At 59.9% G+C, this 56795-nt stretch carries 60 protein-coding genes and 1 tRNA gene (1 of these 61 running past the window's edge); 34 read left to right on the forward strand and 27 right to left on the reverse strand.

Annotation, left to right across the window (positions count from 1 at the left end; genetic code table 11):
* Positions 1–1533: 1533 nt before the first annotated feature.
* Both QXF46_04710 and QXF46_04715 read right to left on the reverse strand, forming a co-directional pair.
* The gene (locus QXF46_04710; GenBank protein ID MEM0226155.1) at positions 1534–1656 is read right to left on the reverse strand and encodes a hypothetical protein; all 123 of its coding nucleotides are present in this window, start codon (positions 1654–1656) and stop codon (positions 1534–1536) included.
* Positions 1657–1870: 214 nt separating this feature from the next.
* Positions 1871–1993, reverse strand: a complete 123-nt coding sequence (locus QXF46_04715) for a hypothetical protein (protein ID MEM0226156.1) — start codon at positions 1991–1993, stop codon at positions 1871–1873.
* Positions 1994–2604: 611 nt separating this feature from the next.
* Between QXF46_04715 and QXF46_04720 the strand changes: the two genes are divergently transcribed.
* The 10 genes from QXF46_04720 to QXF46_04765 all read left to right on the forward strand — a co-directional run bounded on the left by QXF46_04720 (position 2605) and on the right by QXF46_04765 (position 8820).
* Positions 2605–2681: transfer RNA gene (locus tag QXF46_04720), tRNA-Lys, on the forward strand.
* A gap of 183 nt (positions 2682–2864) precedes the next feature.
* On the forward strand, positions 2865–4058 hold the full coding sequence (locus tag QXF46_04725; GenBank protein ID MEM0226157.1) for a glycosyltransferase: 1194 nt from the start codon (positions 2865–2867) through the stop codon (positions 4056–4058).
* Positions 4059–4474: 416 nt separating this feature from the next.
* Positions 4475–4816 (forward strand): hypothetical protein, encoded by a 342-nt coding sequence (locus QXF46_04730; GenBank protein ID MEM0226158.1) that lies wholly within the window; start codon positions 4475–4477, stop codon positions 4814–4816.
* Positions 4817–4853: 37 nt separating this feature from the next.
* Complete coding sequence (locus tag QXF46_04735) at positions 4854–5813, forward strand: glycosyltransferase (GenBank protein ID MEM0226159.1); 960 nt, start codon at positions 4854–4856, stop codon at positions 5811–5813.
* A gap of 24 nt (positions 5814–5837) precedes the next feature.
* Positions 5838–6875, forward strand: coding sequence for a glycosyltransferase family 4 protein (locus QXF46_04740; protein MEM0226160.1), 1038 nt, complete (start codon positions 5838–5840; stop codon positions 6873–6875).
* A 148-nt stretch (positions 6876–7023) separates the two neighbouring features.
* Positions 7024–7335: a winged helix-turn-helix domain-containing protein gene (locus tag QXF46_04745; protein MEM0226161.1), complete on the forward strand. Its 312-nt coding sequence runs from the start codon at positions 7024–7026 to the stop codon at positions 7333–7335.
* Complete coding sequence (locus tag QXF46_04750; protein MEM0226162.1) at positions 7328–7708, forward strand: hypothetical protein; 381 nt, start codon at positions 7328–7330, stop codon at positions 7706–7708. The genes QXF46_04745 and QXF46_04750 overlap by 8 nt, the downstream gene beginning before the upstream one ends.
* Positions 7705–7839, forward strand: coding sequence for a hypothetical protein (locus QXF46_04755; GenBank protein ID MEM0226163.1), 135 nt, complete (start codon positions 7705–7707; stop codon positions 7837–7839). The genes QXF46_04750 and QXF46_04755 overlap by 4 nt, the downstream gene beginning before the upstream one ends.
* A complete protein-coding gene (locus tag QXF46_04760; GenBank protein ID MEM0226164.1) occupies positions 7832–8506 on the forward strand; it encodes a polymer-forming cytoskeletal protein in 675 nt (224 codons plus the stop codon). Before QXF46_04755 ends, QXF46_04760 begins: the two co-directional genes overlap by 8 nt.
* 44 nt (positions 8507–8550) lie before the next feature.
* Entirely contained in the window at positions 8551–8820 is a 270-nt protein-coding gene (locus QXF46_04765) for a hypothetical protein (protein MEM0226165.1), read from the forward strand.
* Here the strand turns inward: QXF46_04765 and QXF46_04770 are convergent.
* Positions 8817–9089: a hypothetical protein gene (locus QXF46_04770; protein ID MEM0226166.1), complete on the reverse strand. Its 273-nt coding sequence runs from the start codon at positions 9087–9089 to the stop codon at positions 8817–8819. The genes QXF46_04765 and QXF46_04770 overlap by 4 nt on opposite strands.
* A gap of 78 nt (positions 9090–9167) precedes the next feature.
* Between QXF46_04770 and QXF46_04775 the strand changes: the two genes are divergently transcribed.
* Positions 9168–9524: a YbjQ family protein gene (locus QXF46_04775; protein ID MEM0226167.1), complete on the forward strand. Its 357-nt coding sequence runs from the start codon at positions 9168–9170 to the stop codon at positions 9522–9524.
* 79 nt (positions 9525–9603) lie between these two features.
* Here the strand turns inward: QXF46_04775 and QXF46_04780 are convergent, their stop codons facing one another.
* Positions 9604–11481 carry a glycoside hydrolase family 127 protein gene (locus QXF46_04780; protein ID MEM0226168.1) on the reverse strand — a complete coding sequence of 626 codons (1878 nt, stop codon included), beginning with the start codon at positions 11479–11481 and terminating at the stop codon, positions 9604–9606.
* A 93-nt stretch (positions 11482–11574) separates the two neighbouring features.
* On the opposite strand from QXF46_04780, the gene QXF46_04785 reads away from it, so the two are divergent.
* The 3 genes from QXF46_04785 to QXF46_04795 are packed head-to-tail and all read left to right on the forward strand — an operon-like array spanning position 11575 to position 18271.
* On the forward strand, positions 11575–12333 hold the full coding sequence (locus QXF46_04785) for a hypothetical protein (GenBank protein MEM0226169.1): 759 nt from the start codon (positions 11575–11577) through the stop codon (positions 12331–12333).
* Positions 12334–12338: 5 nt separating this feature from the next.
* Positions 12339–15011, forward strand: coding sequence for a hypothetical protein (locus tag QXF46_04790; GenBank protein MEM0226170.1), 2673 nt, complete (start codon positions 12339–12341; stop codon positions 15009–15011).
* A complete protein-coding gene (locus QXF46_04795; GenBank protein MEM0226171.1) occupies positions 15008–18271 on the forward strand; it encodes an FtsX-like permease family protein in 3264 nt (1087 codons plus the stop codon). The genes QXF46_04790 and QXF46_04795 overlap by 4 nt, the downstream gene beginning before the upstream one ends.
* A gap of 2 nt (positions 18272–18273) precedes the next feature.
* Here QXF46_04795 and carA read toward each other — a convergent pair whose 3' ends face one another.
* The 3 genes from carA to QXF46_04810 all read right to left on the reverse strand — a co-directional run bounded on the left by carA (position 18274) and on the right by QXF46_04810 (position 23507).
* Positions 18274–19413, reverse strand: a complete 1140-nt coding sequence (carA, locus tag QXF46_04800) for a glutamine-hydrolyzing carbamoyl-phosphate synthase small subunit (GenBank protein MEM0226172.1) — start codon at positions 19411–19413, stop codon at positions 18274–18276.
* Positions 19414–19422: 9 nt separating this feature from the next.
* Positions 19423–22617: a carbamoyl-phosphate synthase (glutamine-hydrolyzing) large subunit gene (carB, locus tag QXF46_04805; GenBank protein ID MEM0226173.1), complete on the reverse strand. Its 3195-nt coding sequence runs from the start codon at positions 22615–22617 to the stop codon at positions 19423–19425.
* A gap of 65 nt (positions 22618–22682) precedes the next feature.
* Entirely contained in the window at positions 22683–23507 is an 825-nt protein-coding gene (locus QXF46_04810; GenBank protein MEM0226174.1) for a sugar phosphate isomerase/epimerase, read from the reverse strand.
* Between the two features lie 85 nt (positions 23508–23592).
* Here QXF46_04810 and QXF46_04815 point away from each other — a divergent pair, with 85 nt between their 5' ends.
* A complete protein-coding gene (locus QXF46_04815; GenBank protein ID MEM0226175.1) occupies positions 23593–24042 on the forward strand; it encodes an RpiB/LacA/LacB family sugar-phosphate isomerase in 450 nt (149 codons plus the stop codon).
* Here the strand turns inward: QXF46_04815 and QXF46_04820 are convergent.
* Positions 24039–25364: a cellulase family glycosylhydrolase gene (locus QXF46_04820; GenBank protein ID MEM0226176.1), complete on the reverse strand. Its 1326-nt coding sequence runs from the start codon at positions 25362–25364 to the stop codon at positions 24039–24041. The genes QXF46_04815 and QXF46_04820 overlap by 4 nt on opposite strands.
* Before the next feature lie 50 nt (positions 25365–25414).
* Between QXF46_04820 and surE the strand changes: the two genes are divergently transcribed.
* From surE to QXF46_04845, 5 genes are read left to right on the forward strand one after another with little or no spacing between them, the layout of a single operon-like run.
* Positions 25415–26203: a 5'/3'-nucleotidase SurE gene (gene surE / locus QXF46_04825; GenBank protein MEM0226177.1), complete on the forward strand. Its 789-nt coding sequence runs from the start codon at positions 25415–25417 to the stop codon at positions 26201–26203.
* A 15-nt stretch (positions 26204–26218) separates the two neighbouring features.
* A complete protein-coding gene (locus tag QXF46_04830; protein MEM0226178.1) occupies positions 26219–27085 on the forward strand; it encodes a cation diffusion facilitator family transporter in 867 nt (288 codons plus the stop codon).
* Between the two features lie 44 nt (positions 27086–27129).
* Positions 27130–27420 (forward strand): hypothetical protein, encoded by a 291-nt coding sequence (locus QXF46_04835; GenBank protein ID MEM0226179.1) that lies wholly within the window; start codon positions 27130–27132, stop codon positions 27418–27420.
* Positions 27421–27442: 22 nt separating this feature from the next.
* Positions 27443–28867 (forward strand): FGGY family carbohydrate kinase, encoded by a 1425-nt coding sequence (locus QXF46_04840; protein MEM0226180.1) that lies wholly within the window; start codon positions 27443–27445, stop codon positions 28865–28867.
* A 24-nt stretch (positions 28868–28891) separates the two neighbouring features.
* Positions 28892–29566, forward strand: a complete 675-nt coding sequence (locus tag QXF46_04845) for a diphthine--ammonia ligase (protein ID MEM0226181.1) — start codon at positions 28892–28894, stop codon at positions 29564–29566.
* Between the two features lie 74 nt (positions 29567–29640).
* On the opposite strand, the gene QXF46_04850 is transcribed toward QXF46_04845, so the two are convergent.
* From QXF46_04850 to QXF46_04870, 5 genes are read right to left on the reverse strand one after another with little or no spacing between them, the layout of a single operon-like run.
* A complete protein-coding gene (locus tag QXF46_04850) occupies positions 29641–30600 on the reverse strand; it encodes a transcription initiation factor IIB (GenBank protein ID MEM0226182.1) in 960 nt (319 codons plus the stop codon).
* A gap of 38 nt (positions 30601–30638) precedes the next feature.
* The gene (locus tag QXF46_04855; GenBank protein ID MEM0226183.1) at positions 30639–30854 is read right to left on the reverse strand and encodes a hypothetical protein; all 216 of its coding nucleotides are present in this window, start codon (positions 30852–30854) and stop codon (positions 30639–30641) included.
* Positions 30855–30885: 31 nt separating this feature from the next.
* Complete coding sequence (locus QXF46_04860; protein MEM0226184.1) at positions 30886–32286, reverse strand: DHH family phosphoesterase; 1401 nt, start codon at positions 32284–32286, stop codon at positions 30886–30888.
* Positions 32287–32326: 40 nt separating this feature from the next.
* Positions 32327–32773 carry a 30S ribosomal protein S15 gene (locus tag QXF46_04865; protein ID MEM0226185.1) on the reverse strand — a complete coding sequence of 149 codons (447 nt, stop codon included), beginning with the start codon at positions 32771–32773 and terminating at the stop codon, positions 32327–32329.
* Between the two features lie 39 nt (positions 32774–32812).
* On the reverse strand, positions 32813–33514 hold the full coding sequence (locus QXF46_04870; GenBank protein MEM0226186.1) for a Kae1-associated kinase Bud32: 702 nt from the start codon (positions 33512–33514) through the stop codon (positions 32813–32815).
* Between the two features lie 70 nt (positions 33515–33584).
* Between QXF46_04870 and QXF46_04875 the strand changes: the two genes are divergently transcribed.
* The 6 genes from QXF46_04875 (at position 33585) to kae1 (ending at position 36637) form a co-directional block, all read left to right on the forward strand.
* Positions 33585–34199 carry a DNA-directed RNA polymerase gene (locus QXF46_04875; protein ID MEM0226187.1) on the forward strand — a complete coding sequence of 205 codons (615 nt, stop codon included), beginning with the start codon at positions 33585–33587 and terminating at the stop codon, positions 34197–34199.
* Positions 34200–34205: 6 nt separating this feature from the next.
* Positions 34206–34421 carry a transcription elongation factor subunit Spt4 gene (spt4, locus tag QXF46_04880; protein MEM0226188.1) on the forward strand — a complete coding sequence of 72 codons (216 nt, stop codon included), beginning with the start codon at positions 34206–34208 and terminating at the stop codon, positions 34419–34421.
* Positions 34421–34966 (forward strand): DUF359 domain-containing protein, encoded by a 546-nt coding sequence (locus QXF46_04885; protein MEM0226189.1) that lies wholly within the window; start codon positions 34421–34423, stop codon positions 34964–34966. Before spt4 ends, QXF46_04885 begins: the two co-directional genes overlap by 1 nt.
* A gap of 30 nt (positions 34967–34996) precedes the next feature.
* Positions 34997–35320, forward strand: a complete 324-nt coding sequence (locus tag QXF46_04890; protein ID MEM0226190.1) for a hypothetical protein — start codon at positions 34997–34999, stop codon at positions 35318–35320.
* Positions 35313–35483 carry a 30S ribosomal protein S27ae gene (locus tag QXF46_04895; protein ID MEM0226191.1) on the forward strand — a complete coding sequence of 57 codons (171 nt, stop codon included), beginning with the start codon at positions 35313–35315 and terminating at the stop codon, positions 35481–35483. The genes QXF46_04890 and QXF46_04895 overlap by 8 nt, the downstream gene beginning before the upstream one ends.
* A 167-nt stretch (positions 35484–35650) precedes the next feature.
* Entirely contained in the window at positions 35651–36637 is a 987-nt protein-coding gene (gene kae1 / locus QXF46_04900; protein ID MEM0226192.1) for a KEOPS complex N(6)-L-threonylcarbamoyladenine synthase Kae1, read from the forward strand.
* Positions 36638–36642: 5 nt separating this feature from the next.
* Here kae1 and QXF46_04905 read toward each other — a convergent pair whose 3' ends face one another.
* From QXF46_04905 to QXF46_04945, 9 genes are all read right to left on the reverse strand, one after another.
* Entirely contained in the window at positions 36643–37815 is a 1173-nt protein-coding gene (locus QXF46_04905) for a DegT/DnrJ/EryC1/StrS family aminotransferase (GenBank protein ID MEM0226193.1), read from the reverse strand.
* A gap of 77 nt (positions 37816–37892) precedes the next feature.
* Positions 37893–39380 carry a tRNA uridine(34) 5-carboxymethylaminomethyl modification radical SAM/GNAT enzyme Elp3 gene (locus QXF46_04910; protein ID MEM0226194.1) on the reverse strand — a complete coding sequence of 496 codons (1488 nt, stop codon included), beginning with the start codon at positions 39378–39380 and terminating at the stop codon, positions 37893–37895.
* Between the two features lie 46 nt (positions 39381–39426).
* Complete coding sequence (locus tag QXF46_04915) at positions 39427–39915, reverse strand: PIN domain-containing protein (GenBank protein ID MEM0226195.1); 489 nt, start codon at positions 39913–39915, stop codon at positions 39427–39429.
* Complete coding sequence (locus QXF46_04920) at positions 39863–40114, reverse strand: AbrB/MazE/SpoVT family DNA-binding domain-containing protein (GenBank protein ID MEM0226196.1); 252 nt, start codon at positions 40112–40114, stop codon at positions 39863–39865. The genes QXF46_04915 and QXF46_04920 overlap by 53 nt, the downstream gene beginning before the upstream one ends.
* A 67-nt stretch (positions 40115–40181) precedes the next feature.
* Positions 40182–40850: a class I SAM-dependent methyltransferase gene (locus QXF46_04925; GenBank protein MEM0226197.1), complete on the reverse strand. Its 669-nt coding sequence runs from the start codon at positions 40848–40850 to the stop codon at positions 40182–40184.
* A 111-nt stretch (positions 40851–40961) separates the two neighbouring features.
* Positions 40962–41834 (reverse strand): GNAT family N-acetyltransferase, encoded by an 873-nt coding sequence (locus QXF46_04930; GenBank protein ID MEM0226198.1) that lies wholly within the window; start codon positions 41832–41834, stop codon positions 40962–40964.
* 118 nt (positions 41835–41952) lie between these two features.
* Positions 41953–42489, reverse strand: a complete 537-nt coding sequence (locus QXF46_04935; GenBank protein ID MEM0226199.1) for a hypothetical protein — start codon at positions 42487–42489, stop codon at positions 41953–41955.
* A gap of 121 nt (positions 42490–42610) precedes the next feature.
* Positions 42611–42754 carry a hypothetical protein gene (locus QXF46_04940; GenBank protein ID MEM0226200.1) on the reverse strand — a complete coding sequence of 48 codons (144 nt, stop codon included), beginning with the start codon at positions 42752–42754 and terminating at the stop codon, positions 42611–42613.
* A 101-nt stretch (positions 42755–42855) separates the two neighbouring features.
* Complete coding sequence (locus QXF46_04945; protein ID MEM0226201.1) at positions 42856–43413, reverse strand: ABC transporter ATP-binding protein; 558 nt, start codon at positions 43411–43413, stop codon at positions 42856–42858.
* A gap of 144 nt (positions 43414–43557) precedes the next feature.
* Between QXF46_04945 and QXF46_04950 the strand changes: the two genes are divergently transcribed.
* The 3 genes from QXF46_04950 to QXF46_04960 all read left to right on the forward strand — a co-directional run bounded on the left by QXF46_04950 (position 43558) and on the right by QXF46_04960 (position 47765).
* Complete coding sequence (locus QXF46_04950; GenBank protein MEM0226202.1) at positions 43558–45630, forward strand: glycoside hydrolase family 2 TIM barrel-domain containing protein; 2073 nt, start codon at positions 43558–43560, stop codon at positions 45628–45630.
* Positions 45631–45759: 129 nt separating this feature from the next.
* The gene (locus QXF46_04955) at positions 45760–46731 is read left to right on the forward strand and encodes a pyridoxal-phosphate dependent enzyme (GenBank protein MEM0226203.1); all 972 of its coding nucleotides are present in this window, start codon (positions 45760–45762) and stop codon (positions 46729–46731) included.
* Positions 46701–47765, forward strand: coding sequence for a DUF1611 domain-containing protein (locus QXF46_04960; protein ID MEM0226204.1), 1065 nt, complete (start codon positions 46701–46703; stop codon positions 47763–47765). The genes QXF46_04955 and QXF46_04960 overlap by 31 nt, the downstream gene beginning before the upstream one ends.
* Here QXF46_04960 and QXF46_04965 read toward each other — a convergent pair.
* Positions 47762–48511 (reverse strand): hypothetical protein, encoded by a 750-nt coding sequence (locus tag QXF46_04965; GenBank protein MEM0226205.1) that lies wholly within the window; start codon positions 48509–48511, stop codon positions 47762–47764. The genes QXF46_04960 and QXF46_04965 overlap by 4 nt on opposite strands.
* Before the next feature lie 57 nt (positions 48512–48568).
* Here QXF46_04965 and QXF46_04970 point away from each other — a divergent pair, with 57 nt between their 5' ends.
* Positions 48569–49678 carry a succinate--CoA ligase subunit beta gene (locus QXF46_04970; GenBank protein MEM0226206.1) on the forward strand — a complete coding sequence of 370 codons (1110 nt, stop codon included), beginning with the start codon at positions 48569–48571 and terminating at the stop codon, positions 49676–49678.
* Positions 49675–50562, forward strand: a complete 888-nt coding sequence (gene sucD, locus QXF46_04975) for a succinate--CoA ligase subunit alpha (GenBank protein MEM0226207.1) — start codon at positions 49675–49677, stop codon at positions 50560–50562. The genes QXF46_04970 and sucD overlap by 4 nt, the downstream gene beginning before the upstream one ends.
* 111 nt (positions 50563–50673) lie before the next feature.
* Here the strand turns inward: sucD and QXF46_04980 are convergent, their stop codons facing one another.
* Entirely contained in the window at positions 50674–51510 is an 837-nt protein-coding gene (locus tag QXF46_04980; GenBank protein MEM0226208.1) for a thiamine pyrophosphate-dependent enzyme, read from the reverse strand.
* The gene (locus QXF46_04985) at positions 51503–53200 is read right to left on the reverse strand and encodes a 2-oxoacid:acceptor oxidoreductase subunit alpha (GenBank protein MEM0226209.1); all 1698 of its coding nucleotides are present in this window, start codon (positions 53198–53200) and stop codon (positions 51503–51505) included. The genes QXF46_04980 and QXF46_04985 overlap by 8 nt, the downstream gene beginning before the upstream one ends.
* Positions 53201–53396: 196 nt before the next feature.
* On the opposite strand from QXF46_04985, the gene QXF46_04990 reads away from it, so the two are divergent.
* The 3 genes from QXF46_04990 (at position 53397) to QXF46_05000 (ending at position 55844) form a co-directional block, all read left to right on the forward strand.
* Complete coding sequence (locus tag QXF46_04990; GenBank protein ID MEM0226210.1) at positions 53397–54665, forward strand: Glu/Leu/Phe/Val dehydrogenase; 1269 nt, start codon at positions 53397–53399, stop codon at positions 54663–54665.
* 49 nt (positions 54666–54714) lie between these two features.
* Positions 54715–55440: a 5-formyltetrahydrofolate cyclo-ligase gene (locus QXF46_04995; protein MEM0226211.1), complete on the forward strand. Its 726-nt coding sequence runs from the start codon at positions 54715–54717 to the stop codon at positions 55438–55440.
* A gap of 62 nt (positions 55441–55502) precedes the next feature.
* Positions 55503–55844, forward strand: a complete 342-nt coding sequence (locus QXF46_05000; GenBank protein ID MEM0226212.1) for a hypothetical protein — start codon at positions 55503–55505, stop codon at positions 55842–55844.
* Here the strand turns inward: QXF46_05000 and QXF46_05005 are convergent.
* Together QXF46_05005 and QXF46_05010 are read right to left on the reverse strand one after the other, a co-directional pair.
* Positions 55841–56428 (reverse strand): nucleotidyltransferase domain-containing protein, encoded by a 588-nt coding sequence (locus QXF46_05005; GenBank protein MEM0226213.1) that lies wholly within the window; start codon positions 56426–56428, stop codon positions 55841–55843. The two genes, QXF46_05000 and QXF46_05005, sit on opposite strands and share 4 nt — an antisense overlap.
* Before the next feature lie 82 nt (positions 56429–56510).
* Positions 56511–56795, reverse strand: the 3' portion of a protein-coding gene (locus tag QXF46_05010; GenBank protein MEM0226214.1) for an Sjogren's syndrome/scleroderma autoantigen 1 family protein. The gene runs 87 nt beyond the window's last position; only the last 285 of its 372 coding nucleotides appear in the window; the start codon falls outside the window, past its right edge; its stop codon occupies positions 56511–56513.

The raw sequence follows: 56795 nt of genomic DNA on the forward strand, positions 1-56795 counted from the left end.
ACACCAGATCCTCCAACACCCACTGAGAAACAGGCTTCCCCGCCACCTCAATCAACTGCTTCGGCCCCGAAAACGTCAAAGGCCTCAAACGAGTACCAGCACCCCCGTGAAGAATAACACCCTTCATCGTCTCAAAGCAGAATCAACGGTCGGTTATAAAACTATAAACTTGCGCTTTCTATCACTGCCCACTGCCTATGAACTGGACAAGTAATATTAACGACAACATGATACTTATCTCTCTATAGGCATAAAGCCTGGAGATTGACACCCCACCAATGTTGTTTGTAAGCCTTACCGTGCGCTGAATCGTTTCAGAAATTCATGTCTCTATTCTATTTTATTTCAATACTAAAAATCGACACACATCTTATACGATCTATAGGAGCTTAGAACCTCCGTTAATTTCTTGAAAGATTGCTGCTTGAGCAATGAGAGGTATAGTAGAGGGCCTGAAGTTGCTAAATCCCGATAGCATAAAGTTTAGTTAGTTTAATTAGAGATTAAAATATAAAACAAATTGAATATTTAACTATTAAACTATAATAATTTATTTCAAGCAAGTATGAAATTACTCAGGCAATTCAGGTATAGGCGACGAAGGCGCGGAGCCCCAATAATATAACTCATGGGGTAAGCGCGCGTGTAAATTAGACACGTGATTGCATAGTAGATGCCTCTGCTATCCTTAAGTGAAGTAAATGATGCCGATATGAACGAAAACTGTTAGAACAGTAACAGTAAACTCTGCGGGAAGCCTTGTTCACCTCACTACTTGCCGCCCTCGTGAACGTTGAAGTCGATCCTATCCCTGCCACGGACAGCTTAAGTATAATTTCGTACCATCCATTGTCAAGCAGGATGCATCGGCTTTTGATCTCGGCATCTTTGACTAACCGCTAAACTCACTCATAATTACGTCAATCCACGAATGCCAGAGACTACAACCGTCACCATCTTTCATAACAATCAGCCTCCCTTGAGAAAAACGGCGACAGGTGCTTCCGATGTAGATCCGCTAGATATAGGTCTCTAAACCTGCCGACTCTAGGCTTTATCGCGTCTCCATCGATAGTTTTAGCAGTAGGGACAAACTCTACGCCCATATCAGGTCGTTCTCCAACGAGAGCCGCCCCTTCTCTTAGCATCGGAGTCGAAGCAGACTAGTGCAGCAATGTTAACATAATAGGAAGGGGAGAGCTCCTTTAAGCTACTCACCGGTGGTATACATCCTTATCTTGAGAACAGAACTATGAATACGCCTTCGCACAGCAGAGCTGGAGTTCAGCGGCAGGGTGTTAAGGGTCTCAACGTAGACCCTTAACACTATATTCTGCAGATAATTCCCCTCTTGGGCCTCGCAACTCTACCCTCGCGTTCCTCACTACTTTCGCGTTCCTGCTATTAGATCCTCCTTCAGCCTTTCCGCACCCTTGCGAGAGCGTTCTCGAGCATGACGCTATACTCGAGCGGGTCTACATGACGTAAGCCCCATTCCGATGCTCGTGCGGGAGCCGATAAACGAGAACTCGATCAAGATATCCCCCGACCAATTGTTAGCCTCCTTACCGTGCTCTTCATAATCTTCGACCCCCTCCTTACCGCAACCCTCCTCTCCACCCTCAAGCCCTCACCCCTGGGCACTTCTTCCAGCACGCTTGGCCTATAATTAGACCGTTCACGTGCGAAATGACTTCCTCCTTTCCCACGTCAAGCCATTAGCTATTGACGAAACTGTAGCCCATTCTGTACCTCCGCTCGTGTATGTACTGCAGCGCGCCTATAATTTTTAGCCCCCTCCAGCTCGACTACGGCTCCCATAATATCGAAGGTAAAAGGTGAGGAAGATGAGGTCTTGAAAAGGTACACTTCAATCAGAGCGTACCTGCTCGGCGGCTCTCTCGGCTCTCGCACCGTCGGACCCCAGAGAGGTGTCGCTCCTCGTCCCATACCCTCGACGCGGCTCCCTGGCTACCTTCACCAACTCGCTCATATTTTTCACTCGAACTTTTCCCTTTCTCTCAGCTGCGCGTTTCTGGCCATCTTCCACCGCCCAATCTAGGCCTGCATCCCATCCTTCTCCTCGCAGCTTGGAGGTAGCCAAACGAGAAAAGGGGAAACAAAATAGAAGGGAAATGAGGCATTTTAGCTTACAGTTACACTCGACGACTGGGGCTATGTGGGCCTTCGACCTACCGCTTCTCAGCTTGACCATCATGATGCAGCGTCCCTAGGCCCGCGCGAAGCTCATACTTTCAGGCCTCAGCCCTGCGATCCTGAAAGCCCTCAAAGCCTCGACCAGGATCTCTAACCTTTAAGGTCACCTCGAGCTCGTCCGCGCAACCATGGCAGCAGCGCGAAGAAGCAGCCTGCGCGGTAAGGGTGCGACCCTGCCGGGATGCACTCTGTCGCCGGAGCGCTGAAAGGTGGGCGAGTAGGCCGCTGTCCCAAGGCGACAATGACCCATAACCCGCCCCAGTCGCTTACGGTTAAACCGCGGCGGCCAGGAACGGGTCCCTGCTCAAAGGCGGAAGTCAATGAAGGGGGAATACACTATGACGTGGACTTAGTAAATTAAATAAACCCTAACATGTCGAGCAGCTAGGGCCGGTAGCTCAGCACGGTAGAGCGACGGGCTCTTAACCCGTAGGCCCCGGGTTCGAATCCCGGCCGGCCCGCCATTTTGGTGATTGATCGAAATGAACATTCGTTAAACGACCGAGAAAAAGGAAGTGTAAAGTATTAAAGCTTGAGAGCGCACCTCTAGACTTGGAGCGCGCTGGCTGCAACCGAGTACGCGTATTCATCTTATTTATGGAAACTTCTTCTACGTATGCTCACAAGTAAAGTAAAAAAATTAAAATTTGTTAACTGATCCCAACGTCCCAATGAATTCAAAAAACTCTAAGAGCATCGCCTACATTACACCCTTCGACCCTCGCTCTTACAGGAGGCCCTACCTTGTAAAAAGAGCTTTACCGTTCGCAAGTATATACTACTACAGGAAGATAAGGGACTCGAACTGGTTACTATGCAGAGTTTTAAGGCTTAATAATCGCCTATCGAGGGTAGAGCTAAGGATCTACCAGCATACGCGAAGCGGCGGGGATGCATTGGTGACTGCTTTGGTTACTGATGTTCTGAACAAAGCGCTGCTCGCGCGTCTTAAAGCTGACACTGTTATAACGCTAAACCCATTCCTAGGATCGAGGAGGATATGGGGGAGCAGAGTAATTATCATAGATTGGATGGACGTGCATATGTGGCCTTGGGATGAACTGAACCTTTTCGATATTGAAGCTGTTGAGGAGGCTGACGGTGTGATTTTCTGGAGTAGACCACTCCTGGAAATTATGAAGAAACGGCTCAAATTAAGGAATTATACGTATGTTCCGCACGGTATAGATTTAGGCGAATTTGACCCGACGAAAGTTAACCCGAAAAGCTTTAGGAACAAGTACAGGTTAGGTGATAGTTTTCTCGTCGCTTACAGTGGGGGTGTTTGGTCGTACCGCGGAGTCGACTTGCAAGGCGTTCGGAAGGTCATTGAAGCTGTTGCGCTTGCAAGTAGACAGTTGCCAAACCTTAAGTTGGTTTTGCAGTTAGGAAGAGTAGACTTGGATTTGATACACTTTTGCAAAAAACTTAGAGTATTAGATAAAACTCGAATTATAGGCCCGCTACCTTATAGCGACCCTGAGAGGTTGGGCCTGTTCGCTGCCGCCGATGTTCTCGTTGCGCCTAACTCTGCTCACCCATCCGTTTACTATGCCGAGCGCATTAAGTTCTTCCACTATATGGCTGCGGGGAGGGCGATCTTAGCGGAAAAAACACCGGGAGCAATCAGTGTTTTTGGTAATACAGCATATTATGTTGAGCTGGACGATGTTGAAGCGTTGGCTGATGCCATAGTTGAGCTGCACGATGATTGCTCTCTGAGAAATAGCTTAGGCAAGCTTGCCCGAGAAAGAGTCACATCGTTATTTGAGTGGAATGTTATAGCACCGAGGCTTAAGGATTTCGTTAATAATATCCTTAAGGAGCAAAATAGTTATTAAATTCAATAAATTTTGTATGTAATATATCTTGAAAAGTTAACCTACAAAACTGAGGATTTATTTCCCGTGACTTCGGCGGTGAGTGATTTTTCATGGAATTACCGTTGAGAAGGGGTGAAAACCCTATCATCCTGCATCTATCGTCCTAAATACTCGAAGTGCGCTGGTACTCGTTTGAGACCTTTGACGTTTTTGGGGCTGAAACAGTTGATTGAGGTGGCGGGGAAGCCCCGTTTCTCAGTGGGTGCTGAAGAACTTAGGTATCTGCTAGAGTACGGGAGGCGACTATCGTGCTATACGATGCTGAAGAAAGAAGAACTTGAGGAGGGCGCTTCGCGATGCTGAAGTGGTTTTCGATCTAGCGGACATTGCTAGCTGTTGCCGCTCTGCATCGAGCTGTTGGTGGTGTTTTCAATGTGGTGACGGAGAACGCTTCTCTCTCCGAGGTGATTGATGCTGTGAGGGGGGTGGTTCCGAGCGTGAGGGTGAGCATTGTTGAACCCCCTCATCCGCAGCAAACCTCCTACGGCGTTAGCGACGAGAGGATAAGAGGCCTCGGCTTCCAGCCGAAAGGCTCCCTCGAGAAGGGCGTGAGAGAAGTAGTAGAACGCTTCAAAGCCTTCCTCCCATGTGTACGCAAACGGTGCAGAGCAGCACTTCGGTGGATGCTTAAACTCGTAATTTTAAACGCACGAAATTCAGTTAGTAGAATTTTGAATGCTGTGATATTTAACTCTGTATGTAGATTGGCTGTTTGAGAGAAGGCGATAAAAGCTTCTACCTGCTGGCTTTGGTGTGGAGAAGACGATCTCAGTAGTAATTCTCTCCAAGAATAACGGAAGGACGCTCGGTTTCACACTGCTCAGTGTTTTAAAATCGAAGCTTCCCCCAGGTTACTCTAGGGAGGTTATAGTCGTTGATGCTCATAGTACTGACAATACTCAAAGGATACTGGATCGCTTTCGTCCCTACATTAAAGTAGTATACGATGAGGGCAGAGGAATCGGAATCGCTAGGAACATCGGTGTTTTAGCTTCGAAAGGCAGCTACATTTGTTTCGTGGATGCTGATTGCATCGTGGGCGCAGACCATTTCGCGAGAGTTGTCGAAGCCTTCGAGAGGGGGGCTGATGTAGTCGATGTGAAAGCGGGCGGTTCTCAGGCTTCGACTAAAATCGAAAGATTGGAGGAGTTAGTGTGGCGTTACGGCAGGGCTTACTCTGAAGAGATGATGAGAGGGCGTTGCTTCGCCGGAGGGGCCTTCATCGCCTTTAAGCGCGATGTTTTCGATCGAGTGAAGGGCTTCTGGTTGTACCCACCGTACGGTGCCGATGATCTCGACTTTAGCTTCCGAGCTTGGAAAGCCGGTTTCAGGATTAGTGTGGTGGAGGTGCCTGGAACTGCGAGCAGGTTCAGGAGAGGAGTGAGGGAGCTCATTAGGCAGCAGATAGGATGGGGGAGGGGCATTGCGCACGTAATAGCCAGGTACAGGCATGATCGCGACTACTGGAGATGCTATAAACTGAACTCCTTCCTCTACAGGGTTCTCGGTGACGCTGTTTGGCTCTACCCAATCGTAGCTGCCCTATTAGCACCTGTGAGAGGCTTTCAATTGAGCCTAAAGACACGTAAGCCGGAAATGTTCTTCTACTGGACCGTGCGTAGGTGGGCTTTCCTTTACGGCATTCTGAGCGAGCTGCGACGTGCCTTCCTTGCGCAGGGGGTGCGGGCGAAAATAAAGGTGCGTGAAGCTTAAACGCCCAGCGCAAGTTGATCAACTGTGAAGTTGCTCCTTGCGTCGCCGCGCGTGAGCGGTATAGGGGGTGTCGCTCAGCACGTATCCAAGCTGCGGAGTATGCTCGAGGCCCGCGGTTTCACGGTTGACGTGGTATCGGTGGAGAACACGCCGCATGTGCCAGTGAAGGGGCTCTACAACCCCAGTTTCGCGCTGTTCTCCGCTCTCAAGACGCTGCTCCGCAACCTGGAGGGGAGGAGGTACGATGTAGCCCATGGCCACAACGTGCCATCCTGGCCCGCCATCAGGGTGGCGCGCGCGGAAGCCAGGGTTCTCACGCAGCACGGCGTCTACTCCCAGCAGATCGGGCTGCTCCACGGGAGGCTATTAGGTGAGTTGAGCAGGTGGTTTGAGAGGAAGGCTGTGGGAAGCGTCGACGCAGTGACTTGCGTTTCTCGCAGCACGTGCGAGTTCTACAGGAGCAGGGGCATTAACGCCATCTACATCCCGAACGCCGTGGACCTGCGGGAAATGCCTTCTGAGGGCTTGAGGATGTACGATAGGCAGGTCGTTTACGTGGGGCGGTTAAGCCGCGAAAAGGGCTTCGACGTGCTCCTCGAGGCCGCTGAAATGCTGAACCCGGATGTACACTTGGTCGTCGTTGGATCGGGGGTGGGAGAGCTCGAGGAGCGCGCCCGCGCTCTCTCCCAGCGCTTGAGGAACTTCCACTACCTGGGGTATAAGCCGAGAGAGGAGGCGCTGAAGGTGATCAAGGGAAGCGATCTGCTCGTCCTACCGTCGCGTGTGGAGGGGATGCCCACCGTCCTGCTGGAGGCGATGGCCTTGAAGACCCCCATCCTCGCCTCGAGGATCCCTGGGGTCCTCGACGTGGTCGATGACACGTGCGCCGTTCTGATCGAGCCGGGAGACCCCAAGGGGCTCGCCGACGCCATAAACAGGTGCGTAATCGAATACCCGAGAACCTTCATCGAGGAAGCATTCAGGAGAGTTGTGGAGGAATTCAGCTGGGATAGAGTTGCCCAGGAGTATGTAAGGCTCTACGAGCGTCTTCTGGGTAGCTGAGAGACAACTTTGACCTCTCGAGGGAAAACCTCTACGCTGCTGCGATTTACCGAGCATGCACCGTATCTTTCTTCATCTGGGAGAAGCGACGGATAGCAATATGCAAGGAAAAGTTTATATATAAATTTTAGCCTACATACTTGATGCGATGTGCGGCAGCGGGGAGGAGGAGTTGAAAGATTGGGTAAGAGTGCTCCGGACCTTAGCGAATCCGATAAGGCTGCGTATGCTAGCCTTGATCGCGGCGCGGCCGAGGCACGCGTACGAGCTTTCAAAGCTGCTGGGTCTCTCGTACCCGCTGGTGCACATGCACCTTCGGGCATTGGAGAAAGCGGGGCTCGTGGAAGGAGCGTACGTAGAGGAAGCCAGGGTGAAGCGAGTCTACCGGTTGAAGGACTTTCGGCTGGTGCTAGATGGGGAAACCCTCAGGAAGCTGGGTGAGAAGCTTGAGAATGGGTAGCGTTGTGGCCTCCGTGGTCACGCTGGCGGCGGTTGTCGCCGCCGCTCTAATGGCCGTCTACGTGCCGATCCGTCTCTTTGAGCTATCCGGAACAGGTGGGCTAAACATTATTGCGGCCGGCGTCTTCAGCGCCATAAGCATGATCGCGGGAGCGGTAGTGGCCTTCTTCGCGGTGGTTATCGGTGTTCCACTTTTGACAGGTGTTACCCGTAGCCCCGAAGAGAAAGCCGAGCTCTCCCTAAGGCGGAAGGAGCTTGAGGAGAAGCTGACAATGTACAGGGCCAGGCAGAGGGCTATGCTCGAGGAGCTTGACGAGATTAGGAGGGTGCTTGAGGAGATCCGTGACATACTCAAGGAGGGTGTTGAAGGATGAGCGGCGAGCTCAGGTACGTGGAGCTTTCGGACGAAGAGGTTGATCAATTGATACTGCAGAGGCTGCGGGAGATCAAGGAGCTGCTCAAGGAATTGAGGGACGTGCTGAAGAAGGCGAGCGAGTATGGCTGAGCTCTTCGACCTGTACGAGAGAGCGCTGAGGACCGGCAAGGTTAAAGGTGGATCGGTGAGGATCAGCGGTGCTGGCCGAGTCAGCGGCGGTACCTACGAGAGCATTACCGTCAGCGGCTCTGCGATCGTTGATGGAGATGTCGAAGCTGAAACCGTTAGGGTTGCCGGCTCAACCTCTTTCCGCGGCAGCGTAAGGGCAGGCGAGATCTCTATTTCCGGCTCCGCGAAGGTGGAAGGAAGCGTGAAAGGGGGGCTTCTAAAAGCGAGTGGCTCGCTGTCCGTAAAGGATGTCATCGAGTGCGAGGAAGCTTGGGCCGCGGGATCGCTGAGGGCACGATCCTTGAAGGGCAAAATCGTTCGGCTAGCTGGGGCATTTAAAATCGAGGATGAGTTAGACGCTCAACTCGTGGAGCTCAAGCTGTCAAACGACTCAAGCTGCCGCGCCCTCAGAGGGGAGGAGGTGAGCATCGAGCGCTCTGGGGGCACTTTCCGGATGTTCCTCAGGTTCACCCGCAGGCATCCCACCTTGAAGGTGGAGCTCCTCGAGTCGAAACTAGTTAGAGCCAGGGACGTTGTGATCGAGGGACGAATCAAGGCGGATAGAGTTGAACTATACGGTGAAGCTGCAGTAGCGGGAGTCGTCGAAGGAGAAGTCGTTAAGCTCTAGCGAAGGAGAACCGATTTTAACCATTAACCCCCCTTTTCTCCCGCATGCGCGCATACGTGTTCAGAGTCGTAGTCCCCCGGCGCGACTGGGGGCGGGTTGAGTGGCTCGCCGAATTTTTGAAAAAGGAGAATGTCGAGCTGCTCTACACTCGGGTTGATCAACTGTTCAGCGAGAGAGCCGATCTGGATTCGATCGAAGTGGCCTTCCTGCTGCGGGGCGATGCGAGAGCTAGGAGGGAGCTGGAGAGGAGGCTCGCGGAGAGCCTTAGGGGGAGCATAGGCTTCTTCGTTTCGTACGTGAAGCTGGAGGATTAGCCGAGGAGCTTGAGGAGGAGCTCTTTAGCATCCTCGAGGGTGCCGGAGTCCCTCAGCCTTATCAGGAGCCGGTCTGGCGCAACGTAGGTCAGCGAGTGGCCGCCGTAATCGAACTTCACGAGGGCTTCGCCCAGCTTCAGGCTAACCTTAGCCTTCGACGAGATCCTCCTCAAGATCTCCTCCTGTGCCCCCTCCCTGATGAAAGCGACGAATGTGGCTGCAGTCTGGCACACGACTTCGATCCTGGAGAACAGATCCTCGAGCCCCATCGCGGCTAAAACCCTCAAAGCTTATTTTAGATTTTCTCGTACCGATAGAGATAAGAACGACACGCCGGGCTCGTGGGTGTGGCGAGTAGACAGGTACTAATCTCAACTACACCGTCCATCCCCGGCTTCAGAATCGTCAAAGTCCTCGGTGTCGTGACGGGTATGAGCATACGGACCCGCGGGGCTCTGGGCCGCTTCGCAGCCTCGATTGAGGCTCTCGTCGGCGGCCGGGCGGAATCCTACATCTCAGAGCTGAAAAAGACTCGTGATGAAGCGGTACAGGATCTCGTGAACGAAGCTTGGAAGCTGGGTGCGAACGCAGTCGTAGGTGTGGACTTTGAAACCTCCGAAATCCTCGAAGGCTTCATAATCGTAACAGCAACAGGGACGGCTGTTCTAGTCGAGCCCGAGCAGCAGGGGCCGCAAGGGAAATAAGAGAGGAGTCACAGCGTTAGAGCAGTGATGAAGGGTACCAAATCGGATCAGTGAAGATTCAGAAAAAATCTGATCCTCGCTACTGTACTTTTCCGGGGGCGTGGGCTAGCCTAACCCACACTTGCATAGGCCCGGGCTCGCGGTTAGCCCAAGCGTAGTACGGTACCGCTGTGAACTCCACCTCCCTAGCCCGCTCCTCCACCTCGCCGAGGCGCGCGTAGAGCCTCTTCTCCCAGCCGCTGGCTTCCAAGGCTAGCGCTCTACCCTTAACCACTGCCACGCCTCCAAGAAGGTCTGGGCGCCACTCCACTCTCATCTCAGCCGGTACCAGGGCTAGGTTCCAGACATCGTGGCTGTTGTCGGCCTGCTCCAAGCAGTAGACGAGGGGGCCGTACTTTATGGCGCACCTGCACGTGTTGTAGGTGACCCATGGGTGGCTTACGAGGAAGTACGGACCCATCTCGAATCTAAGCGCAACCCTATCGCCCTCCCTCCACCTCCTCTTCACCTCAAGGAAGGTGCCCGGTCGCACTGGCTCCAATTTTTCCCCGTTCACCTCGACTTTAGCTGCACGAGTCCAGCCCGGGATTCTCACGAAGAGGGAGAACTCGTCGACACCCCGCGGCCTCACCTCGATATCGACCTGCCCATCCCACGGGTAGTTGGTGCGCTCGATCAGTTCCACAGATCCTCCGTCAAGCTCGATTGTGGCTCTACTGGCTGCGTAGAGCACCGTGTAGATGCCCATCCGCGTCTTCGCGTAGAGCATCCCGGGGACGTAGGCGATCAGCCTGGCGATGTTCGGTGGGCAGCAGGCGCACTCAAACCACCTCTGCCTCCTGTGCCTCCCCCTATCCGCGAGCGGGTTAACGTAGAAGTACAGGTCCCCACTGAGCGAGATGCCGGCGAGCGCACCGTTGTAGAGGGCCAGCTCCATTACGTCCGCGAACCGGGCCTCGCCCGTCGCTAGCAGCATCCTCCAGTTCCACATCACGTTGGCAACGGCGGCGCACGTCTCCGCGTAGGCCCTCTCGTTGGGGAGCTCGTAGGCTTCGCCTATCGCCTCCCCCTCGTACCTCGACCCCACGCCACCGGTCACGTACATCTTCCTCGTGACGAGGTCCTCCCAGAGGCGCTCCAACGCTCTGAGGAGCTCCGCATCACCGTCCTCCATGTAGACGTCGGTAGCACCGCAGCAGAGGTAAAGCGCTCTCACGGCGTGCCCTGTGATCTCGGTCATCTGCTTGAACGGCACGTGATCCAGGTGGTAGGGGCTCCCGCCGATCAGCCCCCTCCCCCTCCTCTCGATGAGGAGCCGGGCCAGCTCCAGGTACTTGCGCTCCCCCACTTCCCTGTAGAGCTCGACGAGCGCCATCTCGACCTCCGGGTGCCCGTCGACAGCCTCCCGTCTGCCGGGGCCGAAGACTTCGTAGATGTGGTCGGCGAACCTGACGGCAGCGTCGAGGAGGTCTTTTTCACCCGTGGTTCTCCTCCTCGCGACCGCCGCTTGGAAGAGGTGGCCGGCGCAGTACATCTCGTGCAGGTCGCGCAGGTTCGTCCACCTCTCCCCCTTCCTCTCAAAGGTGAAGAAGGTGTTCAGGTAACCGTCCCCATCCTGCGCCGCGATTATCTCGGTTACAGCGCGATCCACCATCCCTTTCAACCGGGCGTCATGCTCGTAAGCTAGGGCCCACTGGGCCGCTTCCACCCACTTGTAGACGTCCGAGTCGTTGAAGACGAGCCCCCTGAAAGGCCCCTTGATTTTACCGGCTGCCCGCCTGAAGTTATCGATGCGCCCCGTCTCCTCCAGCAGCTCGTACTGCGACGGCAGCGTCACATCGATCAGTTTTCTGAGGCGTGGAGCCCAGAAGCCGTCCATTAGCCTGACGCGCCCAAGAGGTACCGGCTCCAGCTTAGCGTAGGGGCTCTTCGAGGTATCAACTACGAGCTGCCGCACGCAGCTCCGGTGATTGTTCGCTGAAATGCTTTTCCCTAACCATTTTTAACTATAGAGCATAAGTCTAAAAAATGTTCTGGCGGCTACAGACTTGTGAGCGAGCTGGAGGGGGGAGAGAAGCTATTGGAGGAGGCTAGGAGCGCCATAAGACAGTTCGGCGACCTGCAGTACGAGCTGAGGGACTACGAGAAGCGGAGGAGCGAGGTGCTCCGCATGTACTCGACGGGGCAGGTTTCCAGGGAGGTTTTCGAGAACCTCATGGGCGAGCTCAAGCAGAAGATGCTCCCCCTCGTGAAGAGGTACTTCGAGCTGAAGTGGAGGCTGAGGGAGCTCGAGTCGCAGCTACGGCTTGTGGTGACCAAGCTTAGCGTCGAAGCTAGGGCTTCGGAGAGTTCACCGTACAGAGCCAGCTTCGAGAGGGATCAGCGCTTGAGGGCTACGCTCTCCAGGGTGGGTAGTACGTTGGAGGACGTTCAGCAGACCCTGAAGAACGTTGATGCTGAAAGGGAGCTGAGGATGCTGGACGTCCTTCTCGACGTCCTCCCGCGGGAGGAGGTCGAGGCGTGGAGGCAGGCGGTCAGTGAAGTGCTGGAAGGGTGGTCTCGAACGCGATTCTCCTACGCCAGCAGGATTGAGGAGCTGGAGAGGAAGTTGGAGTCGCTAAGGGACGCATTAAGGGAGCTCGAGATAAGATTCGCCGTGGGGGAGTACGAGAGGGGGGAGTACGAGCTGAGGCGCTCAGCGGCCGAGAGGGAAGCGGGTGAGGTGCAGGCTCAACTTGAGGAGCTTCAGGAGAGATTGGAGGACCTCGACCTTATCGCAGCTAGGTGCAGGGAGTTTCTGGCTAGGTGAAGCTGATGGTTGCCCAGAGAAGGTTCATACTCACCGTGCTCCCGCTGCTCCTCGCTGTCGCACTGGCTGGAGCGAGGGGTCAGGGGGTCAGAGAGGTGAGGGTGTTCAACCCACTCCCCCACCCCCGCAGCGAGATTATAAGGTTGAACCTCAATTTCCTGGAGGGTGAGGCCTACAACGGGACGCTCAGCATCTGGGATTCCTCGGGCAACCCAGTCCCCCTCCAGCTCGTTAACTGCACCTTCTACCCTTCCGGGCACTACAAGAGCTGCTCCCTCCTATTTCGGGCTGATCTACCACCCTTGAACGTGACTCGGTACTTTATTACGTACTACTCGGCCCCGCCCGGGTACAACGTTAGCGTCCATGGGGGGTTGAGCGTCCGTTCCGCTAACCTGACCCTCGTCGCTTTCAATGCTACGGGCTCCTACGCCATCAATGTGACTAAAGCCATTGTGGTGAGAGGGCCCGGTTACACCGCCATATTCAGCAACTCGTCTCTCGTTAACTTCCTCTTCGATGACGTGGGCAGCAACCTCGTCTTTATCGACTGGCCGCTGGCGGGTTTCGTGGCTATGAGGAACCTAACGATTGCGGCTAGCGGCTACGATTTGAAGGAGTGCCAGGTTAAGCTGCTACTCAACGGGACGCTCGAGGCGAAGGTCGAGCAGGTTTGCCGCCGCGATGGGCTCGAGCTCAGGCAAGTGTTTACGTTCAGCGGTTTATCAGCCCTCGTACGCGTCGATGCACAGCTGAGGGGGGTGGGGGAAGGGCTCCTCTTCTTCCCCTTCCTGAGGCTCGCTGCCTCTGATTTTCGCGAGGCAGTAATCAACGAGACCAGCGTTAGTGTAAACCGAGAGCGAAGCTACGTTCCAGCCCCCCGCTGGCTGGCGTTGAGGGGCGGAAGAGGGTGGCTAGTCGTAGCTGTTAACTACACAAGTATTGATCCGAAGTCCGTGCTGGAGGCGCAGAGGCTCACGCTCTTTAGGAGTTACGTTAACGAGACGCACCCGCTGCGGAAGGCGCTTTACGAGCGTCTACTGAGGATCCACGGAAACCTCACGAGGGTTCTAACGGCTAGCCAGCTTGCAGAAGCGGGAAAGCTGAACCTCACTCAAACATTGAGGGAAGCTAATTACCTTTCGGCTTTCAGTTCTGAGAGGGACCTCCTCCTTAAGAACCTGACAGACTTGCTCGAGGCAAGCGAGAAGGCGGCTAGCAGGCTCCTGTTCATGCCTCAAGAGGGGACTCTCAACATAGCGTACCAGGTAGGGCGGAGGGAAGCTAGCATCAGTGCAACAATCGTTCTGGCGGTAGTCGCAGAAAGCCCCCGTGATTTCGTTAGGTTCTCCCTCCTGAGTGCGGTTGCTACACCGGCCGTACTCTACGCCCCCATTGAGGCTCGACTCGACGCGCCAACCACCGTCTACGTTGACGATTACCTCCCGGTTAGCGCCGTCGTAAGATCGGCGGAGGGCCTGCGCAACGTCAGCGTCAGGTTAGTGCTCCCAGAGCGTGCATTCGCGGTTGTAGAGGGCAGGAGAAGCGTTAACTTCACGCTCCTGCAGGGCACGCAGAGGGTTGATTGGACTCTGAGAGCGGTGTACGAAGGCAGCTGGCCCATCTTCCTCAACGTGTCAAGCCCGTGGGGTAGCCTCATCCTTGAGAGAACCATCAACGTTTCGCTACTGCCCATCGTACCACGCGTCATCATCCCCAGGGCATTCAACGTGACGATCATCTGCATCGACGCGCAGGGTAGACCCCTCTCGGGCTACCTGGTTAACCTCTACGAGAACGCTACTGGCGCGTTGGTACGATGGGGGTTCACGAACGAGAGCGGCCTGCTGCGCTTCACAAACGTCACCGCCGGCGTGTACCGCATTGAGGTCACAGATGGTTTCCACAGCACATGGAGCACTGTCTACATCTACTCTGACAGAAACTTCACCGTGAGCGTAGGCTTGTCTAACCTGAGGGTTAGGGTCGAGCTGGCCGAGGGGCGTCCTCTACCCCAAGCGGCTGTCTACGTTCGAGATGAGGAGGGCAGCCTCGTCTGCGCGGGCTTCACGGATGCTAACGGCACGGTGCTGTGCACCGGTCTTCCTCGCGGCAACTATACGGTATCCCTGCGGTGGCAAGGGGCGCTTGCCGGCTCCACACGCGTTTCCCTAACTAATGATACCGAGGTTGTGCTAAGGGGGCTCGTGAGGCTTGTGACGGTCTACGTCTCGTTAGGCGGAAGCCCAGCGGCTGGCGCCGTCGTAGCCGCGTTCTCGCCCGGAGGAACCCTAATCGCTACTACGTACACAGATGAGAGGGGGATAGCCCGGTTGTACCTGCTCCCCGGCCCCTACCGGTTCACCGCTACAAAGGGCCAGTACAGTTCAAGCGTAACTGCCGACGTCAGGGTCGGCGGGTACGTAGAGCTAAACCTGACGCTTTCACCAAGCCTCTGGGTGCTAATCGCAGTAACCGCCGCGTTGTGGTCGGTCACGGCTTACGTATGGCACCGGAGGACAAGTTACGTGTACAGGGAGAGGGAGCGGTACAAGCGCCTCCTTCAGCGGCTCGAGGAGCTTTACGGTAGAGGGGAGGTTGAGGAGAGGTTCTACGTGAAGCTTAAACAGGAGTACGAGACGAAACTAAACGAGCTGAGCCGGGGTGAGTGGGAGTGAGGCGGGCAACAAGCTACGCGGTATTCGCCCTCCTATCGCTACTCGCATCGGCAGGCGTAGCGGTCGCTGCACCCGAAAGCCAGCTCATAGTCATAGTTCGCGAGTACCCCAGCGGGAGGCCTCTGGGGGGCGCATCCCTCAACGTTACGCTGTGGATTGGGGGGAGGACTCTGACATTCAACGCGCTGACAAACCCCGTCGGGATGTGGAACATACAGCTAGACCTGAAGCCGCAGGAGGCCTACCTGGTTAGGCTCTCAGTAGCACCCGCGAACTTCACAGGCTTCTCCTCCCCGCAACCCGCCCTACCCGTGCGCGTGGCTGATACGATGATCGACGAAATAGACTACAGAGCAGCCTTCATACCCTCTGCCAACGTAACAGAGCTCTCAGAGCTCAGGATCCCCCTCCAGGTTACCCAGAGCGGCAATGTTAGCCTAGTGAGGTGCGCAATCTGGATCGCCCCAGCGAGATTCGTTAACGTCAGCGTTCTAGACCCGGTAACCCGAAGGCCGACGAGAGTGACCGTGAAGCCGGGAGTCCCTCTCGCTGCAAGAGGCTACCTTCAGCCGTACCTCCTCCCGATAGGCTACCCCGTGCTAGTTAGGGCCGACACCCCCCTGGCTGAGGCTCGGCAGCTGAGGTTCTGGGTGACCAACGAGACTCGCCTCGTGCCATGGTCGTACTACGCCGCCGATGCATTCCTGAAAGGGCAGCTGGCCACCATCGACGATTCGCTAAGGCAGTTAGAGGCGATAGGCTATCCGACTGAAGAGTTTAGGAGGGAGGCGAGCCTGTTAAGGGCTGTTGCATGGCAGGCTTTGATCTACTTTGAGCGGGGCAACTACACGACGGCTATCGGAGCCCTACTGGGGCTCGTCAACGGAGTTAACTCGCTGCGCGGCAAAGTGGACAACCTTTTCAGCTACTCACAGTTAGCCGCCGTCGGGGTTATCCTGCTTACCCTAGCATTCGCCCACGTCTTGTCAGCATTGATCTTCGAGAGGCGAAGGCACCTTTTCGTGACTCGGTTAGCCCTGCTAGTGGCACTCATCCTGTTCGCGCTGTACACGTCGCCGACGATGAGGGTCGCCGCAGCCGGTCTCCTCGGGACACTGGGGGTACCCATGGCGGCGCTGGATTACCCCACGCTGGTTGCCGGAACCCTCCTCTTGAGCTTCCTAGCTTACAGCCTGCTCTTACTCTTCTCAGCCGTTTCCGGCCCGGTGAGAGGCTTCTGGCTGCAGATAGCGCTCAGGTACATGAAGTCCAAGCGCCTAAGAACAGTGCTGGTTCTCACGGCCATGACCTTAGTCGTATCCTCGGTGCTAGCGGTCTCCGGCGTCACCATAGGCTCCGCAGTGATGGTGAAGAGCGGCCGGGGCTCTGGCTTCTACGGCCTCGACGTAGAGGTTGACACGATTCGCCGGCCCACGGGCATGAATTTGTCGGAAGTTGAATGGCTCAGAGCACTGGTTAACGCCACTGCAGTAGGCCGCATGGCCACTCCACCCCCAAACTACCTGGGCGTGCTTGTGATGACTCGCGCCTCCGAAGCAATGATCCTAACCCAGATGGTCGCCATCGATATCAGCTTTGCAGCACGTTACTTCAACCTGACAGCCGCTCTCTACGACGGGAGGCTTCCTCGAGATGGCGCGGCCGAGATCCTCCTGCCGAAGGGCTTCTCAACTTCACTTAGCATAGGCGACAGCGTGTGGCTTTTCTTCGCCCAACCGAGCGCACAGGGCCCGCCCTCGCCGGCGGGCCCCGTATGGGACACGCCAGTACGAGTGGTAGGCTTCTTCGACCCGCTCGTCCTCAACGGGACGTTGGACCCGGAGCTGAGGCCGCTGTTCGGCGATCTTGCGCGAGTGAACTTCCTCGTGATAGCGCCCTTCGACCCCCTAGCGCGCAGGTTAGCCCTCTCGCGAGTCTGGCTTCTTACAGCAAATGCCACGCCCGCTAGAGATGCGGCTCAACTGATATTCACAGCGCTCCCCGTTACAGTGCACGTGCTCGAAGGAAACCGCGTTACCACCTACGAGAGGACGCTTCAGCTGTCGTTCAGGGGGCAGGAGTCGTTAGTGCTCCTAGTCATAGCGGCCTTGATGAACGCCATGGTGATGCTCGGCCACGTCGAGGATAGGAGGAGGGATGTTTACACAATGGCGACGCTGGGCGCCGACCCTAAGAACCTATTCAACGCGATGATCGTCGAGGCATCAATCATAGGTATCGTGGCCTCCTACCTCGGTTGGCTCCTAGCTCCCGTGATAAACCTGGTGCCCTCATTCTTCACCTCCCTCTTCGGCGGGGCGCCGATCGTGGTCTCGCCGCCACCGGTTGAAAGCCTGTTTTACGCGGCGGGGCTCGGGCTAGCCACGTCCGTGCTCTCGGCTTACGTGCCGTCGAGGAGGGCGAGCGGCCTCTCCAGGATGGGTAGGGAGGAGAGGAAGGTGATCTCGCCCAGCGAGCTCAAGCTGGTGGGCGGAATGGCGATATACGAGCTTCCGGTTAGGGTCTCGGTCTTCGAGAGCGAGGCGCTGTACAGGTACTTGAAGGAGATCCTTCCGAAGAAGGACATCCTGGGGGAGGAGGTTTACCTGGATGGAACCTTCGCGATCTCCTTCGCCATCCTACCGCCGCACATGAGGGGTACTCTCGTCACTTGCAGGCTCCGAACCGTTAAGCGCGGCGACAGCCTGATCCTGCAGCTCGAGGTCCCGGAGGAGTACAGGAGCTACATCTACCTGAGCGACGTGATCTACGCGCTCGAGACGAAGCTGCTCGACTACTCGAAGTGGAGAGACACGCAGTTCAGGTACCAGATCCTGAGGTACGCGCCGCGGCGCGAAGTACTGACGCTGGACGCCCTCCTCGAGCGGAGCTCGAACGTCATGGCTAGAGCCAGGGAGCTGGAGCTGAAGTTGAGGAGGCTCGACGAGATGAAGGCCACGATATCCACGAGCTTGTACACCGAGTATGAGAGGAAGTACAGGAGGGAGCTCAACATGCTCATCCGGGAGCTCCTCACGCTCTCGCTGAGGCTCGAGCCATTCGTGAGCCAGCTGCGCGATGAGATGCGCAAGCTCGAATCCGAAAGGGAGAAGCACAGAGTCGCTTACGAGCTGGGCGAGCTAAGCGAGGCGGAGTACAGGGCCGCTGTTGAACCGATAGAGAAGCAGCTCGACGAATACGCGAGCAGGCTGAAGATGATAGAGGAGGTAAACTCCTTCCTGGCGTCGAGGCGCAGGTAGCCTCAAACTCTTTTAATACCTCTTTTCCGATCCTCCACGATCTTGGAGAAAAGATCGAACACCCAGCTCGTGTCGTTCGGCCCAGGCGAAGCCTCAGGGTGGAACTGGACGCAGAGAACCCCCCTCTCTTCGTCTATGACCCCCTCGATGGTTTCATCATCGGCGTTGATGAACCAGGGCTCGAGACCGGTCTCCGCCAGCGATTCCCCCTTCACGGCGTAACCGTGGTTCTGAGAGGTCATGTAGCACCTTCCCGTCCGAAGATCAACTGCTGGCTTGTTGACCCCGCGATGCCCGTAGCGCAGCTTGAAGATTCGCGCCCCGCGAGCCAGCGAGATCACCTGGTGGCCGAGGCAGATGCCCAGCATGGGGTAGCCGTACTCGATCAGCGCTTTCGCGCACTCGATAGCTTCCCCGTAGAGCGAGGGGTTCCCGGGGCCGTTGCTGAAGACTACGCCCACAGGGTTCAGGTCCAGTACGCGCTCCGCGCTGGTCCCGTAGGGCAGCAGCGCCACATCGTAGCCTCTCGTGAGGAGCGCTCTCACGATGCTCGCCTTGACGCCACAGTCGTAGAGTGCAACCACCCCGCGCCCCCTCCCTGATTCGAGCTTCACGGGTTCCCTGACGGAAACCCTCTCGGCCAGCTTCAGCGAGCCGTAATCCGTCCCTCTGGCGAGCTTCAGGAGTTCCCCAACGCTGGGTTCCCCCTCCTCGTAGACTGCGAGAGCGCCCATCATCACGCCCCTCTCCCTGATCCTCTGCGTGATGCGCCTCGTGTCCACACCCCAGATTCCGGGGATACCCTCGTCCCTCAACCACTCGTGGATCGACCTCCTCGAGGCCCAGTGGCTCGGTTCGAAGCAGGCCTCGTGCACGACCACCCCTTCCACCTTGATGCCCCTCGATTCGAAGTGCAGCGGGAGCCCGTACCTGTCGGTCAGCTCGTACGGAGGTACACCGTAGTTACCGATCAAGGGGTAGGTGAAGACGAGGATCTGCCCAAGGTAGGAGGGGTCGGTCAGCGCTTCCGTGTAGCCGACCATCCCCGTCGTGAAGACCACCTCACCCACAGCCACGCTGGGTGCGCCAAAGCCGCGCCCCCTCACCACCGTCCCGTCCTCGAGGACGAGGATCGCCCTCACACCCACCACCTACAGCGGTTCGACGCTCAACGGACCCCCGCTCCTGTAGTACTCGATGGCCTCGAGCAGATGAACAGCCAGTCTGCGGTTGAGCAGGAGCGGTACCATGTAGTCGGCTGCAGCCCTCCTGACAGAGTAGTCCTTACCATCGCCGCCGCAAGCGATGACAGCCTTGACCACCCCCCTCATTACTAGCTCATTGACCCTTCCGTCCAGCGCAGCGGGCTCCACCACAAGCGGCTTAAACCCCAGCCTCTCCAGCCTCTCCGCAAGGTCGTCTCCATCCCCCACGATTAGGACTGTTGAGCCAGGCTCGGGGAGGGTGTTGGGCTGCGCAGCCAGCCAGGACTTCAGCAGCGCCTCCTGCAGGCTAAAACCTACGGCCGCCACCTCCCCCGTTGACCGCATCTCGACGTCGAGCACTGGGTAAGCGCCCCTCAGCCTCGACCAGGAGAACTGCGGCGTCTTCACCCCCCAGCGGAACGCGGGGGGCTCGTACACCTCACCGGGGATATCGAGCTCCCTCCCCAGGATCACGTCCGCAACGTAGTCCATCAGGTTGACACCCTTCACCTTCGAGACGAAGGGCATCGTCCGCGAGGCCCGCAGGTTGCACTCGATCACGTAGACGTCGCTGCCCTTAACGACGAACTGTATGTTGACCGGCCCTCGAGCTTTGAGGGCCCTGCAGATCTCGAGAGTGTACCTTCTCACCTTATCGAGGACGTCCTGGCTCAGCGAGAATGGCGGAATGACGAGGGTTGCATCACCCGAGTGCACGCCCGCCTCCTCGATGTGCTCGATCACAGCGCCGATCAAGACGCGGTTGCCGTCGGAGACGCAATCCACCTCAACCTCCCTCGCCTCCTCGATGAACTTGCTGACGACGAACTTGCCCACACTACCCCTCCTCGCGACGTCGTTCAGGTAGCTCAAGAGCTCCCCCTCGCTCCGCACGACCCGCATGGCAGTGCCTGAGAGGACGAAGGAGGGCCTCACGATGACCGGGTAGCCGACTCGCCTGCAGAAGGAGATGACCTCTTCGGGGCTCCTCAGCTCAGCCCAAGGCGGCTGAGGGATGCCCAGCTCATCCAGCAGCCTGCTGAACTTCCGCCTGTCCTCCGCCCTCTCAACCGCTTCGCCGCTGGGGCCTAGGATTCTAACGCCGCACTCCTCGAGGAGGGGGGCGAGGTTGTTGGCGATCTGCCCGCCCACGCACGCTACGACGCCCATCGGGTCCTCGAACTCGTAGATGTCGAGCACCCTCTCGAGCGTGAGCTCCTCGAAGTAGAGCCTGTCAGGCACGTCCCAGTCCGTCGAGACAGTCTCGGGGTTGTAGTTCACGACGATGGTCTCCACGCCCCTCTTCCGAAGGGCCCAAACGAGCTGCACGACGCTCCAGTCGAACTCGACCGATACGCCGATCCGGAAGACCCCTGCGCCGATTACGACAACCGCCCCGCGGCCAGCGGGCTCCACGTCGTGCGCATCGCCACCGTACGTCACGTACAGGTACTTCGTCCTGGCCGGCCACTCGGCCGCGAGCGTATCGATCTGCTTCACAGCCGGTAGAATGCCGTGCCTCTTTCTGAACGCACGCACCTCCCTCTCGTCAACCCCAAGGCACGCGGCGATCTGAGCGTCCGAGAAGCCGAGCCTCTTCGCCTCCCTGATCAGCTCCACCGCCCTCTCGGTGTCACCGAGGCCTCCGAGCCTGCGCAGCTCTCTCTCCAGGTCGACGATCCTCTTCATCTTGTATATGTACCACGGATCGATACCGGTCAAGCGGGAAATCTCCTCCACCTGCAGACCGGCCTTGAGGGCTTCAGCGATCAGGAAGACCCTGTAGGGTTTCTGCTCAGCCAGCTCCCTCCTCAACTCCTCAGCGGGCCTCGGCTCCCGATCCCACGGGTTCGCGACGAGCCCCCTCGCTCCGATGTCGAGCATCCTTAGAGCCTTCTGGAGAGCCTCCTCGAAGCATCTACCGATCGCCATGACCTCACCGATGCTCCGCATCTCGGTCCCGATGACCGGCTTCACCCCCGGGAACTTCTCGAAATCCCACCGCGGCACCTTGACAACGACGTAGTCGAGCGCCGGCTCGAAGTGCGCCGTCGTTACACCGGTCACGGTGTTCATCAACTCGGGGAGCCTGTAGCCGAGGGCCAGCTTAGCAGCTATGTACGCCAGCGGGTACCCTGTGGCCTTACTAGCTAACGCGCTGCTTCTCGACATCCTCGGGTTGGTCTCGATAACGTAGAACTCCTCCGACCTGGGATCGAGCGCGAGCTGGACGTTGCACTCCCCAACCACGCCGATCGCCCTGGCGACCGCCAGCGAAGCATCCCTCAGCGCCTGGTACTCGCGGTTCGTTAGCGTCTGGGATGGCGCGACAACGATCGAGTCGCCCGTGTGAACACCCATCGGGTCGACGTTCTCGAGGCAAGCCACAGCGACCGCGTTGTCGGCGGAGTCCCTCACCACCTCAAACTCGACTTCCTTCCACTTGTCCAGGTACTTCTCCACGAGCACCTGCTTAACAGGCGACTGGGCGAAGGCCTTCGCGATCCCCTCGCTCAGCTGCTCCCTGCTCCACGCTACGAAGGAGCCCGCCCCTCCTAGGTTGAACGCGACTCGAACCATCACCGGATAGCCTATCTCTTCAGCCGCCTCGATAGCCTCGCTCGGCGAGTAGGCGGCCCTCGAGGGTGGGACAGGTATCCCGTGCTCCACCATCGTCTTCCTGAAGAGGTTACGATCCGAAGCCCGCACAATGCTCTCCACGGGTGTGCCGAGAACCTTCACGCCGTACCTGTCCAGAACCCCCCTCCTCGCCAGCTCAACCCCGCAGTTCAGCGCTGCTTGGCCGCCGAAACCGAGCAGTATGCCATCTGGCCTCTCCCTCTCGATCACCCTCTCGACGAAATCCGGCTGAACGGGCAGCAGGTAGACCTTGTCGGCCAACTCCTTCGACGTTTGTATCGTCGCAACGTTCGGGTTGACGACAACAACTTCGATCCCCTCCTCCTTCAAAGCCTTGATCGCTTGGGACCCGCTGTAATCGAACTCCGCAGCCTCAGCGATCTTTATGGCCCCTGATCCCAGCAGCAGAACCTTCCTGACGTCGCCCGTAGAAGAGCGGGAAGCAGCTGTGCGGTGTAAACCCGCGCTCGAGAGAGCGCTTTCCCTTAGGGCTCGAGGCAAGACCCTGACCCGGGCTGGCTCTGACAGCCTAGAAAAAGCTTTTGGTTATTTTAAGCGTGGAACGCTCAGATTATGAAGCGCTCGAGGAACTTTCGCGCCAGGATCAAGCCCTCCTCGTAGCCGAAGTAGGGGTCCTCGTGCTCGATGCTGATCGCGTAGTCGTACTTGTGCTTCTTCAGGACGGAGAAGAAACCCGTCCAGTCGAGCTGGCCGAAGCCGGGGAGACGGTGGGGGCACCACCCCCCTACAGTGACTCCAAGCTCTTTCACGCGCTCCCAGAGAACCATAGCGTCCTTCGCGTGCACGTGGAAGATCCTGCCGCCGAACTCGTCCGCTGCCCTCACGGGGTCGATGAGCTGGCAGATCAAGTGGCTTGGGTCGAACTCGAGGCCCAGATTCGGCGATCCCAGCTCCTCGAAGACGGCTCGCCAGATGTCGGGCCGGTACATGATGTTGGCGGGGCAGTTCTCGATCGCCACTTTGACCCCACAGTCCTCAGCCTTCCTCAAGATCGGGGGCCAGACCTTCTTGATCTCCTCTATGTTCCTATCCACGTCGCCGGGGTGCTTGCCCAGCCAGCCCGTAACCACGGATTTCTCCAGCTTGTAGCTCGCCTCGATGAGCTTCAGGAAGTGCTCGGAGTGAAGCTTCCGCGTCGAGGGGTCCGGGTCGATCGGGTTCCCGTAGAAGCCCAGCGCGCTGATCACAACTCCCGTCTCAGCCTCGAGCTCCCTGATCGCTCGGGGGTTCCTGATCACCTCATCGACGTCCAAGAACTTGGAGCCGGGCGGCGCGGCCACGCTGATCGAGTGAAAGCCGTGCTTCTTCGCCCACTCCAAGGTTTTCTTCAAGTCGCCCAACTGCCCGCCCGTGAAGAAGCCCAACAGCATGGCCCTCCGCTCTGTGCGGGGGGTTAACGGTAAAAATGGTTTGTGGAGACCATAAATCTTCTAAGCCTTCGGGGGAGGGAGTTGCGTGGCTAAAGTCGTTGTTGGCTCTGATGACGTGTACCCCCTGGCTAGGTTCGTAGTGGAGCTTTTGAAGGCGCGAGGCTTCGAAGTGGTGACGGTTGGCGCGCTGAGGGAGGGGAGGCTCGTCCCGTGGCCCGACGTTGGTTTCGAGGTGGGGGAGGCGGTGGCGAAGGGCGAGGCAGCTTTCGGCGTTGTCGTATGCTACACCGGCACGGGGGTTTCGATTGCTGCTAACAAGGTGAAGGGTGTTAGAGCTGCGCTCTGCTTCGACGCTCAGACTGCGAGGGGCGCGAGGCTGTGGAACGACGCCAACGTCCTAGCGCTGAGCGCCCGCTTGACGAGCGAGGAGGTTGCGAAAGAAATCTTGGAGGCGTGGTTGTCGGTGGAGAAGCCCGACCCCAGCGAGATCGAAAACATCAGGAGGCTGAGGGAGTACGACGAGAAGCGAGGCTAGCCCTTCTCCAGCGTCAGCAGCTGCACGGAGTAGGGCTCGATAGTGCAGATGGAGCCTCTGCATTCAAGATCCTCCAAATCCCTGCGCGCGTCAATAGCTTGAACCCTCGCGACTCTGTACCCTTCAGCCGCGATCTCGTACCTGACCTGGGCTGAGCCGTAGTTCACTACGAGCAGGCGCAGCGACCCGTCCCGCTTCAGGCCCGCCATCGCGTACAGCAGCCCTCTCTCAACGACAACCGCAACCCTCACGCTGTCCTCCACCAGCTCCCTGTAGGCCAACCAGACGTAGTAGGGCTTGCCCGGCCTACCATCACTGTGGAAGAGGCCGCCCCACATCCATGCGTCACCGCGGTACAGTGTAGCGATGTCCACGGGCGCATCCTCCATGAGGATGAGAGCAGCGGCCTGGAACGCCGCCGCTTGAGAGCTCCTGAAAATCTCCCAAGGCTCGCCCTCCTGATGAGCGAAGTTCCACTCGGTCAGTACGCTTGGGAGCGCGCCGTAGCCGTGCCTCTCCATCGCGCGTCGCACCGCTCTAGCTCTCTCGGCAACTTCGACAGGGTTCTTCGTGTAGATGTGCCACGAGACGAAGTCGATGGGAACCCCCCTCGAAGACGTGTAGGCTAGAAACCTGTCTAGGAAACCGACGTTCCACGCGATCCCCGGTCCACCGACAACGGCGTCCGGGTTTGCCTCCTTGATCGCCCTGGCGACTTTCTCGTAGAGCTCGAAGAACTCTGTTTCAGAAAGGTTCCAGAACCAATCGATATCGGGTTCGTTCCATATCTCGAACCAGATGTTTTTGTAGTTGTAACCGTTGGCCCAGCCCTTCGTGTAGTGGAGCACGATGTGCTTAGCGACTTCCGCGAGCTTATCAAAGCTCACGTGAGGTTTATTCTTAGGCGGATCGTTCCAATCATAGCCGATCCTGAGGATGAGGATGTCGGCCAGCTTGAGGGCCGCTTCCACGTGCCGGTCGAGAGCAGTGAAGTTGTAACTACGGGGGTCTCCGGGGTCCGCATCAGGGTTTGGGAAAATCGTGTCGAGCTCGTCGACCACCCAAAGGTCGTGAAACCTGATGACCTTCACGCCCAGCTTAGCGTAGTGCGAGCTCAGGTCGAGAGTCAAAGCCCGATCCCAACCCCGGGGGCTCCAAGGGCCGCAGTTCACCCCTCTTAGATCCTTGAAACGCCCGAGCACCTGGCCCGGTTGCACCACAACCCTCTCGTTCGGCCCCTCGGAAAGCAGCTTGAAAGCACCAATAAGAGCAGCGACCCCGATCGCTACTCCGACCACCACCCACCTGAGGGGTCTGGCCATCGAATCCGGATGTAGCAAGTGATAAAAAGCAATGAGGTACGATGCCTGCCATGCGAATCGTAGTGACGAACGACGACGGTTTGAGGAGCCCGGGGCTCCGCCTGCTGTACGAGGCTGTGAGAGAGCTGGGGGAGGCGATCATCGTAGCGCCCCTGGAGCAGGCTTCAGCTCGGGGAGGTATGCTTACGCTCGACGAGCCGATCCGAGTGTACGAGGTCGACCTCGGCTACGCGAAGGCCTTCGGTATCACGGGATCGCCGAGAGACGTTGTACACGTGGCTCGAGAGGTGTTCGGGGGCGCTGACCTCCTCGTCTCGGGGGTTAACGTGGGCGAGAACACGAGCGTTCAGAACATACTCGTTTCGGGCACCGTCGGTGCTGCATTCGAAGCCGCTCTCTTCGGCATCGCCGGCATCGCGTACTCCGCGGATGTTGAGAAAGCTGAAACATTCCTCGATACGGGTTACGCCGAGTTCGTAAAGACGGTCTGCGGGGAGATTGCGAGGTACGTGGTCGAGAGGGGGATGCCGAAGGGGGTTGACGTGCTTAACGTCAACTTGCCGCGAAGGCCCTCGAGGATCGTTAAGGTTGCTCCGCCCGCTAGGCTGCGCTGGATCGAGAGGCTCGATAAGCGCCTTGACCCGCGCGGCAAGCCCTACTACTGGCTGTACGGGGAGGCCGCGCAACCGGAACCGGGGACGGACTCGTACGTAGTGTTCGTTGAGGGTGGGATCTCCATCACACCTCTGGCCTTGAGCCTCCGCGGCGTCGATGCGTCGCTGCTCGACGAGCTGATCCAGGCTTTGCGATCTGCGATAGAAAAAAGCCTAAAACCCTAGCATTACGATGCGCGCGTGGCTGACGGCAGCAAGCCCGCCGTAGATCGAGTCCTCATCGCTTCAGTGGTGGGCAACGCCCTCGTGTGCTCCGTCAAGATCGCTGGCGGCTTGTTGTCCGGCAGCACCGCTTTGCTTGCTGACGGAAGCGACTCGATTCTAAACGTCGTGAGCGGCGCTCTAGCTTATAGGTTCAGGAGGGAAGCTGAGAAGCCCCCAGACTTCGAGCACCCCTACGGGCACTCTCTCCTCGAGGTCTACGGGTCACTGCTGATAGTAATGTTAATGGTTGCCACCTTCTCGTTTATCGGCTACATGGCGCTCGACAGGCTGATGCACGGTGAGCTGGAGCGCGTGGATCCTATCGGCGTGCTCTTCGCCACCGTATCGCTCGCGCTTAACCTCACCGTCTCCACGCTGCTGAGGATCCTCGGGCGTGGGAGCGTTATAGCCAGGGCTGAGTCGCGCCACGTGAGCTTCGACGTGTTCGAGGGCCTCCTGACTCTAACCGGGGTGGCTTTGGGTGCCTACGTCTCCGCGCTGTTCGACATCGCGGCCACCTTCGCTCTACTCGCTCTAGTAGCCTTCACGGTCTTCCTAACCCTGCGCGAGCTGAGGGGCTTCATAACAGCTGAGAGCCCTCCGGAAAACCTCGTCAGAGAGATCGAGCGCGCGCTGGCCAGCGTGGAGGGGGTGAAGGGAGTGCATCAGCTGCGCGTGAGGCAGGCCGCGGACACCATTTTCGCCGACGTTCACCTGGAGGTGGAACGCGGGATCACCATTGAGGAGGCTCATCGGATAAGCGAGGAGGCTGAGCGGAATGTGAAGGAGAGGCTGGGTAACGTCGATATAGTCGTCCACATCGAGCCCGAGGGGGAGGGTTAACGCGTGCGACGAAAAGTATAAGTTCAGCTTCTCAACGCGTGCACGTGGCTTCGCCGAGCATCCCGGACGACGTGAGGCAGTTCATCGAGCTGGCACGAAAGCGCGGCTACAACGTCACCAAAGTCGCTATCGCGAAGGTCCCCTTCGAGCGGTACTACTACTTTGAGAATGGCGAGTACGTCGGCGAGATCGGGGAGGAGGTTGCCCTCGAGTCCAACATCGTCATGGCTCACGACGACATCTGCATCCTCTTCTACAACGATGAACCAGTGCTCGTGATGACGCGGGGAGGAAGGGGGAATCGGGAAGGCATAGGAGCGGCGAAACCGCAATAAGAGGGGCGGGAGTGGTTGCGGAGTGCCCGATAGACTGATCGCTGTACTCGACGTCGGGAAGACGAATAAGAAGTTCACCGTCTACACGGAGCAGCTCCAACCTCTCTTCTCCACTTCCACGCGGATCGGGGAGATAAGCGTGGAGGGCATCCTCTGCGACGACGCTGAGGCGATCGTCAAGTGGGCTCGAGCGGCTCTCGCCGAGTGGGCGGGGAGGGTGTCCGCCATCGCTGTCACGACGCACGGGGCTACGCTGGCCCTCCTCGACGAGCGGGGGGAACTGGCGATGCCTGTCGTGTCCTACAACCATGAGGTGGGAGAGGAGGTCAAGTCGGAGTTCTACGCCCGCTTCGGCAGCCCCGAGGAGCTCTACACTCGAACTGGGACACCCCCGCTCGGCCAGCTCCTGAACGCGGGCGTCCAGCTCTTCTGGATTTCAACGAGGTTCCCCGACAGGTACCGCAGGGCTAGAAAGCTGCTCTTCCTGCCCCAGTACATCGTCCACGCCCTCTCCAATCTCGAAGCTGCCGAGCTCACATCGATCGGGTGCCACACTTACCTTTGGGACCTAGTGGACAGCAGGTGGAGCAGCGTAGCCGAAGGCTTGGACGCCCACAGCCTCTCACCGGGGACCAGGAGCGTGTGGGAGCCCCTTGGCCGGCTGAGGGGAGCAGTGGTGACTCCCGGCATCCATGACTCGAACGCCGCGCTTCTGCCGTACCTGGCTGTCGAACGGGAGGAGTTCGTGCTCGCCTCCACCGGCACGTGGTGCGTCCTGATGTACCCCGGCGCGCCCTTCGCCCCCGAGCCTGTCGACATGAGCCGGGACATCCTCTACTACGTTGACGCCTACGGGAGGCCGGTCAAGGCGGCCCGCTTCAAGATCGGGTTTGAGTTCGACTACTACGTTGAAGACATCAGGCGGCGCTTCGGAGTCGAGCCCCTCAAGATCGCGCTAGATGAGAGCCTGGCGGTGGAGGTTCTGAAGGAGGCGCGCGCGTTCTACGTTCCCACCCTGACCCCTGGTACAGGCCAGTTCCCGCGATCCAAGGGGCGTCTCGTCGGCGACCCCGGTGACGCCGTGCGGGCGTACTACTACCTCAACCTCTCCCTCGCGGTTCAAACCTGGTACGCGCTCAACCTGCTGACAGGCGGCAAGGGGGTTAAGGTCTACGTGCAGGGGGGTTTCGCGCGGAACGATGTCTACCTTTCCTACCTGTCAACGCTGCTCCGCAACTGTGAAATCGTGAGGGCGGAGAACCCGGAGGCCACGAGCCTGGGTGCGGCGGTGACAGCGCTGTGCGCGCTGGAGGGTGTTGAACCGAGGGGGTTGAGCGTTGAGCCACCCGGGCTGCGCGGCTCAAGAGTCAAGCCCCTCAAGGTCGAGGATCGCTACGTTGAGGGCTACGTTGAGAAGTTTCTACGGCACTGTGCTGAGCAGTTTTAAGGCTTTGAGGGCCTCTAGTTTGAGATGAAGGTTTGCGTGCTGTACTCCGGGGGGAAGGACTCGAACCTCGCCCTCCTAGAGGCTCGCGAGCGCCACGAGGTTGCGTGCCTCGTCACTCTGGTGCCTAGCTCGCTGGAGAGCTGGCTCTTCCACTACCCTAACGTGAACCTCGTCCCGCTGCAGGCGGAAGCGCTGGGCCTTCCGCTGATGCTCCACAGATGCCCTGATGATGAGGCGGGGAGCCTGGCCGCGCTTGAGAGGGCGCTGGGGGAGGCGGTTGAGTTCTACGGGGTGGAGGGGGTTGTGACGGGCGCCGTAAAGTCGAGGTACCAGGCTGAAAGGTTCGCCGCCGTCTGCCGAAGGTTGGGGCTGGAGTGCATCAACCCGCTCTGGGGCAGGAGCGAGGTGGAGCTTCTTCGCGAGGTTTTGAGGCGCCGCATCGAGGCAATCTTCACACGCGTGGCTGGTTACCCGCTCAGCGCATCCCTACTCGGCAAGAAAATCGATGAGAGGGTGGTGGAGTGGTTGAGCGGGCTCGCACACATCGTGAACCCCTCCGGTGAGGGGGGCGAGTACGAGACGTTCGTCCTCGACATGCCCCTCTTCAAGTGGAGGATAGAGCCTGTGGAGTGGAGAGTGGAAGGCACGGACTACGATGCGGTGCTAATCATCGAGAGGGCCGAGCTGCGAGCACGCTGAAGAAGGGGGAGCGACCCGACGCGTCAGCTACCCTCCGCTGCCTCAACTCTGGAGCGTAAAAGAAATCTGATGATCTACTTCTTGATGGGGAGGTCAATCTTCAGTTTTCTCACCAGTTCCTTGTACCTGTTCCTGACGGTGACTTCTGTGACCTGGGCTGCTCGAGCGACCTCCTTCTGAGTCCTCACTTCGCCTCTCCTTAACGCGGCGATGTAGATCGCTGCTGCCGCCAGCCCCGCTGGATCCTTGCCCGCGGTGATGCCTATCTGCTGCGCCTGCTTCAGTATGTCTATCGCGTCCCTAACCGTAGCGGCGCTCACTCGCAGCATGTTCCCTATGCGGGGGGCGAAGTCGATGGGGTTGGGTAGCGGAACTCTAATCGAAGTCTCCCTGAGCAGGAGCCTGTAGCACCTGGCCACCTCCTTGCGCCCGGCTCTCGTGTACCTGGAGATCTCGTCGAGCGTCCTTGGGATCTTCAGCTCCCTGCAAGCCGCGTAGATGGCTGCCGCTACGACGGACTCGATCGAGCGGCCCCTTACGAGACCCGTCTCGAGGGCCCTCCTGTAGATCTCGCTGGCGCGATCCAGGATCCTCTTCGGTAGCCCCAGCTGGGCACCGAGCCTCTCCAGCTCCTGCTGGGCCTGGATCAGGTTGCGCTCGAGGCTGGACTGCGCTTGCGCTCTCATGTGCCACCTGCGCAACCTGAACATCTCGACCTTCTTCCTCAACCCGAGCTCGCGGCCGGCAGCGTCCTTGCTCCTCCAGTCGATCTCCGTAGCGAGGGCGTCCGGCGTGTACCTCAGGATTGGGGCGCCAACCCTGCTCCTCTTCTCCCTCTCCTCACCGTCGAAAGCCCTCCACTCGGGGCCCTTGTCGATCTCCTTCTCGCTGACGACGTAGCCGCAGGAGGCACAGATGATCTCGCCCCTCATCGGGTCGTATATCAAACGTTCAGAACCGCACTGCGGGCAGCTTTTTATCTCCTCCGTGGGGAGGAACTTCGCAATCAGATCCTCATTAACTTTTTCCGACATAATACCACCCGAAACCTTTTTAAGGGCCGTAGAATGGCCTATTTAAGCTTTTCGTTTATATGAGCGAGCGCATCGACAAGCCTGAGCACGTCATCGATAAAAGAGCGGATTTTCGCAGCCTTTGAGTGGCAGGAGCAGGAGGCCTCAACGACGATTAAGGCTCCACTCCTGCTCGTTGAGATCGTCGAGCAACCACCGCTCCAATCGTCGGGGGAGAGGGCCGCCTTTAAAGCTTCAGCTTCCCTCTCATCCACCTGCGGCAGCTTCAGCAGGACGCCGACCTCCCTAAGCGCCAGTTGACATCACCCTCTCCACTTCCGCCAGAAAGTCCTCCAACTTTCCAGCCGGTATCGTCGCGCCCCCCGCTCTCTCATGGCCCCCGCCAATCCCACCCACTTTCTCGGCAGCTTTTCGCAGAACTTCGCCCACCACGACTTGAGGACCATCAGCCCTCCGCGCGGAGATCTTGATGCCGTCCGGTGAGTCTAGAGCCACGAGGAGGAGCTTGCCGCTCTTCACGTAGGGGAGGAGTAGGGAGGCGAGAGCCCCGCTAACCCGCTCGTTGAGGAAGCTCCTGCCCCTCAGATCCACCAGCATGAGGCGCTCGCTCTCCCGTATCGGCTTCTCCTCCCTAACGCACTTGAACGCTCTTGAGAGGAGGGACCGGTACTGGGCGGCGACATTGATCGCCTTCAGAAGCAGGTCGCCCCTGGCGCCGAGGCACAGGGCGACGGCTACGTCGTAGGACCCGATCCTCCCGCTGGCGTTCAGCAGCTGAGCGTACTCCCTCGCGTCCCTGAGGGGGCTGTCGGGTGCCTCGCCGAGGATCACGTAGCTGGCCCCGTAGATCCGCTCCGCCTCGCTCGCCGTGTACCCGTACTTCAGCATGAGCTTGACGAGCTCGGAGGCCAGCTTCCTCCTCTCCTCCTTAGTCAGTTCGCCGAGTGTCCTGTGCTTGTCTCCAGAGGCCGGCTCAATGTTGATGCTCTTGAGGAAGGAGAAAGCGTTGCCCTCGTCTCCCGTTAAACCGGGCAGGAAGGGGTCAGTCGTGTAAGCTAACGCCTTCACGATTGGCCTCGCGGGACCCCCGAACAGCCTAAGGTCTATCCTCTCCTCGATGAGCCCAGCCTCCACAGCCTCCCTCACTATCATCCTGTTTACGCCGATGAGCCTGAAGCGTTCACCCACATCCTGCCTATCTCCGAGCGCTCCGACGATGGCTAGGGGGGCGAAGTCGACCGCTTCCTCCCCCAGCAGCTCCTTCGCGAGGAGGTAAGCGAGGCCGGAGCTGCTCACCTCTCGCGACCCATCGATTCCGCACCGATGCGGGTTAACCTCTACAACCCCTTCTCCAGCCCCCTGCGGCAGGTGGTGGTCGAGGACCACGACGGTAGTCTTCAGCTTCGAAAGTTCTCTTACGCTGCCGCTGCCCATGTCTGAGAGGAGGGTTAAGGGGTAGTCCGAGGCTAGAGCTTGAAGCTTTCCAAGGCTTGAGGGCGTCATTTGCTCGAGGATGAGGAGGTGCACGACGAAACCTCTGCTTGCTAGCGCCTTGAGGAGTATCGAGGCGGCGGACAACCCGTCCGCGTCGTAGTGGGAGGCTAGCAGTGCTCGCCGCTCGCTGCACGCTTCGATAGTCGAGGCTGCGCGCTCTAGCTGCTTGGAGAGTTCATGCGCTTCAGCCATGAGCGAGGCTTGAGCTAGAGCTACGCTAAAAGCCTATTCGTTAAGTGAAGATACTCACCCTCTCGGGCTTGTACTCCCAGTTTGGCGGCAGTAATCCAACCCGCTTGTAGTACTTCGCTAACCTTCGTATCTTCGACTCGATGAGGATCAACCCCCTCTTCGAGTGGTAGTCCTTCGGGTGCTCCTCGAGGTGCCTCCTAACCCTCATCGCCCTCCTTATCAGGTTAGCCAGATCCTCAGGAACTTCAGGCGCCAAACCCCTTTCACGCAGGATGCGAACCAGCTTCTTACCAGTTACAGCCCGCACGCTGGGGATGCCGTACTGATCCCTCAGTATCGTGCCGATCATAGATGGGGGGTAGCCTCTCCGATAGAGCGAGACTACCAGCTCTTCCACCTGCTCCGGCGGAATCGTCACCCACTCCGGCTTCACGATCTCCACGGGGCGCGTTGAGCCTGATCTACCCTTCTCGTGGCGCTTATTCACGGTGGCGCGGAGGCCCCCATTCAAATATAAGCGTTATGCTCAAGCCCGGAGAACTCTACGCCTCTCAGCAACGTACCTCCCTCGCCTCCTAATCTCGGTCACCTTATCCTCCACCAGCTTTGCCGTTGCCTCACCCCTGGCCTCCCCGTACCCCCGGAGGAAGGCTCTGTAGAGGCTGGGGGCTAGCGAAGGGACTGTGCTCTCCAGTGAGCGGAGCATGAGGTGTACGTCAACGCCCTGCTCCTCCAGGTCGTTGCTGAAGGAGCCCAAGCCGAAGTCGATGATGAAGATCCCCCGGCTTGACGCTACCACATTGGCTGCTGTCAAATCCCCGTGCACGATGCCTCTCGCGTGTAGGAGGCCGGTGTAGAAGCCCAGTTCCCGGAAAACTGCCTCTCTCCCCTCCATGCTGGGGAGCACCTCCCTCAACCGGGGACCGGGGATGTAGTCCATCATGAGCACGAAGAACTCGGGGTTCACGTAGAGAAGGGTGGGTGCTGGCACGCCGAGCTTCCGAGCTTCGGCGAGCAGCTTCGCCTCCAGCGCCGTCCTCTCCCTCCTCAATCTCCCGTCGAGCTCGGGAGCCCGGTACGGCTTCGGCAGCCGAACTTTAGCAACAGCATCGAAGGACCTCCACTCGCACCTAATCACGACTGCTTCAGCTCCCACCCCGAGCAGCCCGATCGGTTTTGAGCCTACGGCTTTGACGAGCTCCTCGGCTTCCGCGAGAACCGCTCTCATCGTGAGGAGCACAAGCACAACGCTTATAAGAGGTTCTTCGGAGCGTCTTCTACACTTTCGGTGAACTCTCATGTTTAAGCTGGTCGAGTGCGAAGACGTTGTAAGGATCCCACCCAGCCTCATCGGCGTCCCCTTGAAGGAGGCCGTTCTGGAGGTCCTGAGGCGCGAGTACGTGGGTCAAGTGATCAAGAACCTCGGAGTCGTAGTGAGCGTGCTCGATGCGGAGGCCAATGAGTTCGGTATCATCCTGCCAGGCGAGGGCAGCCTCTACCACGAGGCTAGGTTCAAGATGCTGGTCTACACACCAGTGATCCAAGAAGTGGTCGAGGGGGAGGTAATGATCGTCGAGTCGACGGGCGTCATCGTCCGGTTGGGGCCCGTTGAGGGCTACATACACCGGAGCCAGATAATGGACGAGACGATCTCCTACAGCAGAGAGCAAAGCGTCATCATCGGCGAGAAGAGCGGGAAGGTTCTGAGGAAAGGCGACGTCGTAAGAGCACGAATCGTCGCGGTCAGCTACGGTGGAAGGAAGCAGGCCTTAAGGGTTCAGCTCACGATGAAGCAGCCGTACCTCGGGAAGCTCGAGTGGATCCGGGAGGAGCTGAAGAAAGCCGAAAAAGCGGCTCAATTGCAGGTAAAACAGGAGGCCGAAGCCAAGCCGAAGCCCAGCGCGAAGAGGTGAGCGATGGTGGCCACGCGAAGGAGAAAGGCCTACTTCAAAGCTTGCATGAAGTGCAAGATGCTGGTGCCCCCAAACGTCGAGATCTGCCCCAACTGCGGCAGCCGCGACTTCAGCGAGGAGTGGGAGGGGATGATCATCGTGTTCGACGTGGAGAACTCGATGGTTGCGAAGCGGCTCAACATCACGAGACCCGGCAGGTACGCCATCAAGCTGCGAGCCTAATGCTCCATCGCTTAAGGGAGGAGCACAGGCGGGCGCTCCGGATACCCTTAGGCCTAGCCCTCTACAGGCATCCCCACGAGTCCGCCAAGCTGATCCTCGAGCTAGCCGAGCTCGTCCAGCCCCCCCTCATCGTCACAGTGGGGGATTTCGTCACCGCCAACCTCAGGCGCGCCGGTTTGGAGCCCGAAGTCGCTATCGTAGACTGGAAGACCCTGAGGACGCCGCTGATGGAGGACCCCAGTTCTCTGGTCTCGGGACGCCAAGTGTACAGGTGCTCTAATCCTCCAGGCTCGCTGACGGTTGAGGCGGTCGAGCTCGTGCGCGGTGCACTCGCGAAAGCTTCCCCGAGTTTCAGAATCCTAGTGGCGGTAGAGGGGGAGGAGGATCTGCTGGCTCTGCCCGCGCTAGCATTCGCCCCGCCCCGCTCCTTCGTGATCTACGGGCTCTGGCTGGGGGCTGCAGTCGTAACCTTCTGCCACCCCCTCATTGAGAAGAACGTAAGGCTCTTCCTGAAGGTAGCGTTCGACCCGCCCCTGAGCCTGTAAACTTAAAAACGATCTCAGCTGGGGTGGACTGTGGGGAACGGGTTTAACTTGGAGATCCTCTCATCGAGGGATAACAGGCTGATCGAGCGGAAGGAGTACATAGTGAAGATCGTCCACTGGCCACAGGGGACTCCGTCGCGTAAAGAACTGCGAGAGCGAATCGCACAGATGCTGGGTGTTAGCCCGGATCTGGTGTACGTGAGGAAGCTTAAGACGGAGTACGGGAAGTGCGAGAGCCTAGCGCGGGTCCACGTCTACGAGAGCGCCGAAAGAGCCCGCAGCATTGAGCCCTCTTATATCATCAAAAGGAATTTAGGTGAAGAAGGCAAGAAGGAGGGTGGGAAGAGTGGCTGAAGTGCACAAGAGGTACGAGTACGACTACAAAACCGGTACCATAAGGCTGAAGAACAGGAAGTGCCCCCGCTGCGGATCGATACTCGCTCACCACCTCACCCCCGTAGAGCGGTGGCACTGCGGGAAGTGCGGCTACACCGACTTCGTTGTTCAGAGGAAGTAGCTGGCTCCCAGCAGGTCGACTGAGCTTAAGCCAGGCGTAGCGGCGCGAGCTTGAGCACTGCAGATCCGAGCCAGGCCGCTCCGCGCCTCTTAACGCGTAGCAGGAGGGGGAGGTGTTAGGAGGTCAACGCTTTAAGCTTGAGCCGCCATAGTAGGGAGGGGTTTGCTTTGTCCGAGCCTCTCGTGCTCGGGATCGAGAGCACCGCACACACGTTCGGAGTTGGAGTAGCAACCCCGAGCCGCATCCTCGCTGCCGTCGATTACGCTTACCAACCGAGGGCTGGCGGTATTCACCCGAGGGAGGCCGCCGAGCACCACGCGAAGGTGGCTGGCAGAGCGCTGGCGGAGGCACTAGCGGAGGCGGGCTTCAGCGTTAGGGACTTGGACGCGGTGGCCGTAGCGCTGGGCCCGGGCATGGGTCCCTGCCTCAGAGTGGGGGCGACGCTCGCCCGCTACCTGTGCGTGAAGTACTCGAAGCCCCTCGTCCCCGTGAACCACGCGGTAGCGCACATCGAGATCGCGAGGCTGACTACGGGCTTCGAGGACCCCCTCGTCGTCTACATCGCTGGTGGCAACACGCTGATAACCACATTCGTCGAGGGGAGGTACAGGATCTTCGGCGAAACCCTCGACATTCCCCTTGGTAACTGCCTCGATACATTCGCGAGGGAAGTGGGCCTCGGCTTCCCCGGTACGCCGAGAGTGGAGGAGATAGCAGCGAAAGGTCGGAAGCTCCTCGAGCTCCCCTACGTCGTGAAGGGCCAGGATCTGCAGTTCTCAGGCCTCCTCACAAAGGCCTTGAAGCTCGTGAAAGAGGGGGAGAGGCTGGAGGACGTCTGCTACAGCCTGGTGGAGACGGCGTACTCGATGCTCGTGGAGGTTGCTGAGAGGGCTCTAGCGCTCACGGGGAAGCGTGAAGTGACGCTCACGGGCGGCGTTGCGAGGAGCAAGCTGCTGACAGCGAAGCTGGAGAAGATGGCGGAGCTCCACGGCGCAGTTTTCAAGCCTGTGGAGCCCAAGTACGCCGGCGACAACGGGGCGATGATCGCGTACACCGGTGCGCTAGCCTTTAAGGCGGGTGTCACGATAAGCGTCGAGGAGAGCAGGGTACGCCCCCTCTGGCGCCTCGACCAGGTCGAGATACCCTGGAGGTAGATGGCTCACAGCTCGCCACTGTGCCTCTTGATCTTCAAGACCGCCTCGACGATATCGTCCATGTCCTCCCTCTCGGCCAGGAAGATGTGCTGAGGCAGCGTGACAACGCGCTCCACGGCCTCCCTAGCCGCCGGGTACTTCCCCCTCCTCACGATCCTCCCGAAGGGGCCGTGGGCCAGCGTCTCGTAGAGCGGGGGGTGATCGATCCTGGATGCGGGGATGCCCTCTGCCCTCAGCGCTTCAACAAACCTTCCGATGCCAGCCCCTCCGAAAGCTTCCGGCGTGTACTTGAACGCGTAGGGCCACGGCTGGTGCCTCGTCAACCTCGGATCAACCTTCACTGGCTCTACGCCCTCGATCTCGCTCAGCCGCTTCGATAGGTACTCGCTGTTCTCCTGCCTCTTCCTCAGCTGCTCCTCAAACCTGTCCAACTGCGCGAGGAGGAGGGCCGCCTGGAACTGCGTCATCCGGTAGTTGAACCAGTTCAGCCAGTACCTACCCCCCTCCGCGAAAGCCCAGTTCCGCACCCTCCCGCAATCCTTGAGCGCGTAGCACCTCTCCGCCAGCTCCTCGCTGTTCGTCGTGATCATGCCGCCCTCCCCGGCGGTTAGGAACTTGCTCTGCTGGAAGCTGAAGCAGCCCATATCGCCGATCGACCCCACAGGCTGCCCGCGCCACTGGAAGCCGTGCCCCCTCGCGCAGTCCTCGATCAGGTAGACGCCGTGCTCATCGGCTAGCTTCCGCAGCGCATCCATGTCAGGGGCTGAACCGTAGTTGTACACCGGCACAATGACCTTCGCGTTCTCCGTGAGCGCTCTCTCAACCTCCCCCGCGTCCAAGCACAGCGTCTCCGGATCGACGTCCACGATCACGACGGTTGCACCAGCCATTAGCGCGGCGCTCCCCGTCGCCGAAAACGTGAGAGCCGGGACGATCACCTCGTCCCCCGGCTTCACCCCCGCGGCCAGGTACGCGACGTGCAACGCCGCGCTGCCGCTGGAAACCGCTATACCGTAGCGGCAGCCGTGCAGCCTGGCGAACCTCTCCTCCAGCTCGCGCTCCCAGGGGCCGCTCTCGCCGACCCCGCCTCCCCAGTACCCGCTTTCGAGAACCCTCCTCAGCATCTCGAGCTCCCGATCGCCCCATACGGGCCACGTGGGCCACTTCTTCTTCCTCACCGGTTCACCGCCGCGAATGGCAAGCACTGCCACGGGTAGAGGATGGTTGTGGTGGTACTTATTCCTGCGCCAAAATGCTAGCTCAGCGCTTTGTGCATGTAGAAGGAGCCGGGAAGCACGCGGTAGCCCAGCTTCCTGTAGTACTCGCGAGCGCCGACGGCCGAGATGACGATCATTCTCCTCGCACCGTACTCGTTAGCGGCCACCTCCTCCGCGGCAGCCATGAGCCTCCTCCCCAACCCCCTGTGCTGCCACCATCCCCCTTCCTCGCCGATCGGAACCTCGGGCCCGTACACGTGCAGCTCCCTGATGAGCGCAGTGCGGTTGTCGATCTCCCACCTGCTGGGCCTCTCGCTGGGGATCCGCAGCCTCACAAAACCGAAGAGGACGTCCCTCGAAGGGTCCTCAAAAGAGATGAACTCCTCCACGCCCCCGCTGGCCTCGTACCGCCTCCTCACCAGCTTCGCATCTTCAATGCTGGGCACCTCGCCTGTCCTCAGCGCGAATCTGCCCACCTCGCGGCACCTGATGCACCTGCACTTCAACCCGTGCTTCATCATGTAGTCCCAGACGACCTCGCGCAAGTTGCCCACGGGTGGCCCCGCGGCAACCTCGCTCAACGGCACGTCGCGCTGAACCCTGATGATCCTGACCCACGGTGGGGTGATCGACTTGATCCGCGCGAGCAGCTCCACGAGGGTCTCCAGATCGTAGGGCTGGTACTCGCCCCTCCTCCAAAGCTCGTAGAGGTCCGAGCTGGGCACGACGAGCGTAGGGTAGATCTTTACGGCGTCCGGCATGAAGTCGGGGTTGCTGTAGATCTCCCTGAACGCCTCGAAATCCCCATCTGGGTCGGAGCCGGGGAGGCCGAGCATCATGTGGTACGTGACCTTGTAGGCCGCATCCTTCAGGAGTCGCGTCGCCTCCACGGTCTCTCTGACGCCGTGCCCCCTCCGCACGCGCTCAAGCACTTCGTCGTAGATCGTTTGGACCCCGAGCTCCACCCGCGTTGCACCTAGGTGGAGGAAGAGGTCGACGTGCTCCTCTCTGCAGTAGTCGGGCCTCGTCTCGAGCGTGAGCGCCACGCACCTGATCGCAGCGGTCTCGTTCCTCCTCATCGCATCCTCGAGGTAGACCCAGCCTCCGGGCGCGGCTTCAGGGAACCTGTTCAAGGCTTCGAGCGCCTGCGCGATGAACCACTCCTGGTAGTCGAGCGGCATCGCGGGGAACGTGCCGCCCATCACGATCAGCTCCACCTTGCTCGGCTTGTGGCCCATCGCTATGTACTGCCTGAGGCGGAGCCGCACTTGCTCGTACGGGTGGTAGTTCACGCGCAGAGCTCTAGCCACGGCCGGCGAGCTCTTGACGTAGCTCTGCGGGGTCCCAACCAAGGGGCCGCCCGGACAGTAGAGGCAGCGGCCGTGCGGGCAGGGGTAAGGTTGCGTCATGAGAGCAACTACCGTAACCCCCGAGAGCATTCGCGTTGGCTTACGCACACCCTTGAACAGCTTCAACCCGCGAGGCCTCGAAGGCACATCCCGCTCTATCGAGTGGAAGAGCCCCATCTTAAAGCTCCCGCGGTTTACGCGGCTAACTGCTACTAACCCCGTTTCACGCAGACTCGAACTGGTCGGCAAGCTCCGCGAGGAAGGCGAGGGGCAGCTTCCTTAGTTCATCGAGCTTGGGTAGCATCTCCCTCTCCGGCTTTAAGAACAGGGCCACTGCACCGAGCCTCTCAGCCGCCGCTATTGCGTAGCAGTCGGGCAGGGCGATCCTGAACTGCTTCCTCAGCTCCCCTGCTCTCAGTGAAGTGCTTACATCCGCGTCGACCACCCTAGCGCGCGCTAAAGCCCATTTGACGAAGTTACGGGCTTCGGCGTTGGCGTCTTCCACGCCTGCAGCCGTGTAGATCTTTGAAGCTGTGTACAGTAGCTCGGCCACGGTTAATGGCGTCAAGTAGATCTCAATCGCCCTTGGCGCGAGCGCGAGAAGCTCTTCCACACGCCCCCTGTACGGCGACGCCTCGAGGATGCACTCCAGGAGCACGCTAGTGTCGACTACGTACCTCCTCGAGGATTCTACGCGCTTTCTCCTCCTCAAGCTCCCACTCCTCCCTCAACAGCTTCTCAACGAGCCGTGAATCCACGTTCACAACCTTCGGCTTGAGCGGCTTGATGATGACGGCACCATCCCTGACCTCCGCGATCACTTCTCCACCTTCGCGGATCCCGGCTTCCTCCCTCAACGCCTTAGGGAAGACTACAACCCCCTTTTTCCCCACTTTGAGCACGAACTGCACGGTTAAACCATAGTTAGTGGTTTAACCTCTGTTAAAAGCTTAACCCAGCGCAACAGATTGTGATTGTTCAATCGCTGCACTCGAGCTCCACAACTAGGTTCCTCTTCAGCAGCACCGGCTTGTAGTCCCAAGCGTACAGCCTGAAGCCCTCGCAACCGGCCGCGCGGAGGTCACGAGCCAGCTCCCAGCGCGTGTACAGGTGGTAGTACCGCGCCGTCCCACCCCTCTTGAGGAGCACGTCCTTCGACCCCGCCGCAATAACTGTGAGGAGGTTCCCGGGGCTTAGGGCGCTCCACACGGTGAGGAGGAGGAAGCCTCTGCACACCCTCTTGAGCTCCCTGATCGCCTCCACTCTACGTTCCCTACTGTACACGTGGTGGACGACGGCGGCCGCTAGAACCGTTGAGAAAGCGTTGCTGCGGAAGGGTAGCATGGTTACTGTGCCGCGCACCGGGTGGATGCTGGCGTCAACGCGCCACTTGCGCGCCCTCCGCTGGACTACCTTGAGCATCCCACGGCTAACGTCGAGGCAAACCAGCGTATCGAGGCCACGCTCAGCCAGCCTGCAAGCCACGTAGCCGGTCCCGCAGCCGGCGTCGAGGAGTGGGGGCGAAGCTCTGCCGCCCAGCAGGCTGAGGATCCCCCTGTACCAGCCCATCCTCCCCCTATCGTAGGTCTCGGAGGCTCTGTCGAAGGGTTCGACTACGTGCACCTTCGTGAAATCGTCGAGCTCCATTGCGCGGATTAACCGGAGGGAAGGTTTAAGGCGATCTACTCTACTTATCCCCCGCGTGATGAGGGAAGAGACGATGGAGCGGTGACAGGGAGCCGTCTCACGCTGACCCCTCTAAACGAGCTCCTTGACGCTCAAGTACTCGGTCCCAACTGTCCGGAGACCGTTTGCGAGCAGGTTCTCGACGAGCAACCTCTTTGATGCGTCAATGGGTATGACGACAGCCCTAGCCCCCTGCTCCAAGCCGACCTGCCTGAGCCCCACTAGTAGAGCCTTGAGGGCCTCCAAGGCCGAATAGGAGGATAGGGCCATGTAATCGACGTAGAGCTCGTCGTCCAGCGAGAACTCGGCCACGCCCCTCAACCTCCTCCCCTTGTACGCTAACAGGGCTTCCTCCACCGGGTACCTCCTGTAGACTAGGCGATCCACCGGCTCGGTGAGTGAGCTCCACCAGGTTGACGGTTTGAACCTGGAGCTGCGGAGCACCCCCGCCTGCCGGCGCTTAAGGGTGAAAGTGTCGGAAGCCCGGGCTGGGAGGGCTTCTACCGGCGCGGACATTATGAGCACGATGCCCTTCAGCTGGTAACCGTTGCGAAGGTAGAAGTCGAGGGCGCGCTTGTTGCTGTCCTTCACGCTCAGAGCGACAACTTCAGCCCCATCGCGCCTCAGCTCGTCCTCCAGGTAAGCTAGGAGCCTGCTCCCCACCCCCATGCTCCTGCACTCGGGCTTCACAGCGATGCTGTCGATGTAGGCGAGCCTCCTGTAGCGGTAGGCGATGGCGAAGCCCACCACTTGCCCGTCGTACTCCGCGACCAGAACCTTCCTCCTCCGGGATCTCACGCTCAGCAGAGCCTTGAACCACTCAAGGTCCTCCTCGTCCAGCCCCTCCAGCGATTGGAGGTGGATCTCGAAGATCGCCTTGTAGTCGCTGCGCCGGGCAGGGCGCAGCAGTAGCTCAGCCGCGGGCTTGCCGCCCGCTTTACCTATGAGTCAACTCATGATTACTCCAGCAGAGTCGTGCCACCGGTCCCCCTTATAAAGTTTAGGCAACGTTTAGAGAGAAAAAACGTGGCAAAGAGATAGAAGAGGAAGAGGCGTGCGGGCATCACTTGACCCTCTCCGCTCTCCTGTGGGTCTTACGGCGCCTACTCTTCAGCGCCTTGCGACCGAAGTACGCGGCTAGCGCGGCCACCACGAGGCCCACGGCTGGGAAAGCCCACGCTGGAGCGGGCTCCTTCTCCGCGTAGACCTTAATCGAGGCGAACGAGGGGTCGGCGTTGTCCGCGAAGGCTGTGGCGACAACCGTCCCTGTCCCATCCCTGCACCTCACTGGCACTAGCACCCTCTTCGCGGCCCCTACAGTCACGTTGCCGAGCGTTAGCGACAGATTCGACCTCCAAACGCCCCTCTCGTCGAGGAGCTCAGCGCACCCCGTCGCTGCGAGGGTGAGATGGACGTTTTCAGCCGGGGCTGCTCCAAGGTTTCTTACGACGAGAAGTATCGAGCCCGGCCTGCTCGAGGTGAGGTTGACTTGCGCGCTCGCCGGCTCAACGATTATGACAGTTAAATCCGTCGGCTGCGCTAAAGTGATGATGACGAGCGCGGGGATTACGAGCGTGAACGGTACGCAACGCACGCGCATCAGCCCACCCGGCCCTTAAAAACCAGGCTGTGAGCCAACGTGCGGGCAGCCACAGCAGATTCTTCCGAATGCCGCTGCTCAATAAACATGCAAGTGGTGCCGCAGGGCGAGGGGTTTTGAGCTAGTAGGCGCCCAATCGCCCCGTCGCCTTCAAGCGCTTCTCCACGAGCTTTACCGCAGAGATGCCCAGAGCGAGCAGCAAAGCGGTGTAAGAGATTAGGACAACGAACTCGAGGGTTACGGGAAGCAGCGTTGGAGTACCCATGCTGTAGTGCCTCAGAAGGTCGATCGAGTAGGTGAAGGGGAGAGCTAGAGCAACGACCCTGGCGCCCTCCGGCAGAGCGGTTACGGGGAAGAAGGCGCCGCTTAGCCCGAGTTGGGGTCGAGCCCTATCGTTGGTTCATCAAGGAAGAGGATCGGAGGGTCGTGCAGCAAGGCCCTCGCGATGTTGAGCTTCGACTTCATCCCCGTGCTGTACTCCTCAACCAGCCTATCCGCGTCCGCGCTTAAGTCGAGGAGCTCGAGAAGCTGGCTTATCCTGCGCCTCGCGTGCTTTTCATCCATGTGGTACAGGCGGGCGAAGTAGAGGAGGTTCTCCCGGCCCGTCAGCTTCCAGTAGAAACCCCTATCGCTGTAGAGGCTGACCCCTATCACCTCCCTAACCCTTGGAGCTTCCTTCACCACGTGGAAGCCCCCAACCCACGCTTCACCCGAGTCGGGCAGCAGGAGCGTGCTCAGTATCTTTATCGTCGTTGTTTTTCCAGCCCCGTTTGGGCCCAGTAGCCCGAAGATCTCCCCCCTCCTGACCTCGAAGGAGACCCCCTTGAGCGCTTCAACGATCCTCCTCCTCCCGCGGAAGAGCATTCCCCCCTCTCTTGTGACGAAGGTTTTGCGGAGTTCAACGGCTTTGATAGCAGCGTCCACGCTCGCGCCTCACCGGCGACAATATATATGCGTTAGTTTACACAACCCCGCTCAAACTGTAGTTCGGCGGGGGCGGGATTGCGTCATCCCCGCGTGGCCTGTGGTTCGCGCTAGGGTTAAAGCGGTCCCGAAGCTGCTCCCCCTGTGCTGCTGCTCGCTCTCCTGCTGATCGCTCTGCTGGCGTCACCCGCGATGGTTTACTCCCGCCCGCTGGCTCCACCAACCCTTCAGCTGGTGGAGGTAGACGGGGTGCTCGTGCCCTTGCAGAACGGTGTCGTTTACCCGACCTTCGCTTTCCAGCCCTCCCGCAGGTACATCGATCTGGGGGGCGAGTGGGAGATCCTCTACGATGAGGAGGGGGGTGAGGCGATGTTCGGCGGTGTAAGGCTCTCGCTGGCGCCGAGAACGGGTGAGGTGCTTCAGCTGCTCGAGCAGCAGATGAGGACGGCCCTGGCTAGGAGCGGCTGGATGAGAACGCGAGTCCCCTCGTGCAATAACGCGAGGGGCTCCGCAAGGGAGGGGTACCAGGGGGTTGCATGGTACCGGAGGGTCTTCGAAGTCGCCGGCGGTCAGCTGGAGGGGCGCGCGAGGGTATTCCTGGTCTTCCACGGGGTCAACTACGTGGCCGACGTGTGGCTGAACGGCGTGTATCTAGGCTACCACGAGGGCGGCTTCACGCCCTTCCTGTTCGATGCTACACGCGCGCTTAAGCCCGGGTTGAACGAGCTCGTCGTCCGGGTCGATAACGTGCCCTGGGACTCTCCTGACTCTCGCTTCCTCTCGGTCCCCTACGCGAAGTGCGACTGGTGGAACTACGGTGGCATCTACCGGGAGGTCTACATAGAGATCGTGAACTCCACGTACATCGCACGGCTCGATCTGATAGCTGAGAAAGGTGCGGGTTGGACTCTCAGGGCCCGGGCCACGATCGTGAGCGACGGAGCCCGTAGGGCAACGCTCAAGCTCGCGCTCTACCCGGCCAACGCGGCGGGGCGGCTCGAGTGGAGCCCAGCCCTCGTGGCCGATCGCTCAGCACCGCTGGTTGAACTAGCCCGGGAGGTCGAGCTGCGGACAGGGATCAGCGTTTTCGAAGTCCGCCTGGACGGCCTAGAGGTCTCTGAGTGGAGCACCGAGAACCCCCGCCTCTACGTCGTGGGCGCCCAATTGGTTGTAGACGGCTTGGTTGTGGACGAGCTCTACGATCAGTTCGGCTTTAGAACAGTCGGTATCAGTGGGGGTAGGATCACGATCAACGGGGAACCCGTTTTCCTGAGGGGTGTGGCCAGGCACGAGGACCACCCTGCCTACGGAAGATCAATACCACCAGAGCTGATCTACGGGGACCTCGTCATCGTGAAGGAGGTTGGAGCGAACTTCCTTAGGACAGCCCACTACCCGAACCACCCGCTCACCTACGTGTACGCGGATCGGCTTGGCCTCCTGGTCTGGGAGGAGATACCGGTCTACTGGTTCGACTGCGCGGGCTTCCGGGTAGTAATGGAGAGGGGTGTTGCGGAGCAGATGCTGCTGGAGATGATCTTCAGAGACTTCAACCGACCCTCGATCATCATCTGGAGCTTCGCGAACGAGTGCGCCTGCAGAGAGGAGCGCGTCGCCTACCTGAGGAGGATGAGGGAGCTGGCGAAGAGGATCGATCCCACTCGGCTCCTCACCCAGGCGGTGCGGTGGGACCCGACAGACGACACCTCGCTGAGAGCCGGGCTCGACGTGCTGGCAGTCAACATGTACTTCGGCGTTTTCTACGGGAGGATCGAGGACCTGGAGGGGGCGATACAGGAGCTTCGGAGGAGGTACCCAAGCCTTCCCCTCTTAATCAGCGAGTTCGGCTACTGGTCCGGAGGCGGCGTGGGCGAGGCTGGGCAGTTGGAGTACTTCATAAAGGCATGGAGGATTATCAGGTCGAGGGCCGGGGAACTGGCTGGCGCCGTCTGGTGGACCATCTTCGACTACGACAGCATGATCGTGTTCAACACGTTCGGCGCGCTCGACTGGCACCGTACCCACCGCAAGCTGCTGTACCAGGGGCTTCGAGAGGCCTACCACGCTCCTCTCGAGCCGGAAGCTCGAGGGCAATGGGCTCCGCAGCTCTTCGCCGCGCTGATCGCAGCCTCCCTACTTGCTCTCGTTGCCGCCCGCAGGTTTCGTAAAGCATCTGAAAAAGGCATCGCTCAGAATCCCCGCGGCTCCGGTGCGTAAGTCAGCTTTTCAACATGAACTTCCAAGAGTCTATGGAGTGTCGGGATGATTGTGCGAGTTGCGGTTTTTGCACTCATGGTAGTCTACTAACGGTCTTAAGCTCGAGCATGGACTCGCAAACGGTAAGTTGTGACCGAGGAGGATTCGTCGAGTAAACTGGTCGAGCGATCAACACCCTTAATTAGGAGCAGAGTTCTCGCCCGCTTCCTCGGCTTCGACGGGAAGCCCCTCTACTTCAAGTGGGAGGGCGCGAACCCAACCGGTACGCATAAGGATAGAGCGGCTGTCGCTCACGTGCTCTCAGCGCTCGAGAAGGGGATGGAGGTTGTGACGGTCGGCACCTGCGGGAACTACGGCGTGGCTCTCGCATACTACGCGCGTCAGTTCGGCCTATCAGCGGTGATTTACGTACCGGAGGGCTACGAGAACAGCAGGATCGATGAGATGAGAAGGCTGGGGGCAGAGGTTGTGCTCGTCGAGGGGGGCTACGAGGAGGCGGTTGAAGCGAGCGTTAGGGCGGCAGCGAGTAACGGGTGGTACGACGCGAACCCTGGTAGCGTCAACAACGAACTGAGCCTCGAAGCCTACTCGAGCATCGCGAGCGAAATCGTGAGGCAGTTGGGCGACGCGCCTTACGCCGTTGCGGTCCCGGTGGGCAACGGGACGACGCTCGCCGGCCTCTACAGGGGTTTCCTAAGGATGTACAGGGAGGGCTACGCGACCGGCATCCCACGGCTCATCGCCGCAACCACCTCTCACGCCAACCAGCTCGCGCTGATCTGGAGGAGGAAGGCTACCCTGGATGAGCCGGTTCAAGTAAGGGAGACGTGGATCAACGAGCCACTCGCGGCGGCCAAAGCCCTCGACGCAGCGGAAGCCCTTGAGGCTCTCCGCTCCACGAGGGGCACGGTCTACACGTTCAGTGACGAGGAGATGCTGGAAGCAGCCATACTGATGAGAGCCCTCGAGAGGCTCCCCGCGCTCCCAGCCTCCGCCTCGTCCCTGCTTGCTCTTAACAAGTTGAAAAGCGAGGAGCTCGAGGGACCGGTAGTGGCTGTGGTGACCGGAAGGTGGATGAACGGCCGAAAGCTGTCATACTAGCGGAGGGCTTTTACGCGACCACCGACGCCAAGACTGCCCACGGCCTAGTGAGGAGGAGCGAGCGCTACAGGATCGTCGGCGTCATCGATAGCAGGCTCGCCGGCCTGGACGCTGGGGAGGTTCTCGACGGAAAGAGGCGGGGCATCAGGATCTACGCGTCGCTCGAGGAGGCGCTAGGGGAACACCCCGACGTGAGGTACCTGATAATCGGTGTTGCAACCACGGGGGGAGTACTACCTCCGGGCTACAGGGAGACGGTGAAAGCGGCGCTCAAGAGAGGGATCAGCGTCGTCTCCGGCCTCCACGAGTTCCTCAGCGACGACCCTGAGCTTGCTCAGATCGCTCGCTCCACAGGCGCGGAGATCATAGACGTCCGCAAGCTCTTCTACGGCATGCGCATCCACTACAGCGGTAGGATAAGGGAGGTGAAGGCGCTGAAGATCGTGGTGGCGGGGACGGACTCCGCCGTGGGTAAGCGGACGACCGCCTGGATGATCGCTGACGAGCTGAACGGGCGCGGCGTTAAAACGGTCTTCATCGGGACGGGGCAGACCGCGTGGATGCAGGGGGCCAAGTACGCCTTCGTCCTGGACAGCCTGATCAACGACTTCATTCCGGGAGTCCTCGAAGACGTCGTCTGGAGGGCGTACGTTGAGGAGCGCCCAAAGGCTATCGTCGTGCCTGGCCAGGGCTCACCCCTCCACCCGGTTTTCCCCGGAACCTTCGAGATCCTCAACCTGCTGAAGCCAGAGGTAACGATCCTGCAGCACGCGCCCTCCAGGAAGCACTTTGACGGCTTCCCCGAGTATCCCATGCCCCCGCTGGAAGACTACCTCAAGCTGCTGGAGATCCTCACCGGGAGGAGCGTCTTCGCGATCACGCTGAACACAGAGGGTTTGACGAGGGAGGAGGCCCTAGCTATCAGGGCGGAGCTCGAGATGAAGTACGGCATACCAACCGTCGTGCCCCTGGAGGAGGGGGTTGGCAGGATTGTGGACTTGATCCTGGAGAGGTTCCCTCAGCTGAAGGGTTAGAGGCTCAGCTCGAAGCCGCTGGGAGTTTTCCGGACGATTATCTTCACCTTCCTTACCCCATACTTCACCAGGTTCTCCGCCAAATCGACACCGACTGAGGCTACGATTAGCGCACCCACGAGCTCGCACTTGGCCTGCTCCAGTATGGAGGAGATCGCCTGGAGGGATTCGAAGTTCCTCGTCACACCCTTCACCACCAGAACTCTCGCTCCCTTCTCGAGGGCCTCCCTAGGGATGTGCAGGTAGACCGTCTCGCCCCTCTCGCTCGAACGATAGGAGGCGGTGTACAGCTTCCCCCAGCTCGCCCAGGCCCTCTCTGTCGCGACGCACGCGTCCGCGCTCAACCAGTCCGCTACTATCGCGGCGAGAGCCGAATCGCGCTCGTTTGTCGCCAGCACGAGGTCAACGTTGTCATCCCCGAACGCTTTCCACGCTATGTAGCCGACCAGGTTGAGGAAGCGGGGGTTGAAGAACAGGCGCCACTCCTCCGCTATGCCCTGGGGCTTTACGACAAGCTCCCTGATCGCCCGCTCCAGAAGGTGCTTGCTCTCGATCGCGTCCAGCAGCTTCTTCGCGGTTCCGCGCTCGGGGAACTGGACGTGACTCGTGTACCTCCAGAGGACCTGAGCCGGGACGTCTAGGAGCTCCTCTAGCTCCTTGAAGGTGTAGACCTCCTTCAATCCGCCCAGTAGCCTCACAGCGACGTACGAGCTCTCCTTATCTCTATCCCCCGAATTCGGGGGCATTCCTCTCCCTGTGTCAGGAGAGGTGCACAATAAATACCTTCTGCAAAAACATAGCCTGTGATACTCCACGAGTTCGAGGTTAAGCGGATCCTCGAGCAGTACGGAATCCCCACGGAGCAAGCAGTCCTGGTCGGCGAGGCAGACGTGGGGAGATTCGAGGAGCTAGTATCCCGCCTCAAACCCCCCTACGTCGTGAAAGCCCAGGTACGTGGGTGGGGCAGGGGGAGGATGGGCTTGGTGAGGATCGCGGGAACGCTCAGCGAGGCTAAGTCGCACGCGCTGCAAATGCTCGGTGCAACGTTCAGGGGCGAGAGAGTTAGGCACGTGATGGTCTCGGAGAAGCTCCGCGTGGTGAGGGAGCTGTACTTGTCCATGATGGTGGGTGGCTCTCCGCCGGGGGTGCTCCTCTTAGCCAGCTCCGCCGGCGGGATCGAGGTGGAGGAGGCTGCGGGAGGTGTGCTCATGCTGAGGGTGGATCCGTACACGGGCCTCAGGAGCTACCACGTGAGGCGGGTCGCGAAGCAGCTGAACACGCCGGAGAGCGCGATCGAGCCCATCCTGCGGGGCATGTACAAGGCCCTTTGGGACTACAGCCTCACCCTCCTCGAGCTCAACCCTCTAGCCGAGACTGAGCGGGGGCTCGTTGCGGTGGATCGCAAGGCCATCGCGGACACCGACTCGGGCAACCCTAGGCTCGCGGAGTTCATCTCCAGGTACGAGGAGGAGCTCGGCTCCCTGCAGCTCGAAGCTAAGCGGTGGGGTTTCGCCGCGGTGGAGCTTGAGGGAGATGTCGCGGTGGTCGGTAACGGCGCGGGGCTGACGCTGGCCACCTTGGACGCGGTGGCTGAGGCTGGCGGGAGGCCGGGTCTCTTCCTCGACCTGGGCGGTGGAGCAGCGGCGGAGCGCGTGAAAGCTGCGCTAAAGCTCGTGCTGAGCGAGCCCGGCATCCAGAAGGTGCTGGTGAACATCGTGGGCGGGATCACTAGGTGCGATGAGGTGGCGAAGGGGGTTGTCGAAGCCCTACGAGAGGCCGGTGGAAGGAGCGTTAAGCTGGTGGTACGCTTGACCGGCTTCATGGAGGAGGAGGGGAGGAGGATCCTCAGCGAGGCGGGGGTCAAGGTCTTCGGAGCGCTAGAGGAGGCTGTGAGCGAGGTGGTCGGCCCGTGACGATTCTCGTAGATCAGGGCACGAGGGTCCTCGTGCAGGGGATCACAGGGAGGCAGGGTAGCCTGCACACGGAGGAGATGCTCCGCTACGGGACAAAGGTCGTAGCCGGAGTTTCGCCCGGCAAGGGGGGTGGGAGGGTGCACGGTGTCCCGGTCTACGATACAGTGGCTGAGGCGGTGGAGGCCCACCCCGACATCAACGCGTCGATAATCTTCGTCCCGGCACGCTACGCTCCAGACGCCGTCTATGAGGCGGTTGACGCTGGGATCCCGCTGGTAGTGGTTATCACGGAGGGGATCCCGGTGCACGAAACCCTCCTCATGGTCAACTACGCCACGCGGCGGGGCTCCACGATCATCGGTCCAAACACGCCGGGCGTGATCAGCGTTGGGAAGTGCAAGGTGGGGATCATGCCGGGTCACCTCTTCAAGCCCGGGAGGATCGGTATCGTTTCGAGGAGCGGGACGCTCACCTACGAGGTCGCGTTGAGGCTCGCCGAAGCGGGCTTCGGAGTATCGACCGCCGTCGGGATCGGCGGAGACCCTGTCACTGGGCTCAGCTTCTGGGACGTCTACGAGATGTTCCAGCGGGATCCCGAAACGGACGCCGTGGTACTCGTGGGAGAGATCGGTGGAACGAGGGAGGAGGAGTTCGCCAGGGCGTACGCTGTAAGGCGCGGCAAGCCCGTCGTCGCGTACATAGCCGGCCGCTACGCGCCACCCGGCAGGAGGATGGGTCACGCCGGTGCCATAGCATTCGGCGCCCGGGGTACTTACGAGGGGAAGGTTGAGGAGCTCTCCCGAGCCGGAGTGCCCGTAGCCGGTAGCTTACGCGAGATCCCAGCGCTACTAACGCGGGCCCTAAGAGAGGCCGGCTCGGGGTAAACCGAGGATCGAGCGTAGCGGCTAAACAGCGCGCGTTTGACCGCGGTTAGCCAGCTCGTTGAAGGATTGCTAGGCCGACGGTAGATCTTCGCTCTAGCGATCGGCGAGGGGTTAGCTGAACCTGGCTAGCAGCTTCGCTAGGCTGAGCTTCCTTAGGCTCGCGAGCTCTGCGGGCTGCTTAACCAAGTGCTTGAAGTTCTCCTCGAAGGCCGGCTTCTCGACATCGTAGAGCACGCCGAGCGGGATCTTCTCCGCCTCCAAGGCAAGGTTCAAAGCCGCCTTGAAGTCCGCGGGGTCGTGCCCCTCCAGCTTGTACAGCCTTCCCCTGATCTCGCGCCTCACGTCGTAGAAGGTGGGGCAGGGCTGAATAACGTCGATTATCGCGAAGCCCCTGTGGTTTACGGCGCGCTTAATCAGCTCCTTCAAGTGCTGGACGTCGTCGCTGAAGCCGCGAGCGACGAAAGTCGCCCCGCTAGCCAAGGCTAGCAGAATTGGGTTGAAGGGCTCCTCCGGGTTCCCGGACGGCGTCGATCTGGTTCTAACACCCTTCGGGGTCGTGGGGCCCGCCTGGCCCGTCGTAAGGGCGAAGATCATGTTGTTGTGGACGATGACCGCGATACCTACGTTCCTCCGGGCCGCGTGGAGCAAGTGGCTGAGGCCGATCGAGTACGCGTCCCCGTCGCCGGTGTGGACGATAACCTTCAGGCTGGGGTTCGCCAGCTTCACGCCGACTGCAACGGGTACCGCCCTCCCGTGTATCGCGTGGAAGGCGTTCACCCCCAGGTACTCCGTCATCCTGCCGTGGCAGCCGATGCCAGCAACCGCGACCACGCTCTCCGGCTTGAGCCCCAGCTCGGCGAGCGCCGCTCTCACTGCCGCGAGGATGCCGTAGTTCCCGCAGCCCGGGCACCACTGGGGCCGCCTACCCGTGTCGAAGGCGCTAGCCACCCCTCCCACCCCGCACGAACTCCACGATCTCCTCCGGCTCCAACTGCCTCCCATCGTAGCGTAGCAGCAGCGAATCGGGCTCCCGCAGCAGGTGCTCCCTCACCAGCGACGCCAGCTGCCCCGTCGCGTTGTTCTCGGCCACCAGCACTCTGCACCCCTCGAGCTCCCTCCCGAGCGATTGGGCTGGGAAGGGCTCAAGCCAGACGACTTGGACGAGCTTAACCCCCTCCAGCTCCCTCAGGGCTTCCAGCGCCACCATCTTCGTCGAGCCCCAGACGAGGAGCGCCACTCGACCCGAACCGTACACCTTCACCCCCCTCTCCTCCGCCAGCGCCCTCAGCATCCTGAGCTTCCTGAACCGCTTCTCCTGCATCCTCCTGACGGTCTCCGGGTCGACGGTAACGAACCCCTCCTCGTCGTGCTCGTTCGCATTCGCGTAGACCCTCGCGCCCCTCGTGCCGGGGAGCAGCATCGGCGAGACGCCGTCATCCGTCACGCGATACCTGGCATAGCCCGCCGGTGCCTCACCAACGATGATGGACCCCTCGTCGGGCTCAACCCTCGGCAGCCCATCAATCGTCCAGTAGCTCTCCCCCAGGTACTTGTCGGTCAAGAGGATGACGGGAACCTGGTAGCGCCACGCAAGGTTCAGCGCCTCGCAGGTCAGCTGGTAGGCTTCAACCGGATCGCCCGGTGCCAACACAACGCGCGGGAACTCGCCGTGAGAAGCGTGGATGGCGAACCTCAAGTCGCCTTGAGCTGTGTGAGTGGGGAGCCCAGTGCTCGGTCCCGCCCGCTGGACGTTCACGACCACGATCGGCGTCTCAGTCATCGCGGCTTCGCCGAGCGCCTCAGCCATCAGAGAGAAACCGGGGCCTGAGGTTGCGACGACAGCCCTCGCTCCGGCGTACGCGGCTCCCACAGCCATGTTGATGGCCGCTAGCTCGCACTCGGCTTGAACCACGATAGCTCCAACCTCCTCCTGAACTTCAGCTAAGAAATGGAGGATGGGGGAGGCGGGCGTGATCGGGTAGGCTGCGAAGAAGCTCATGCCCCCGGCTAGCGCCCCCAACGCGACAGCCGAGTTACCGTCTAAGAGCAGGCGCCCCCCTCGCGGCTCATACTTGAGCTTGAGGCTGGATAAGGCTTCAAGCTTAACCCCCAACTCGTAAGCCATCGTCGCGACTCGCACGTTGAGCTCCGCGAGCCTCTCCCGACCCCTGTAGTAGCTCTTCACCGCCTCGAGAATCGGCTCCAGCCTCGCACCCATCATTGCTAGGAGGGCGCTCAAACCCGCGACGTTCACCGCCACGGGAGGCGCACCAGCCTTTTCCACAACCTCTCGGAGGCCCAGCGCTACGATGCGCGCGTTGCTGCAAAGCCCCTTTGCAACAGACTCGTCGCAGACGACTACCCCTCTACCCCCCAATCTCGCTTCGTGCAACCTGATGGTCTCCGCGTCGAGCGCGAGCAGCGCGTCGATCGACCGGCAGTGCGCGTACACGTTTTCGCCCAATCGACCCCTGACGAGAACCCACTGGTGCCCGCCCCGGATCGTACTAGGGTACTCGTTCGTCGCGAAGACGCTGTAGCCGTGGTAGAGCAGGGCTCTCGCTGCGATCGCTCCGGTGGCGAACACGCCCGAGCCGGCCGGCCCGCCAACCAGGACGGCTAGCTCCTTGGCAGCCATTACGCACGCGGTAGCTCAGAGTATGATATTTGTTGCTACTCATCGCGCGAAACACCATTGGAGCGCGCGTGCAGCCTCCGTTGCGAAACGGGCGATACCGCCAACCGTCCGCTAAAACTTCATTAACGGGGAGGCAGCCCCCCTGCCGACTCATTAGGCGTCCACATTTATTTACCGTTCGCCCCGATCCTCAAGCGTGAGCGAAAGCTCCTCTCAACTGCTCAGGACCGTGTTAACGACCCTACGAAGAGGGATTGAGCTGGGAGGTTTCCCGGAGCAGTTTTACACCATCCTGAGCAAGCCGGAAAGGGTGGTCATCGTCTCGATACCGGTCCGCATGGACGACAACAGGCTTGAGGTCTTCGAGGGCTTCAGAGTCCAGCACTGCAGCGCTCTGGGCCCCTACAAGGGCGGGATCCGATTCAACCCAAACGTCACGCTGGAGGACGATATCGCGCTAGCGATGCTGATGACTCTGAAGAACTCCCTTGCCGGCTTACCCTATGGGGGTGGGAAAGGGGCTGTTCGGGTGGACCCCCGCAAGCTCTCCCGGCGCGAACTGGAGATGCTGTCGAGAGGATACGTAAGAGCCCTATACTCCGTTCTCGGCGAGCTTCTCGATATCCCCGGACCCGACTCTGGGACCGATCAGCAAGTGATGGCGTGGATGGTCGACGAGTACAGCAGGTTGAAGGGCTATCCCAGCCCCGCCTCCTTCACGGGTAAGCCGGTGGAGCTTGGCGGCGACCCGGCGAGGGTTTACGCGACCGGCTTCGGGTGCGCCGTAATCACGAAGCTGGCCGCTGAGGAATTCATCGGGACCTCGAAGGGGTTGACGCTGGCCATCCAGGGCTTCGGGAACGTGGGCTCCTGGCACGCCTACTGGGCCTCCAAGATGGGCTTCAAGATCGTCGCAATATCCGATATCGGCGGCACGGTGTACGACCCCTCCGGCATCGACGTGGAAAAGGCAATGAAGGTCGTGAGGGAGACAGGAACGATCTACAATTACCCCGGTGGTGAGCACTCGAGGGATACGAAGGGGGCTCTCTACGCCGACGCCGATATCGTCGCCCCAGACGCGCTCGAGAACCAACTGACGGTCGAGAACGCGCACCTCGTCAAAGCGAAGATCGTGGTGGAGGGCGCCAACGGCCCCACCACCCCTGAGGCCGAGAGGATCCTGGCCGAGAGAGGAATCGTCGTGGTCCCGGACATGCTCGCCAACGCGGGTGGAGTTGTTACGAGCTACTTCGAGTGGGCTCAAAACCTTCAGCGCTGGAGCTGGGGCGAGGAGGAGACGAGGTCCAGGCTGGCAAAACTGATGGAGTCCAACTTCAGGAGGGTGTGCGAGCACTGGGAGAAGCTGAGGAGCCAGCGCAAGGACGCGTCCATGAGGGATGCGGCTGTCGTGGCCGCGCTGCAGCGCGTGTACGACGCCATGAAGCTTCGCGGCTGGATTTAAACCCCCGACCTCGAGCTTCGCTTATATCTTCCCCATTCACGGCTCGCGCGTGGAAGAGGTCAGAAGACAGAAGGAGGAGATCAGGAGGAGGGTTTGGAGGCTGCTGAGGGAGAAGGGGGTTGCTAGGCCGCCCTTCCCCATTGAGGGGAGGATCCCGAACTTCGCGGGTGCCGAGGCGGCGGCCGCGCTGCTGGTACGCTCACGGGCCTTCCAGAAGGCCGAAGTAGTTTTCTGCAACCCCGATTCGCCGCAGAGGCCCGTCAGAGAGGCGGCACTGCACTACGGAAAGATGGTCGTGATGGCGTCGCCGAGGCTGAGGAGCGGGTTCCTCGTGCTGAACCCCTCCAAGATCCCCCGGAGCGCCTACCGGGAGGCCTCCACAATCGCCGGGGCCTTCAAGTACGGCAGCCAGACTCTCGACAAGCTGCCGCAGATCGATCTGAAGGTCGCCGGCAGCGTAGCAGTCAGCGCAGAGGGGGGGAGGGTGGGGAAGGGGGGCGGCTTCAGCGATCTCGAGTACGCCATTCTCAGGGAGCTCGGCGTTATCGACGAAGGGGTCCCGATCGCAACGACAGTCCACGACCTGCAGATCGTCGAGCGGATCCCGATGCTGAAGCACGATGTCCCCGTCGACCTCATCTTCACCCCCAAGGGCCAAATCGAAGTGAGCGGGCCGCGAAGGAGGCCTGAGGGGGTCTACTGGGAGCTGCTCAGCCGCGACAAGCTGGAATCGATACCGGTGCTAAAGATTCTCATGGAGAGGAGGAACCTCTAGAAAGCTTCCTTCACCGCGTGCCGGTAGCTCAAACTTTAAAGCGCGGATGGCTTACCCACCGCGTGCCAGAGGGCTTCCGCGCGGCCGTCGAGGAAGCCGTGAGCGAGTACAACAGGCTGCACGGCGTTGAGGCTAGAGCCAGGATCGTGGAGCTGTCCAGCGACAGCTTCAAAGTGGAGTTCACGGGGAGCTTCTGCCTTACCTGCGGCTTCTACGACTACTTCGACGATTTAGCGTACCTTGTTAGAGAAAGGGGTTACCCGGTTAAAGCCGTGAGCATCGAAGAGCGGGAGGGGGGCGCTATCGTCGAGTACAGGGTCACGGGTGAGATGGTGGGAGAAGGAGTGAGGAGCGCCCAGCCCGAGAGGGCGGTACTGATTTTCGAGTGGAGAAGGGAGGGCTAACCGACCCAATCGCGGAGGGTCGGGGTCCGCTTGGCTACCCGGGCTATCACGGATTCGGGGCTCTCCCACTCCGGGATCTCGATGCGCAGGTAGAGCCCAGTCCTACCCACCTCATCCCTCCTCGTGAGAGCCTTAACGCGGTCCATCACGGTATCGATGGAGACCCCCAGTAGATCCGCCACCTCAGCCTCCCGGCCGATTACGGAGAACTCGATGTGCCCCGCGCCCGTCGGGATGATTGCGAGCAGCCTCTTGTTCACCCCCATTACCCTCTCGCCTCTGGTCAGCTGCTCCAGCGTGATCGAGCCGGCGAACCGGTAGAACTCCTCCTCCACCCTCGAGAGCTTGGCGAGGGGGATCGACACCTTCTCGCCGCCGCTGAGGTGGATGTAGAGCTTCGGAGTCGAGAGCGGTGTCGCCTGCACCAGCTCCCTGGCAGCGACAGCAAAGCCGGCCAGCCGCAAATGCTCCTCAACAAGCGAGGGCGGGCGGGGGTCCAGGAGGGCGACGTCGATGTCGCTACCCCTGTGCACGTCCCCGCGCGCCACGCTCCCCACAAGGAGGCTGCCGGGCAGGGCCTGCATCAACCGCTGCGCCCTTAAGCGCAGCTCGCGGAGGAGCTGCCACTGCTCCGGCGTGTAGGCGACCTCGACGCCGTCCCTGACCTTAACCGGCTTTACCCTGCCTGATCCTCCTCGCGTACTCGATCACCCGGAGCAGGTTGAGGGCGACGTCCAAGGCCTCGGAGACCTCGGAGTAGTCCTTCGCGCTCCTCAGCTCAGCGGTCACCTGCGCTAGCCGCTCCACAGCGGCCCGCTCAAGCTCCTGCAGCGTTAGGTTTCCCCGGGCCTGCAGCTCCTCCTCATCGCTGCTCACGATGACGAAGCGCTGACCGCAGCTTGGGCAGACAACCTCGCCAGTCTTCAACCGGAAGAGGGGGACGTTGCAGAA

It is taken from the genome of Thermofilaceae archaeon (assembly GCA_038731975.1).
GTDB lineage: Archaea > Thermoproteota > Thermoprotei > Thermofilales > Thermofilaceae > JANXEW01.

What these genes read in the sequence shown, in the direction of transcription:
- QXF46_04860 (MEM0226184.1), bottom strand. Translation starts at nt 32,286, where the DNA reads ATGGCTGAAGCGCATGAACTCTCCAAGCAGCTAGAGCGCGCAGCCTCG.
- QXF46_04850 (MEM0226182.1), bottom strand. Translation starts at nt 30,600, where the DNA reads ATGTCGGAAAAAGTTAATGAGGATCTGATTGCGAAGTTCCTCCCCACG.
- QXF46_04910 (MEM0226194.1), bottom strand. Translation starts at nt 39,380, where the DNA reads ATGGGGCTCTTCCACTCGATAGAGCGGGATGTGCCTTCGAGGCCTCGC.
- QXF46_04760 (MEM0226164.1), top strand. Translation starts at nt 7,832, where the DNA reads ATGGCTGAGCTCTTCGACCTGTACGAGAGAGCGCTGAGGACCGGCAAG.
- QXF46_04770 (MEM0226166.1), bottom strand. Translation starts at nt 9,089, where the DNA reads ATGGGGCTCGAGGATCTGTTCTCCAGGATCGAAGTCGTGTGCCAGACT.
- QXF46_04985 (MEM0226209.1), bottom strand. Translation starts at nt 53,200, where the DNA reads ATGGCTGCCAAGGAGCTAGCCGTCCTGGTTGGCGGGCCGGCCGGCTCG.
- QXF46_04810 (MEM0226174.1), bottom strand. Translation starts at nt 23,507, where the DNA reads ATGCTGTTGGGCTTCTTCACGGGCGGGCAGTTGGGCGACTTGAAGAAA.
- QXF46_04715 (MEM0226156.1), bottom strand. Translation starts at nt 1,993, where the DNA reads ATGAGCGAGTTGGTGAAGGTAGCCAGGGAGCCGCGTCGAGGGTATGGG.
- QXF46_04940 (MEM0226200.1), bottom strand. Translation starts at nt 42,754, where the DNA reads ATGGGTACTCCAACGCTGCTTCCCGTAACCCTCGAGTTCGTTGTCCTA.
- QXF46_04765 (MEM0226165.1), top strand. Translation starts at nt 8,551, where the DNA reads ATGCGCGCATACGTGTTCAGAGTCGTAGTCCCCCGGCGCGACTGGGGG.
- QXF46_05005 (MEM0226213.1), bottom strand. Translation starts at nt 56,428, where the DNA reads ATGCAGGCCCTGCCCGGCAGCCTCCTTGTGGGGAGCGTGGCGCGCGGG.
- QXF46_04790 (MEM0226170.1), top strand. Translation starts at nt 12,339, where the DNA reads ATGGTTGCCCAGAGAAGGTTCATACTCACCGTGCTCCCGCTGCTCCTC.
- QXF46_04875 (MEM0226187.1), top strand. Translation starts at nt 33,585, where the DNA reads ATGTTTAAGCTGGTCGAGTGCGAAGACGTTGTAAGGATCCCACCCAGC.
- QXF46_04755 (MEM0226163.1), top strand. Translation starts at nt 7,705, where the DNA reads ATGAGCGGCGAGCTCAGGTACGTGGAGCTTTCGGACGAAGAGGTTGAT.
- surE (MEM0226177.1), top strand. Translation starts at nt 25,415, where the DNA reads ATGCGAATCGTAGTGACGAACGACGACGGTTTGAGGAGCCCGGGGCTC.
- QXF46_04870 (MEM0226186.1), bottom strand. Translation starts at nt 33,514, where the DNA reads ATGAGAGCGGTTCTCGCGGAAGCCGAGGAGCTCGTCAAAGCCGTAGGC.
- QXF46_04935 (MEM0226199.1), bottom strand. Translation starts at nt 42,489, where the DNA reads ATGCGCGTGCGTTGCGTACCGTTCACGCTCGTAATCCCCGCGCTCGTC.
- QXF46_04820 (MEM0226176.1), bottom strand. Translation starts at nt 25,364, where the DNA reads ATGGCCAGACCCCTCAGGTGGGTGGTGGTCGGAGTAGCGATCGGGGTC.
- QXF46_04885 (MEM0226189.1), top strand. Translation starts at nt 34,421, where the DNA reads ATGCTCCATCGCTTAAGGGAGGAGCACAGGCGGGCGCTCCGGATACCC.
- QXF46_04750 (MEM0226162.1), top strand. Translation starts at nt 7,328, where the DNA reads ATGGGTAGCGTTGTGGCCTCCGTGGTCACGCTGGCGGCGGTTGTCGCC.
- QXF46_04745 (MEM0226161.1), top strand. Translation starts at nt 7,024, where the DNA reads ATGTGCGGCAGCGGGGAGGAGGAGTTGAAAGATTGGGTAAGAGTGCTC.
- QXF46_04845 (MEM0226181.1), top strand. Translation starts at nt 28,892, where the DNA reads ATGAAGGTTTGCGTGCTGTACTCCGGGGGGAAGGACTCGAACCTCGCC.
- QXF46_04925 (MEM0226197.1), bottom strand. Translation starts at nt 40,850, where the DNA reads ATGGAGCTCGACGATTTCACGAAGGTGCACGTAGTCGAACCCTTCGAC.
- QXF46_04965 (MEM0226205.1), bottom strand. Translation starts at nt 48,511, where the DNA reads ATGCCCCCGAATTCGGGGGATAGAGATAAGGAGAGCTCGTACGTCGCT.